Source organism: Micromonospora globosa (assembly GCF_000717585.1).
GTDB classification, from domain to species: domain Bacteria; phylum Actinomycetota; class Actinomycetes; order Mycobacteriales; family Micromonosporaceae; genus Micromonospora; species Micromonospora aurantiaca.
The window spans coordinates 1-57,671 of sequence record NZ_JNZR01000013.1 but is presented as its reverse complement, the minus strand read 5'-3'; the positions used below and the strand labels follow the sequence as shown (position 1 = coordinate 57,671).

Annotated in this window: 39 protein-coding genes and 1 pseudogene (1 of these 40 running past the window's edge); 24 read left to right on the top strand and 16 right to left on the bottom strand. The window is 66.6% G+C overall.

All coding sequences use genetic code 11. The features are described from left to right. Positions 1-137 carry the 3' portion of a glycosyl hydrolase family 65 protein gene (locus tag IF06_RS0114245; protein ID WP_052166169.1) on the top strand. It extends 2,731 nt beyond the left edge of the window, so 137 of the gene's 2,868 nt are visible here — the last part of the coding sequence; its start codon lies beyond the left edge, outside the window; it ends in the stop codon at positions 135-137. Between the two features lie 73 nt (positions 138-210). Here the strand turns inward: IF06_RS0114245 and IF06_RS0114240 are convergent, their stop codons facing one another. From IF06_RS0114240 to IF06_RS0114215, 6 genes are all read right to left on the bottom strand, one after another. Next, complete coding sequence (locus IF06_RS0114240) at positions 211-834, bottom strand: class I SAM-dependent methyltransferase (protein ID WP_030271507.1); 624 nt, start codon at positions 832-834, stop codon at positions 211-213. A gap of 115 nt (positions 835-949) precedes the next feature. Next, positions 950-1,888 (bottom strand): F510_1955 family glycosylhydrolase, encoded by a 939-nt coding sequence (locus IF06_RS0114235; protein ID WP_030271505.1) that lies wholly within the window; start codon positions 1,886-1,888, stop codon positions 950-952. A gap of 266 nt (positions 1,889-2,154) precedes the next feature. Then, positions 2,155-3,267 (bottom strand): sensor histidine kinase, encoded by a 1,113-nt coding sequence (locus IF06_RS0114230; protein WP_036310736.1) that lies wholly within the window; start codon positions 3,265-3,267, stop codon positions 2,155-2,157. Continuing rightward, positions 3,267-3,992 (bottom strand): response regulator transcription factor, encoded by a 726-nt coding sequence (locus IF06_RS0114225; RefSeq protein WP_047890774.1) that lies wholly within the window; start codon positions 3,990-3,992, stop codon positions 3,267-3,269. The genes IF06_RS0114230 and IF06_RS0114225 overlap by 1 nt, the downstream gene beginning before the upstream one ends. Positions 3,993-3,997: 5 nt before the next feature. Beyond that, the gene (locus IF06_RS0114220; protein ID WP_198039661.1) at positions 3,998-4,654 is read right to left on the bottom strand and encodes a hypothetical protein; all 657 of its coding nucleotides are present in this window, start codon (positions 4,652-4,654) and stop codon (positions 3,998-4,000) included. A gap of 5 nt (positions 4,655-4,659) precedes the next feature. Further along, positions 4,660-4,908, bottom strand: a complete 249-nt coding sequence (locus tag IF06_RS0114215) for an SHOCT domain-containing protein (protein WP_030271497.1) — start codon at positions 4,906-4,908, stop codon at positions 4,660-4,662. Between the two features lie 435 nt (positions 4,909-5,343). On the opposite strand from IF06_RS0114215, the gene IF06_RS0114210 reads away from it, so the two are divergent. The 15 genes from IF06_RS0114210 (at position 5,344) to IF06_RS33110 (ending at position 28,118) form a co-directional block, all read left to right on the top strand. Further along, positions 5,344-6,831 (top strand): recombinase family protein, encoded by a 1,488-nt coding sequence (locus tag IF06_RS0114210; protein WP_083395384.1) that lies wholly within the window; start codon positions 5,344-5,346, stop codon positions 6,829-6,831. A gap of 336 nt (positions 6,832-7,167) precedes the next feature. Further along, positions 7,168-7,635: a hypothetical protein gene (locus IF06_RS0114205; RefSeq protein ID WP_157551498.1), complete on the top strand. Its 468-nt coding sequence runs from the start codon at positions 7,168-7,170 to the stop codon at positions 7,633-7,635. A 194-nt stretch (positions 7,636-7,829) separates the two neighbouring features. Beyond that, a complete protein-coding gene (locus tag IF06_RS33605; RefSeq protein ID WP_157551496.1) occupies positions 7,830-8,126 on the top strand; it encodes a hypothetical protein in 297 nt (98 codons plus the stop codon). A gap of 94 nt (positions 8,127-8,220) precedes the next feature. Further along, on the top strand, positions 8,221-11,292 hold the full coding sequence (locus IF06_RS0114195) for a hypothetical protein (protein WP_157551494.1): 3,072 nt from the start codon (positions 8,221-8,223) through the stop codon (positions 11,290-11,292). Between the two features lie 178 nt (positions 11,293-11,470). Beyond that, the gene (locus IF06_RS0114190; RefSeq protein WP_030271487.1) at positions 11,471-12,277 is read left to right on the top strand and encodes a hypothetical protein; all 807 of its coding nucleotides are present in this window, start codon (positions 11,471-11,473) and stop codon (positions 12,275-12,277) included. 64 nt (positions 12,278-12,341) lie between these two features. After that, the gene (locus IF06_RS0114185; protein ID WP_030271486.1) at positions 12,342-13,472 is read left to right on the top strand and encodes a hypothetical protein; all 1,131 of its coding nucleotides are present in this window, start codon (positions 12,342-12,344) and stop codon (positions 13,470-13,472) included. Then, positions 13,469-14,965, top strand: coding sequence for a hypothetical protein (locus tag IF06_RS0114180; protein WP_030271484.1), 1,497 nt, complete (start codon positions 13,469-13,471; stop codon positions 14,963-14,965). Before IF06_RS0114185 ends, IF06_RS0114180 begins: the two co-directional genes overlap by 4 nt. After that, positions 14,962-16,284, top strand: coding sequence for an AAA family ATPase (locus tag IF06_RS0114175; protein ID WP_030271483.1), 1,323 nt, complete (start codon positions 14,962-14,964; stop codon positions 16,282-16,284). Before IF06_RS0114180 ends, IF06_RS0114175 begins: the two co-directional genes overlap by 4 nt. A 59-nt stretch (positions 16,285-16,343) precedes the next feature. Then, positions 16,344-17,576 carry a metallophosphoesterase family protein gene (locus tag IF06_RS0114170; RefSeq protein ID WP_052166168.1) on the top strand — a complete coding sequence of 411 codons (1,233 nt, stop codon included), beginning with the start codon at positions 16,344-16,346 and terminating at the stop codon, positions 17,574-17,576. After that, complete coding sequence (locus tag IF06_RS0114165) at positions 17,573-20,566, top strand: AAA family ATPase (protein ID WP_030271478.1); 2,994 nt, start codon at positions 17,573-17,575, stop codon at positions 20,564-20,566. The genes IF06_RS0114170 and IF06_RS0114165 overlap by 4 nt, the downstream gene beginning before the upstream one ends. A gap of 273 nt (positions 20,567-20,839) precedes the next feature. Then, positions 20,840-22,342, top strand: coding sequence for a DUF3375 domain-containing protein (locus IF06_RS0114160; protein ID WP_030271477.1), 1,503 nt, complete (start codon positions 20,840-20,842; stop codon positions 22,340-22,342). Further along, on the top strand, positions 22,335-23,006 hold the full coding sequence (locus IF06_RS0114155) for a DUF4194 domain-containing protein (RefSeq protein WP_030271476.1): 672 nt from the start codon (positions 22,335-22,337) through the stop codon (positions 23,004-23,006). Before IF06_RS0114160 ends, IF06_RS0114155 begins: the two co-directional genes overlap by 8 nt. Positions 23,007-23,008: 2 nt before the next feature. After that, positions 23,009-26,347 carry an ATP-binding protein gene (locus tag IF06_RS0114150; RefSeq protein ID WP_232236685.1) on the top strand — a complete coding sequence of 1,113 codons (3,339 nt, stop codon included), beginning with the start codon at positions 23,009-23,011 and terminating at the stop codon, positions 26,345-26,347. Continuing rightward, positions 26,344-27,606 carry a Wadjet anti-phage system protein JetD domain-containing protein gene (locus tag IF06_RS0114145; protein ID WP_030271474.1) on the top strand — a complete coding sequence of 421 codons (1,263 nt, stop codon included), beginning with the start codon at positions 26,344-26,346 and terminating at the stop codon, positions 27,604-27,606. The genes IF06_RS0114150 and IF06_RS0114145 overlap by 4 nt, the downstream gene beginning before the upstream one ends. After that, a complete protein-coding gene (locus IF06_RS33110) occupies positions 27,582-28,118 on the top strand; it encodes a formylglycine-generating enzyme family protein (protein WP_232236684.1) in 537 nt (178 codons plus the stop codon). The genes IF06_RS0114145 and IF06_RS33110 overlap by 25 nt, the downstream gene beginning before the upstream one ends. 175 nt (positions 28,119-28,293) lie before the next feature. Here the strand turns inward: IF06_RS33110 and IF06_RS0114140 are convergent, their stop codons facing one another. Further along, positions 28,294-30,966, bottom strand: coding sequence for a DEAD/DEAH box helicase (locus IF06_RS0114140; protein ID WP_030271473.1), 2,673 nt, complete (start codon positions 30,964-30,966; stop codon positions 28,294-28,296). Positions 30,967-31,167: 201 nt separating this feature from the next. Here IF06_RS0114140 and IF06_RS0114135 point away from each other — a divergent pair, with 201 nt between their 5' ends. Genes IF06_RS0114135 through IF06_RS0114120 form a run of 4 tightly spaced genes read left to right on the top strand, consistent with a single transcriptional unit; the run spans position 31,168 to position 42,424 of the window. After that, positions 31,168-34,596 (top strand): helicase-related protein, encoded by a 3,429-nt coding sequence (locus IF06_RS0114135; protein WP_030271472.1) that lies wholly within the window; start codon positions 31,168-31,170, stop codon positions 34,594-34,596. Between the two features lie 22 nt (positions 34,597-34,618). Further along, complete coding sequence (locus IF06_RS0114130; protein WP_036310733.1) at positions 34,619-37,363, top strand: DUF1156 domain-containing protein; 2,745 nt, start codon at positions 34,619-34,621, stop codon at positions 37,361-37,363. Further along, positions 37,363-39,045: a DUF262 domain-containing protein gene (locus IF06_RS0114125; protein WP_030271469.1), complete on the top strand. Its 1,683-nt coding sequence runs from the start codon at positions 37,363-37,365 to the stop codon at positions 39,043-39,045. The genes IF06_RS0114130 and IF06_RS0114125 overlap by 1 nt, the downstream gene beginning before the upstream one ends. A 1-nt stretch (position 39,046) precedes the next feature. Next, entirely contained in the window at positions 39,047-42,424 is a 3,378-nt protein-coding gene (locus IF06_RS0114120) for a Swt1 family HEPN domain-containing protein (protein ID WP_030271467.1), read from the top strand. 238 nt (positions 42,425-42,662) lie between these two features. On the opposite strand, the gene IF06_RS33105 is transcribed toward IF06_RS0114120, so the two are convergent. The 6 genes from IF06_RS33105 to IF06_RS34315 all read right to left on the bottom strand — a co-directional run bounded on the left by IF06_RS33105 (position 42,663) and on the right by IF06_RS34315 (position 49,859). Then, complete coding sequence (locus IF06_RS33105) at positions 42,663-43,778, bottom strand: tyrosine-type recombinase/integrase (protein WP_084588813.1); 1,116 nt, start codon at positions 43,776-43,778, stop codon at positions 42,663-42,665. A gap of 641 nt (positions 43,779-44,419) precedes the next feature. Beyond that, positions 44,420-46,072 (bottom strand): nitric oxide synthase oxygenase, encoded by a 1,653-nt coding sequence (locus IF06_RS33100; RefSeq protein WP_198039660.1) that lies wholly within the window; start codon positions 46,070-46,072, stop codon positions 44,420-44,422. 39 nt (positions 46,073-46,111) lie between these two features. Then, positions 46,112-47,341 (bottom strand): tryptophan 2,3-dioxygenase family protein, encoded by a 1,230-nt coding sequence (locus IF06_RS0114105; protein WP_030271465.1) that lies wholly within the window; start codon positions 47,339-47,341, stop codon positions 46,112-46,114. Next, positions 47,338-48,495 carry an aminotransferase class V-fold PLP-dependent enzyme gene (locus tag IF06_RS0114100; protein WP_030271463.1) on the bottom strand — a complete coding sequence of 386 codons (1,158 nt, stop codon included), beginning with the start codon at positions 48,493-48,495 and terminating at the stop codon, positions 47,338-47,340. The genes IF06_RS0114105 and IF06_RS0114100 overlap by 4 nt, the downstream gene beginning before the upstream one ends. Then, positions 48,492-49,214 carry a tryptophan 2,3-dioxygenase family protein gene (locus tag IF06_RS0114095; protein ID WP_030271461.1) on the bottom strand — a complete coding sequence of 241 codons (723 nt, stop codon included), beginning with the start codon at positions 49,212-49,214 and terminating at the stop codon, positions 48,492-48,494. Before IF06_RS0114095 ends, IF06_RS0114100 begins: the two co-directional genes overlap by 4 nt. An 87-nt stretch (positions 49,215-49,301) precedes the next feature. Next, a complete protein-coding gene (locus tag IF06_RS34315) occupies positions 49,302-49,859 on the bottom strand; it encodes a hypothetical protein (protein WP_232236683.1) in 558 nt (185 codons plus the stop codon). Between the two features lie 1,191 nt (positions 49,860-51,050). Here IF06_RS34315 and IF06_RS0114085 point away from each other — a divergent pair. Both IF06_RS0114085 and IF06_RS0114080 read left to right on the top strand, forming a co-directional pair. Then, on the top strand, positions 51,051-51,659 hold the full coding sequence (locus tag IF06_RS0114085) for a hypothetical protein (protein ID WP_030271458.1): 609 nt from the start codon (positions 51,051-51,053) through the stop codon (positions 51,657-51,659). A 233-nt stretch (positions 51,660-51,892) separates the two neighbouring features. Then, the gene (locus tag IF06_RS0114080) at positions 51,893-52,621 is read left to right on the top strand and encodes a hypothetical protein (RefSeq protein ID WP_030271456.1); all 729 of its coding nucleotides are present in this window, start codon (positions 51,893-51,895) and stop codon (positions 52,619-52,621) included. A gap of 191 nt (positions 52,622-52,812) precedes the next feature. Here the strand turns inward: IF06_RS0114080 and IF06_RS0114075 are convergent, their stop codons facing one another. Next, positions 52,813-53,406: a hypothetical protein gene (locus tag IF06_RS0114075; protein WP_157551492.1), complete on the bottom strand. Its 594-nt coding sequence runs from the start codon at positions 53,404-53,406 to the stop codon at positions 52,813-52,815. Continuing rightward, positions 53,403-54,914, bottom strand: coding sequence for a reverse transcriptase domain-containing protein (locus tag IF06_RS0114070; RefSeq protein WP_084588811.1), 1,512 nt, complete (start codon positions 54,912-54,914; stop codon positions 53,403-53,405). The genes IF06_RS0114075 and IF06_RS0114070 overlap by 4 nt, the downstream gene beginning before the upstream one ends. Positions 54,915-55,363: 449 nt before the next feature. Between IF06_RS0114070 and IF06_RS0114065 the strand changes: the two genes are divergently transcribed. After that, positions 55,364-55,561, top strand: coding sequence for a hypothetical protein (locus tag IF06_RS0114065; protein WP_030271453.1), 198 nt, complete (start codon positions 55,364-55,366; stop codon positions 55,559-55,561). 54 nt (positions 55,562-55,615) lie between these two features. Then, positions 55,616-55,881, top strand: a pseudogene (locus tag IF06_RS0114060) (hypothetical protein). A 761-nt stretch (positions 55,882-56,642) separates the two neighbouring features. Here IF06_RS0114060 and IF06_RS0114055 read toward each other — a convergent pair. Further along, on the bottom strand, positions 56,643-57,476 hold the full coding sequence (locus IF06_RS0114055) for an SAM-dependent methyltransferase (protein WP_030271449.1): 834 nt from the start codon (positions 57,474-57,476) through the stop codon (positions 56,643-56,645). Positions 57,477-57,671: the final 195 nt, after the last annotated feature.

Below are 57,671 nucleotides of genomic sequence, written 5' to 3'. Positions count from 1 at the left end.
ACGTCACGGCCACCGGCAGCGCCCTCGCCCTCATCGCCTCACCCTGCAACGCGGCACCGGTCACCGTTCACGTGGCGAGACAGCCGCCGCAGACCATCGGCGGAGGCCAGCAGGTGTCGATCTCCCTGACCGGCTGAGGCCGCCGCTGGCACCCTTGCTGGTCAGGGCGGAACCCCTCGACGGACAAGTTGGGCAGGGCGGGAATCTCCCTCACGTGCCGGCCGGCTTACTGGCTGCGAGGCGTTCGATCACACCAGCGGCGAAGCGCTGATGCTGCTCGATGTGCAGACCGGCCGCGGCCACGTCACGGATGGGACGCCGCCGGAAATGCTCACCGGCCGCCGGAACGCTGACCAGTTCGATGAGGCGTTGAATCGCCCGAACGGGACGATTGGCGCCGACCACATGGTCGGCCAGCAGGAGCAGACCGCCGGGGCGCAGGACCCGGATCATCTCCTCGACCGCGCGGTGGTCGTCCGGGATGGCGCAGAGTGAGAGGGTGCAGACGACGGTGTCGAAGGTGGCATCGGGAAAGTCCAAGTCGTGGGCGGTACCGGGCCGCAGGTCGACCTCCCGGCCCAGTTCGGTGGCCCGCCGGCCCGCAATCTCCAACATCCTCGGGCTCAACTCGACCCCGGTGATCCGTACGCTGTCCGGGTAGTAGGGCAGATTTCGCCCCGTGCCGATGGCGACCTCGAGGGTGGCGCCGGTGGCCTGCCGGCAGATCCACTCCCGGGTGTCGCGCAGGAAGCGGCGTTCGATGAAGGCCATCTGCCGGTCGTAGCCGGCGGCGTGCCGGTCCCAGACGCGGCGCTGCTTCTCGTCGTCACTCATGGTGGCGAAGATAGGTGACCTGCACCAACTCTGCCGGCGTACCGACCTGCCGGCCGTCGCCGGACCCTGAGTGCCAGCGAGCACCCGCTGTGGCCACGGTAGCGGCCCGGCGACCTCACTGCGGCACGTACCGGTCGGTCCAGGTGGCGCCCGCGTCGGTGGTGGCGACGACCCGGTCACCGGCGAGCGCGGCGAAGAGCGTGCCCTTGTCGGTGGCGATGCTGTGCGGCTGCCCCGGCACCGCTCCGCGGCGCTGCCACTGCTGCCCGCCATCGGTCGAGGACCAGATCGCTCCGTCCTGGGCCACCCCCCACACGCCGGTGCGGTCCCAGGCGAGTAGGCCGACAGCGGGAGCGCCCGCGACCGTCTGCCAGCTCCGGCCGCCGTCGGTGGAGCGCTGCAGCCCGTCGCGCCCCACCGCGAGGATGCTCTGCGCATCGGTCGGGCTGACCGCGAACTCCCCCATCGCCACCCGGGACCGCTGCTCCCAGGTCCGCTGGTCGACGCTCACCATGAACGCACCATCCGTGGAGTTGTAGCCGTACACCGAGCCGTGGGCGGCCTGCAGCCCGTGGAAGTCCGCCGCGCCGGAAAGCGACTTCGCCCGCCAGGTCACCCCACCGTCGGTCGACTCGATCAGACCTACGTTGGCCGGGCCGTCCTCGGAGTGGCCGGAGGCCAGGAAATGCCCGGGGCCGACCACGGTGAAGCCCATCAGGTCCAGGGCGTCCTTCGATACCCGCACGGCGGTGTGCGCGTCGTCGACGCGGAACAGCCCGACGTGGGTGGCGACGTACAGGGCCCCGCTGCCCGGGTCGGTCGCAACCCCGTGCACGTGCCCGAACCCGTCGTGCCCGGTACCCGCCGCGCCGTGGTCAGCCGAGGAGCCCTGGTCCCGCAGGACGAACACCACCACGGCGGAGAGGACGGCCAGCGCGGCCAGCGCCGTCACGACGATCTTCCGGGTCGGCCCGGACTGCGGCTCGCCGGCTTGCGCCTTACGCGCGGAGCCGGATCTGCTGCTCGGTCGCGTCGGCTGCGACGTCCTGCTCATCGGCTGCGTCCACCTTCTCATCGTTGATCAACTTGCTGGCCGAGGGCCCCTGTCCTGGCAGGGTTCAGGGTGACCTTCCGCCCCCACCAACAATGACGCGAAGTCGGCGGAAGACCCGTCCGAAGACCATGAAGATTCGCTGAAGAACGGGCCCGGGCTTCAGTAGGGGCGGGGCGTCGGTCGCGTGGGAGACGCACCCGACCGCATCCCCGCGTACGTGTGATCGGGCGCACGTCACATGCTTCCCCCGCCTGCGTGCCGGCAACTCAGCGGGCCGGCATTGCGGGCAGGGTGAGGGTGAAGGTGGCACCGGCTCCGATGCCGGCGCTGGCGGCCGAGAGCCGGCCGCTGTGGGCCTGGGCCAGGGCGCGGGCGATGGTCAGCCCGATGCCGCTACCCCCGGTAGTCCGGCTGCGGGCCGGGTCGGCCCGGTAGAACCGATCGAACACGTGTGGCAGGTGCTCGGCGGCGATGCCCTCGCCGGTGTCGGCGACCGCGATGGCCGCCTCTCTGGCGCTGGAGCTGGTGGTGATCGTGACGCTTCCGCCGGTGGGAGTGTGGCGGAGCGCGTTGCCGAGCAGGTTGTCGAGGATCTCGCGCAGCCGGTCGGGGTCGGCGAGCGCCCGCGCCGGCGCGGGACCGGCCCGGTGTTCGAGGACGACGCCCTTGTCTGCGTAACCGGCGGCTGCGGCGCGAACCGCCTCGTCAACGACCACGTCGACGTCCAGCGGCTCGACCCGCAGGTCGGCCCGGCGTTCCTCCGCCCGCGAGAGGCCGTGGATATCATCGGCCAGGCGGTCCAGCCGCCTGGTCTGATCGCGAAGCGTCCGCCACGTATCCGGGATGGCGGGGATGACACCGTCCTCGATGCCCTCGAGGAAGCTGTCGACGGTGGCGATCGGGGTACGCAGCTCGTGTGCGAGGTCGGCGAGCAGCTCCAGCCGGCGCCGTTCGGTGTTCTGCAGCGTGGCGGCCATCCGGTTGAACGCGTCATCCACCGCGGCGAGCTCCGCTCCCAGCCGGCTCGGCGGCATCCGCGCGTCGTAGTCACCGTCGGCGACGCGGGTCGCGACTCCGGAGAGTTCGGACAGCGGACCGGCCAACCGCCGCGTGATGAACCAGCTCACCGCCAACGACGTCACCAGAGCGGCGCCAACCGCCACACCGAGCGCGACGAGCAGCGTGGCGATCAGGGCGGACTCGAGATCCTGGGTCATGCCGGCGGACATGCCCATCATGCGGTGCAGGTGACTGCGGAACAGGGCCGGCGCGACGGCGAACGCCACCAGCACCAGGGTGACCGCCCCGGCAGCCACGATCAGCGACTGCGCGATGAACAGCCGGGTCGAGAGCCGGTCGGTTCGCAGTCCGGGCCGCATCAGCCCGGACCCATCCGGTAGCCGACGCCACGGACGGTGCGGACGTAGCGCGGCTGGGTGGCGTCGTCGTCGAGCTTGCGACGCAGGTTACCGACGTGCACGTCGATGACGTGCTCGTCGCCGTACCAGTCGCCGCCCCAGACATGGTCCAGCAACTGCCGCCGGCTGAACGCCACCCGGGGCTGCGCGCTGAGCGCGTCGAGCAGGTCGAATTCGGTGCGCGTCAGCTCAACATCCTGGCCGCGCACGCGGACCTCCCGCCCGGCCACGTCGATCTCCAGGTCGCCGAATCGGCGGACCTGGGTCTCCGGTACGGCCGAAGGCGTACGCGGGCGGCGAAGCATGGCGCGCACCCGGGCGACCAGCTCCCGGGGTGAGAATGGCTTCGTCAGGTAGTCATCGGCCCCGACCGACAACCCCACCAACTTGTCCACCTCGTCGCTCTTGGCGGTGAGCATGATGATGTACGCGTCGCTGAACGCCCGGACACGCCGGCACACCTCGACGCCGTCGATACCGGGCAGCATCAGGTCCAGCACGATCACGTCCGGCTCGGTGTCGCGGGCCGACTCCACGGCGGCGTTGCCGTCTGCGGCGGTGACCACGTCGAAGCCCTCCCGGGTCAGGTAGCCGGAGACGACCTGCACCAGGGGTGGCTCGTCGTCGACCACCAGCGCGCGGAACCGGGCGCCCCCGGCGCCCGGCTCCACCCCGTCAACCCGCATGGCACCTATTCCTCGCTCATGGTGACGAACGTCCCGTGCCACGTGTGATCCCACACCGCGCCGGTGTACGCGTTCACCGACATCATCCCGACCGGCCTTCCGTCCCGCAGCGTGTGCAGGGTGTAGTACCCGGGGAACTCATCGGCCTCGCCGGCAACCAGTCCCCTCCCCTGCCGGTCGAGCCAGCGCTGGGCGATGGTGGTGGCTTCGGCCGCCGACACCCGCGCCGCCCCGGTCGTCGCGCGGGCGTGCATCCCGTAGCCGGTGTTCCACATCATCGCCGGACCGTACTCGACGCTGACCCCACCACTGCCCGGATCGATCAGCACCTCCGTGGCACCGCGCCCCGCTGCTGTGGTCAGTTCCGCGTAGTAGCCGTTGGCGAACTGCATCGTCTCACCGACGCGCAGACCGAGCCGGTCGGCGAACGCGGCCCCGCGTTGACGGGCCTGGTCCAGCGACTCCACCCGCTGCCCGTCACCGGCCAGGCCGTAGGAACCGCCCATCATGCTTGCGCCGCTCATCATGCCGGGGCCGGAGTGGCCGCCCATCATGTTCCAGTTCGGGGGTGATGGATCGGCCGCCGCCCAGGCTGCCCCGGTGGTCACCGCTGTCACCGCCGCGACGATCGCCGCGGCCAGCGCCGCCCGCTTGTGCCTCATCGTCCTCACCTCCGGGCCGAACGGGCCGCCGCCAGGTCCTCGCGTGCCCGCCGGTACTGCTCGACGTCGATCTCGCCGAGGGCGAACCGACGGTCGAGGATCTCCTCCGGCCGCTCCGGCCGGCCACCCTGCTCCGAACGGCCCCGGGGCAGCAGAACGCCGACGCCCCAGACGATCAGCCCGACAACCACGATCCAGAACAGGGCCATGAAGATCCAACCGCCCATCCCCATACCCCAGCCGTAGCCCATCATCGCCGTCTCCCTACCTCGCTTCCGTGCCTTACGCCATTCATGCTCCGACCGGCGTCTCAACGACCGATGCGGCGTACCGTCAAGATTTCGTCAAGGCCTCCGCTCACCGTGCGGTGACACCGCATAGGCACACATTCATGGGCTACGCACGCAAGGCCGATGGCGGTGTCGATCGGCTTGCCTCCCCGAGAGGTCGGCGAAGACCGCGTCCTCCCCTGGACAAGACCAAGATCGACCGTGACCGGGCATGTGCCACGGGTGATCATAAGGATCTTCAACCACTACGAGATCGACAGAACGCGCCCCACTCGACCGGCGGTTGCCCTACCAGTCGAGCCAACAGGTCTGTGTGCGGGGCCGAGTCCAGCCAACCCCTGCGTCGTTGTCCACCAATATCGAGATGAGTAACTGCAAACCTCAGTGTGGGAGGTCCTGGTGCAGGACTCGGCGAAGCTCGACGCCCCCGACCTGCTCGGCTGGTGGATACGGCAGCCGAACCGGCGACGCCGCCCACGGAAGCGGCGCCCGATAACACCACATCCCCTGGGCATCCGCTTCGCGTTCTACGGCCGGATGTCGACCCGGGAATTCCAGGACCAGCTGTCGTCGGCGCGCTGGCAGCGCGACTTCGCCGAAGACGTGATCGACGGCCGAGGCGTCATCGTGGCCGAATTCTTCGACGTAGGCCATTCCCGGCAGTTGCCCTGGCCGCGCCGCCCGCAAGCCGCGCGACTGCTGGCAGCCCTCGCCGACCCCGACCGCGGATTCGACGCGGTGGTAATAGGAGAGTTCGAACGAGCCTTCTACGGCAACCAGTTCCGCGACCTCGCGCCGCTGTTCAAACTCTACGGCGTCGAGCTGTGGCTGCCCGAGCTCAACGGCCCGGTCGACGCCAGCAACGACCTTCACCTGTCGCTGCTGGCCCTGCTCGGCGTGCATTCCAAACGAGAGGTCCAACGCTCGCGGTTCCGCGCCAAGGCCGCCATGCGGGCCCAGGTCATCGAGCAAGGCCGCCACCTCGGCGGCCGACCACCGTACGGTTACCGACTGGTCGCGGCAGGACCGCACCCGAACCGGGCCCACGCCAAGTGGGGACGCGTGGCCCACCGGCTGGAACCCGACCCTGCCACCGCTCCGCATGTCCAGTGGATGTTCGCCCAGCGCCTCACCGGGCGCAGCGTCGCCGGAATCGCCCGCGACCTCAACGACCGGCACGTGCCCTGCCCGTCCAGCGTCGACCCCGGCCGAAACCGGCACCGCAGCGGCGCCGGATGGACGCTACGCACGGTGGCATCGATCCTGGCCAACCCTCGCTACACCGGCCGGCAGGTCTGGAACCGGCAGCACACCGACCGCGGCCCCCTCGACGCCGCCGATGACCTGCTCGGTCAATCGGAGGTACGCCGCTGGAACCTGATGCAACAGTGGGTCATCTCCCGGGACCTTGCGCATCCGCCGCTGGTCAGCGAACACGATTTCGTCGCCGCACAGCAGACCAACGCCCTGCCGGCACCCGCCGACGGGTCGAGCGGACGCTACCTACTCACCGGACTGATCCGCTGCCAGGAGTGCGGCCGGATCCTCGACTCGCACTGGGTCAACAGCCACGCCGCCTACCGGTGCCGTCACGGTTTCCGCAGCGCGGTCCCGGCCGGCACCACCCGGCCACGCATTGTCTACATCCACGAAGCCAAGGCCATCCGGCAGCTCGCCGAACACCTCGGCATGCCGCACACCGACCCCCACGCAGTGGTTGACGCCCTACTTGAACACGATGCCCTGGTCAGCTGCGCCATCGGCGGCGCGCTGGGCATCCATTCGATCCCAACCCCCACGCCGACTTATCGACCGCAAGCGATACCGCATCAGCGCCGAACAGCGGAAACCCCACCGAACGCCATCGCTGACACCCGTGGGGGTTAACGTGTCCGAGAGGGGGATTCGGACACTCGCGGGTAGCACCCATGTACAAAATGGGTGCTCATGCGACTAAGGATAGCTTAGCACGGAGCGTGAACGGTTGTCCGTGTCGCTCGGGCATGCGATCGCCCTCTTGGGTTCTTCGTCGGCCGATCACCATGTACAAATGTGTCGGCCGTGGTATTCCGGGAGGTCTACGGGACGTCGCTCCGACTCAGTCGCTACCAGGCGGCAATGTGGGTGAGACGTCAAAGACAACCGGGCGGTCTATACGAGTTCGGCGGCTCGCCAATCAGCCCACCATGCCTCGGAGGATCCTGGGTCCTAATATCAGCGGCCATGGGCAGCCGAGTGAACTACGTGCTCGTTCGGGACGGACGATGCGAGCGGTACGCGCAAGGCGGTGGCGCCGGCTACGGACTCGATTATCACTTCGCTGTCGGGCCTGACATCACGCTTCGCTGGCTCGCCCAGCTCGACGACTACCGGGACAACTTCTGGTTCGACGACCTGGCCTGTAAAGGCGCAGTGCTCATCGACGTCGACGCCCGGCACCTGCTGCTCTTCACTGAGCTGGGACAGGTGTCCCTCGACTGGCGGTACGCCTACCGCGCGGGGCTGGTCGACGCGTACCGGCGCACCTGGAGCGGGTGGACGGTGACCTGGGCGTACGACGGGATCGCCGACCTGGCGGTGTACCTCGGGGATGACCGCGACCAGGTACGCAGCGAGTCCACGTGGTGGCACGGCCTGTACCCCGACGGCGGCGAGCGGCCGGACGGCGCGGTGGAATCCTCGTCAGCGTGACCGACACTGACGGGTGCCGGGCATACGCCCTGCCCTTCGAGTCCTGCCCACCGTGGCTGCTCGGCCCACGCCTGCTGGACCGGCTCGACCCACGCGACCTCGTCACTGCGTGCTCGACACATCCGACGGCGGGGCTGCACCTCGACCCGGCGCGGCGACGGGCCGGGCTGTGGACCATCCGACCATTGGCCGGCTTGACCAAGAAGTGGTCCGAGTTGTGGCCGGGCTGGGACTTGGAGCTGTGGGACGACAACCTCGGCCGACAGGTCACCGCATGCCGCGGAACGGTCGCGGTGCCCGGCGTTTACGCCGCCGGACGGGCCACGCTGGCCGACCGGTACTGGTTCGTCGAAGAGCGCATGCGAGCGGCCGGGCAGGACGTCGACCAACTCCGCAAGTGGAACTCGGGCGGCATCGCGGCCATCCTCGACGCCCGCGTCGCCCCAGACGAACTTGCCGAGGTCGTCGCCCTGATCCACGGAGACCGCTAAACCGATACGGCGTCAACCCAACACCATGTCCATGGCGAACTCGACGGAGGGTGGCAGGATGCGACGGACTGGGCTAGGCGTGAGGTGGGGCGTGGTGGCTACTCCGGTCGAGAGAGCGCAGATGATCAGGGTCAGCTTGAGCCTCCTGGCGGGAGAGAACGCGCATCATTCGTTCGAGCACGTGTGTCGCCACGTGGCCAAGCGGCGGATCGCCAGCAACGTTCTGCCCGCCACCGGCCCGGTTTCCGCTGGTGGAGACCAGGGCAGAGACTTTGAGACGTTCCGCACCTACCTGGTAGAGGAGTTGCCGTTCGCCCTGGGTTTTTTGGCGTTGGCGTCTCGGGACGTCGTCGCCTTCGCCTGCACCATTCAACGGGACAAGCTACGGGCGAAGTTTGAGAGCGACATCGCGGCCATCTGTACGCAGGGAACCCACGTCGACCGGATCTACATCTTCGCTGCAGCGGACGTGCCCGTGGGTGTGCGCAAGAAGGTAGAAGTTTGGGCGCTGGAGCAGTACGACGTCGGGTTGGAGATCATTGACGGAGTCGGGCTGGCGGATTGGCTTGCCGAGCCAGACCTGTACTGGATCGCCCAGAAGTACCTGCACCTGCCGGCCGAGCTGGCACCTCAACAGGCCGATGAGCCCGAGCCGGACCTTCCCGACTGGTACGTCGCACTCCGCGAGTACTGGCAGGGCCCACACCGGACCCCGTCCAACCTGGGCGACATGTTCGACTTGCGCCACGGGCTGAGACACGCCATACCACCGGGGCCCACCCGAGTGGACCTCGATGGGTGGCTGACCCTCATGACCCGGCTCGCCGAGAACAACGTGGACGCCGATGTGCGGCTGCACACCGTCTACGAGATCGTGGCGGCACGCAGCCGGGGGAAGGCAGATCTTCGACCTGCGGAGCCGTTAATCCGCCGCTTCATGTCCGAGATCGAGCTGAGCGACGACCCGACCATCCTGTTCAACGCGAGCGTCCTCGTCCAGGTCTGCACCACAGCGGCCGCGCTCGACCACACCGACATCCCATTGCCCGAGATCGTGACCTGGATACCGCAGCTACGTCGCCACGTCAACCAGCTTCTCGAACGGGACTGGGGACCTAACGCCCGAGCAGGTCTGCTGCAGGCCGCCGCGCACCTGGCGCTGCACGTCGACTACACCGGCGCGGAGCTTCGCGGCAGCGCGACCCTCGCCGAACTCGACGAGCAGTACGAAGCATTGATGGAAGCAATCCACGAGGGTGCGCTCCAGCAACATCTCGACGCGGCACCCGTTGTGGACCTCGACGACGGCATGCGGCGGCTGCTCGAACTCACCAAACTACTTCCCGACGCACGCGGCTACCCGATCGACTCATTCAGCGCCGTCATCGACATCCTCGCGCCCACCCTACGCGACCATCCGCTATACCGGCAGGTGTGCGACGGGCTGGACGATGCCGTCAAGCGGCAGGAGGGTGACGTAGCAGTCGGCGACAAATGCCGCCAGCGGGCTACCGCCCTGCAAAAGGCCGGCCGCCTCCTTGACGCCCTGAGAGAGTTCCACCAGGCCAAGGTCAACTGGTTCCACGGTGACACCCTCTACGGCGCACTACGGGCGATGGCCAACATCGTGGACATCTACTGCGCCCTGGGCATGTACCTCGCCGCCAAGAAGTACGCGTTGGCCACGGCAGCTATCGCGCGCAGCAGCCTCGAGCCGTCCGACCGCGAGTTCCTTCCGATGGCGCTGTTCTCGGCGGCAAACCAAGACCACCTGGCCGGGGCTTGGATCGCCTCCGCGGACCTGGCGTCGATCGCCAGCCTCGCCCACCTCGCCTACGCACCCGATCCTGCAAATCTCGACCGCCACACCTACGTGTCAGCGGCCGTGCAGTACCAGGTGTACACCGCCCTCGTGGCGCGTCAGACCCGCCCGAACTTCGAGCCAGCCTTTTGGAACATCCTCGACCGAGGCCACTTAGCTCCCTTGGTCCGAACCGGCGTCGACGCGTGGTCGACGAGGGTGTCATACACCGAGCAGGAGTGGCTGGACTGGCTGTCCGACAAGGCTGGCGCACCGTTCAGCGACGTCGGCCCGGAGCGCACCATCGTCTTCCGCGCCCTGGGGGTGGTCTGGACCATCCACGGGCGCAACGAGCAGAACACCGTGCTGGCGATCGAGGACTTCACATCGATCCTGCAGATCCTGCTCGTGGAGTTCGCCTCCCTCGACCCGGCGATCATTCCCCAAGACGTCGACATCGAGATCCGCACCTACCCGGCCTATCGACGACCGACCGACACCTACATGACCCGCGTCAACGGCGGCCAGCGCCAGTGGCTGCTATTCCTGCCCGCCGAACCGCAAGACGAGGCAGACGACGAGCAACACATCCGGCAAGGCGTCCTACATCTGGCGTTCCAGGTCCTGCTCGGCAACTCGCTGCTCGGCCGGGAACCGTTCAGCCAACTCATGGACCAGGCAGCCCGCAACGGACTGTTCCAGAACCTGGAAATCGGTCGCCCCTATCGCGAACTGGCGCGATTCCGGACGCAACCCATTCCTCCTCTCGCCGACGCCCGCTATCGCCCTCTCGTCCATGCCGACCGCCCGACCCCACGAGCCGCTTCACTGCACCTCAACCCACGCTCCAGCCCCGGACCGGGTTACAGCGTCGAGAAGGCCCACGCGATCCTGGCGGAACGCTACGAGGTTTTGCCCATACCCATCCGCCACACTCTGCCGGCGCTGCTGCAAGACGAGCGAGTGCGGGGTCTGTTCAACAGCCTGCGCGAGGAAGGCTGGAAGGACTGGCACCTGCTCACCGTCGTGATGAACCTGACTGTCAACCACCGCATAGAAGCTCGTTGCGGGTCACTCACTGTAGAACGGTTGGGACAGCTTCGGGAGGCTGTCTTCGACGAGGCGTTGAGGGAAGAGCGACCAGACGACCCGCGCATTTCTCCGGCAGAGATCTCCCGAGACGTCATGATGCACAGAATCCACATGGCGGCCGTGAGCAGCCTACGACGCTGGGGACTGGTGCTCCATCATGGAGACACGTCCGCCGACCCCGTCATGCAGGTACTCGAACACCGCTATGGGTTCTGGACCGACGACATTCCGCACGACGATCCCTTTCAGGGTCTCCTCCCCGCAGGGACCTGATCTTTGCCTGCCTCAGCGTCCGCGAGCGGGCGGGACTGCTGTCGCTGCCCTGGCATGGCATCCGTCCGCCTCCCGGTCCGGGGAGGGGGCTCACGCCTGACCTATCCAAAGGTGGAATGTAAAGGATCTTGCTGGTCAATACTGGAAGATAGTGGAACCTGGTGCTAGCCTTCCCCGCATGGCTGAAACGATGGATGAACTCGAAGACCTGATCTCAGGTCTGCGAGCACGAATCCGTCGCGCGCTGTCCAGTGGGCAGCGCGTCGAGGTTCCTGCACTTCGTGCCGAGCTGCGCGCGGCCGAGCAGCGATGGGATGAAGCCCTACAAGGTATCGAAGCGCCGGACGATGACCAGGCGCATGCACCGCTTATCTCGTTGCCATCCAGCGTGTCGCTGCTCCCTATGCGTGAGCAGGTTCACCAGGTACTCACCTTGCTGGGCGTGCCAGCTGCGCCGAAGCTGATCGTGGCGGTGCATGAGGCGTTCTACGCCGGCGACTTGGTCAGCGCGAAATTGACCAGCCTTCGGCGGGATGAGGAGCGGTCGTTCCGCTCAGCACCCCTCGCCCGCCCGTACTACCTGTGCAGTGCGCTCGCGGTGGACCAGTTGGTCAGCGTGCGAGGTTTGCTGGCCGTTTCTACATGGTCTCTAGATCGTCGGATGATCGGCCCACTGTCGCCGCGTGTCGATTTCCTGTCAGGGGCGATCCGGCTGGCTGAGCACGTCGAGCGGACCGGTGATCCGGGGCCGCAGGCGAGCAGGCTTTTGTGGCGGTTCGCGACCAACATTCCGGGCGCGGCGGAATCATTTGACGCCGCCAAGCCGGCGGCGATCATCTCAGCAGCGAGGGCCGAACTCGAAGTCCACCACGACTCCGATCGTGCACAACGCAAGGCTGCCGCCGACACAGCACGCCGTCGACTCGACGACGTTCAACAGCTGTTCGGTGCTTCACCGCTTAGAGCGGTACGCAGCGCTACCTAGCAACTTCACCGATACCGGCGGCCCGGTACCGCGAAGCCCGGACCCCGTCTCTGCAGAGGACAGGATGACCGTCGTCGACGACCGTCTCAATGCCATCCGTGGTGCGGCACCGCGAAGGCCGCACAACGCCCGCACTCTCGCTGCGCTTGCCGCCAACCCCGGCTGCCGACGTCGCACCCTCATGGATGCTGCCGGCGTGGACAAGGCCTTGATTGCCGACAGGCTCGGCTACCGAATGACTGTCGGCCAAATGTCGAGCATCGCGCTGGCTCGTGGAAAGAGCTTCGAGGCCCAAGTCAAGGCCGAAGGAGGCAACGACCTTTTGCGTCTGCTCCGGCAACACATCGACCTGCCGACTGCTCAGGCGCACTACCATGATCTAAACCCGGCCGATGACGACGATCGGATCAGTGCCCGGCTTCAGCGGTCCCGTAGCGCTCTGGTGGAAGCAGCACGCGCCTCGGACCCGGTCGGGACGATGTTCGATCATCCGATCCTGCAGCTGACCATGAACGGCGTCCGGGTGCACATCGAGCCCGACTTGATCGCCTTCAAGTTCGGTGACCGCTTCCACATCGTCGAGATCAAGTCCTTCCCGATTGTGGATGGCACGGCGGACTCCGGAAAGGTTGCCGCCGCGGCACAGCAGGCGGCGGTCTACGTACTGGCGATGCGCGAGATGCTGCAGACCGCTGGGCTCTCCCCGGAGTTGGTCTCCCACGAGGTGATCCTCGTATGCCCCAAAGACTTCAGTAATCAGCCGGTAGCAGAGCTGATCGACGTGCGTAAGCAGCTTGCATCCTTGAAGCGGCACCTGGCCCGCATGGAGTCGATCGAGGATCTTCTGCCGCTACTGCCCGCATCGCTGACCTTCGACCTGCTGCTGGACCGCGACGGCCAGCCGACCCGTAGCCCCGAAGAGCTCGCTGTAGATCTCGCCCGGGTCGCCGCGCGTTACTCACCGGACTGTCTGGAGAGCTGCGAGCTGGCTGGTGTGTGCCGGGCGGAGGCAGACGGCACCGTTCCGGTGCTCGGCCGGGTGGTTCGCGAGGAGTTGGGCGGCATCGACTCCATCGCTGAAGTTGTCGGGCTGGCCACCGGCGTCCGGCAACCCGACAACAGTCAGCGTCAGACCGCCCGCCTGCTGCGCGCGGCCTATCAGATGCGGCAGCAGGCCCTGGAGCCGCGACGATGACCATGATGACATCGTTGGCCCGGGCGCTTGCCGCCGATGCGCAGGCTCCGCAGCGCTTGACCATGTATCGCCATCTGCACATCTCCGACCACTCGATCGTGATGGTGCCGATCACTCTCGCGGGCGAAACGAACGCCCCCCTGGCAGTGATGGTCGGCACCGACCCCGAACGGCCAGAAGTGATAGTCACTCGCCAGCCGCGCGAGCGCGCCGAACGGCTGCGCTTCGCGGAACGGCTCGCCGGGCACCTGCTCTACCCGATTGCCTCTATGGCGGCTACCACACAACGGATCGAAAGCCGTGGACCGGAACTGTCGGTGCGGGCAACCGAGGCACCACAGATCTGGGTTCCGAACCCGGCCGGCATCGACTACGTCCGGCTCCTCGGACGGATGACGCGGTTCCGGTCCAGCGAGGGCCGCTGGGCTGTCGCCCCGTCCGTACGGCAACTGGGTATCTGGCTGACCTGGCTGGCGGAACAGGCCGAGTTCGCGGACTCCTGCGTGCTGGTGCCGGCCACCCGGGCGCTGAGCTGTGTATGGGCGACCGGGCAGAGCGATGTCGAGGACGGCAATCTCGCCGCGCTGATGGCCTGGCTGGCGCCGCCGCCGGGAATGGCGATCACCGACGCGGTGCGCCGTGCCGAGGATCCGGCCCTGTGCCCGCCGGCGGGCCCGGCAACCGATCCCACCTTCGACCGTCTGTTCCTGCAGCCCACTCTCAGAGATCTCGCGGCGGCGTCGACGGAACCCGCCAGACGGCAGGTCCTCAGCCGGTTGACCAGCATGCTCCTAGAGCAGATGAGACCGACCTGGGATCTGGTGTGGCATGCCATCGAACTGCTTCGGCAGGAGCCGCCGGCGCCGCGGGTGGCGCGCCGATGGGAGCGGCAGCGCGACCGCTTCACCGCCTTCCACTACTACGTGACGAACGGCGGTAACCCGCAGGCCAAGCGGGACAACGCGGTACGCGGCGCACAGCGCCTCGCCGAAATGGAACAACGGCTGGCCAGCTTCAACGCCGAGCGCGCCTACGACGACCCGCTCGTGATCGCCGACTACCGGCTCGCCGGCGAGGCGTTCGCCGGCACGGTCGTCAAGAGCGACGCCACGCGCCGGGTACGCGCAACACAGAAGCTCGTGCCACGCCCCCTGGTCACCGTCACCACCGCCGACCCGGTCCGTCTCGAAGAGGGACAACAAGTGCATGACCCGGGCCGCAACGGCCAGCGGGCGCTGATCACCCGTATCGAGGAGACCACCGACGGCTGGATCATCGAACTCGAACTGCAGGACAAGATGGGCCGCGGACGGACCCCGGCACCAGGCTCTGTCCCAGCCACCGGTGACGAGGTGGTCTACACCGCACTCGCCGACACCTTCGTGCGCCGCAGCCGGGCATGGCCGACCCGGGACGACATTCCGTGGACTCACGGCGGGCCGCCGCCCGAGTATGTTCCCGTACCGGACGACGCGGTGGAGGACTGGTCATGACCTCACCTCAGCAACTCGCCGAAGCCCGAACCGCCGAGATCATCGCCGACTTCACCAGCACCCAGCAGCAGGGCGTCGTCGTCGATTCACCGCCCGGAGCGGGTAAGTCCACCCTCGTTGTCCGGGTCGCCGCGGAGGTCGCCGAAGCCAGCGAGCCGATCATGGTGGTCGCGCAGACCAACGCGCAGGTCGATGACCTGACCAGGAAGATCGCCGAGCGGCTGCCGCATCTGCTGATCGGGCGGCTCACCCGCGAGGACTACGGCCCACCCACCTGGGTGCAGCTGCCGAACGTGCAGATCGGCAGCCGTCTGGACACGCTCGGGGACTGCCGGGTCGTGGTCGGAACCGCGGCGAAATGGAGCCGGGCGGAGACAGCGGGGAAGCTTCCCTGGGCGATCGTGGACGAGGCGTATCAGATGCGCTCCGACATGCTCCTGCTCGTCGCCGCACTGTTTCAGCGGATGCTGTTCGTCGGTGACCCCGGGCAGCTGGACCCGTTCTCACCGGTCGACGGTGAGCGGTGGGCCGGCCTGCCATGGGATCCGATGCAGAGTGCCGTGGCCGTGCTGCTCCGCAACAACCCGGACATCACGCCGCACCACCTGCCCCTGTCGTGGCGGCTGCCGCCAAGCGCGGCCGGGGTCGTGCAGGAGGCGTTCTACCCGTTCACCCCCTTCCAGCCCGGCACCACCGCCGTCGACCGCAACGTCGTGCTGCGGGTTCCCGGCCTGCGGCCCACACCGGTCGACGAGGTGATCAGCATGGCAGCCGAGACCGGGTGGGGCTTCTACGAGCTGCCGCATCGCAACACGGTACGCACCGATGAAGAGGCGATCGCCGCGACGGCCGACATCGCTGCGCGCCTGCTGCAGCGGGGCGCGGAAACGTACTGCGAACACGCCCGCGGCGGACGTCTGCTGGCTGCCCACCGGATCGCCGTCGGCGCAGCGCACCGCGACCAGGTGGCCGCGCTCGGCCGCGAACTCCGTGCCCGTGGCGCCACCGGTATCCGGGTGGATACCGCCAACCGGCTGCAGGGCGCCGAGTTCGACATCACCGTCATCCTGCACCCCCTGTCCGGGCGGATCGACGCCACCGCATTCCACCTCGAATCCGGTCGCCTGTGTGTCCTTGCCTCCCGGCACCGGCACGCCAGCATCGTCGTGGGCAGAAAAGGCATTCCGGAGCTACTGGACGCGCACCCGTCCACCGAGCCGATGCACCTCAGATCGTTCATCAAGTTCCCGGACGGGTGGGAAGCCAACCAGGCCGTCCTCGCCCACCTCGACGGTCACCGGGTCAGTGCCCCTGCCTGACTTCGGCGAGCCGCTTCCACGCCAGCGCACGTTTCCCTTCACGAAAGGGCCACCGCCACATGCAGGTGCTGCACACCTCCGACTGGCACGCCGGACGCACCACGTACAACCATTCCCGCGCTACCGACCTCGACGACGCCCTCACCGAAATCATCAGCATCGCCCGCGACGTGCGCCCCGACGCGATCGTCAACTCCGGTGACCTGATCGACCACTCCAAGGTCAGCCACACCGAAATCGAACGCGTCGTCGACGCTCTCGCCGAACTCGCGGCCATCGCCCCCACCATCGTGGTCGCCGGCAACCACGACAACTTCAGCCAGATGCGTTACCTCGACCGGCTCGGACGTGTCAACCGGCTCTACTTCGTCAACAAGCCGGTCGGCATCAGCGGCGACCACCTCATACTCCCCGGCCGCGACGGCAACACGCTGCGGCTGGGAGCTCTGCCGTTCGTGTCCGCCGAACGCGGCATCGACGTCTTCGATGACCCACGCCGATGGGCCGGCGCCTATCGGGCCCGCATCGCCGACCTGCAGGCCAGGATCACCGCCGGCCTCACCGCCAACCTGGACCCGACCCGCGAGCTGACCGTCTTCGCAGCACACCTGCACGTCACCGGCGCCGGGCTCTCCGGCAGCGAGCGTGCCCGCCACTGCAGCGACGACTACGCCTGCGATCCCGCCGCCATCCCGCCGGTCGACTACGCCGCGTTCGGGCACATCCACGACCCGCAAGACCTTCCCGGTCCTGTCCCCGGCCGCTACGCGGGCTCCCCGATCCCGCTGGACTTCGGGGAGGCCGGACAGCGTAAGAGCGTCACGCTGGTCACCCTCGAGCCCGGCAAGCCAGCGCGCTGTGAGCCGATCGAACTCAGAGGCGGCCGCGCTCTGATCCGGTTCGAAGGCAGCCTCACGGAACTACAGTCGCAGGTCGATACGATCGGCGACGCCCTGTGCCTGGCCACGGTACACACCGACACGCACGACCCCGCCCTGTCGCAACGCGTCCACGACCTCCTCGAACGGGCAACCGTCCTGGACGTGCAACAGCGCGTCGCCGGCACCCGCGGCAGCGCCCTGGTGGTGGAACCCGGCACCGTCACCACCCAGCGACCACTGCTCGACTCCTTCAGCGCCTACCTGCAGCAGATCGACACCCGCACCGCCCCCGCCGCCACGGTAATGGCACTCATGGCGGAGTTCCTCGCCGCCGACCACGAGGACCGCGACCCGTGCTTCGCCGTCGAAACGCTGCTCACCGACGACCACGTGACAGGGGCCACCGCATGAGACCTCTCGAACTCACCTTCTCCGGGCTGCGGTCATACCGCAGCCGGCAACACATCGACTTCCGCGGCCATAGCCTCGTAGGAATCACCGGCGACACCGGCGCCGGCAAGTCGTCCATCTTCATCGCCATCAACTTCGCGCTCTTCGGAGCATGCACCTTCGAAGCCGCCACCCCGAAGGTCCTCATCGCCGACGGCGGCGACGGAATCCTCGCCGTGGAACTGATCTTCGAAGCGCGCGGCAAAGAATGGAAGGTCAGCCGGCGGCTGTCGAAGACCTCGACCAACTCCCACCACCGGCTCGAAGCCGTCGACGGCTCCGAAACACGGGTCGGCCGCGACGCCGCCAACACACGCATCCAGCAGCTCATCGGCCTCGACCAGAAGACTTTCGTCCGCTCGGTGCTGCTCCGGCAGGGCAAGTTCGAAGAACTGCTGCACGCCTCACCCGCGGAACGCACTCGCATGCTCAAAGGCCTGCTCGGCCTCGACATCCTCGACACCATCGCCCAGCAAGCCCGCGACCGCCGAGACGCGATCATCCCTCAACTGCATACGCTCAACGAGCGAAAGGCCGCCCTGTTTAAGAATCCGCAGGACACCGCAGCCCAAGCCGATATTGAGATCGGACAGGCCGACGAGCAGATCAAGCAGCTCAAGAGGGCACAGGACCAACTCGCCGGCCTCGACAAGCAGCGCACCGACGCCGAACACGAACGCGACCAGCTCCTGGAGCTGGCCGGCGCCCTTACCTCCGCGCTGGAAACCGACGCGCCCGAGCAACTGGCAAGGCTCGCTGCCGACGATGCGGCGCTCGCGACCGAGGACGGGGCGCTGGCCGCCGAGCTGGCACCGTTACGGCAGCAGCGCCACGAACTCCTCGACGAGCTGGGGGACCGCCGACCGGGCGGTCCACTCGCCGATGTACCCGCCACCGCGGCCACGACGCTCGGACAGTTGCGCGAGGTCATCGAGCAGGAGGCCGAAGCCAGCAGCCGCCACGCCGCTGCGGCCACCGAGTTGGGCAATGTGCAGAACGAGGCAACCGGCATCGAAGCGGAAGCGACCGATCTCACCACACAACGCCTCACTCTGGAGCACGAGCACAAGGACGCCGAATCCGCCGACGCCGACCTCCAGAAGCAACTCGACGCCTGGCGGACCGACCTGCGCACCGCCCGGGAGCTCACGGCCAGCGTTATACGACTCGATCAGGAGCTGAAAGACCAGCAAGCGGATCATACGACGGCAGCCGCGACCCTGGAGCAGCACCGCGCGACCGCGGAGCAAGCCGACCAGGCGATAACGGCGGCCGAGGAGACCCTCGAAGCGCAGAAGCGCCTGAACGCCGCCGCCTATGCCGCCACCGACCTCGGGCCGGGCGACGCCTGCCTGATCTGCCAACACGAGCTGCCTGATGGCTTCGTGCCCCCGCATGCACCGGCCCTACACACCGCCGAGCAAGCACTGCAGACGGCCCGAGCCCAAGCCAAGCGCACGGCCAACCTGGTCACGGCTTCGCTCAGCAAGGAACGGGAGACGCACACCCTCGCCGACCAGACGGCCACCCGACTCGCCGAAACGTCCGCCCAGGTACATGACGCCCTCTCGGTTCTCACCCGTCAGCTAGGCCCTGTCGACCTCGATCGATCTGACGATCAGATCCTGCAAGGGCCTCTCAAAGTCCTCGCCGATGCCCAAGAGCAGACCGCGGCCAAGGCCGCCGAACTCGAGAAAGTCCGCGACAGCGCCGCGGAAGCCACCGCGACCGCCAAAGCCATCAACAAAGATATTGCCAGCCGCACCAGACAGATCGAGAAGGCCGCCGAGCACCTCGGCGTACTGCGCAGCAGAATCACCGGACTCCTACGGCAGCTGCCGACCGAGTACCGGCCGGAACAGCCAAGCCCGGATCAGGTAGACCAACTAAAGAAGCAAGCCGCCGCCGACCGGCTACGGCTGGGCGAGCAGTGGAACACGCTCACCCAGCTCGGTACTGCAATCGAGAACCTCGAAGAACGCCGCGCTGAGCTGGCCACGAGGCGTGCCGACCACATCACAGCCCCGGCACAGCGGAGCCAGCAGCGCATGCTGGCGATCACCGCCGGCTACACAACGCTCGGGGCAGTACTACACAGCCCACCCGCCAGCACCCTCGACCTCACCGCCGATCTTGTCGCCCAAGCCCAATGGGCCATCGAAACGAAGGACCTCGCTCAGCAGGCAGTCGAGGCGGGGCGTGCTCGCGCCGCAGCCATCACCCCTCTGCTCGAGCGAATCGCCGGCCAGGCAGCCGACATCACCAACAATGCACCGACCGACGGCAAACCCATCGAATCAGCGTACGACGATGCCGTCGGCTGCCGTGCCGTCGCTGTGGAGACTCGCGACACGGCACTCACCCAGATCCCGATCATGGACGACCTGCAACGCCGCATCACGGCCGTCCAGCCCCACCTCGACGCCCTCAACGTCCTCGTCGAACTGCTCGGCAACGGAAAGTTCGGCACCGCCGTGGTTCAAGAACGCCAGCAAAACCTGCTCGGATCCGCCACCAAGATCATTCGCGACATGACCCTCGGCCGGTTCGCGTTCGGCCCCGACTTCCAGATCTACGACTCCCACACCGGCAGCCTCCGCGACGTCAAGACCCTCTCCGGCGGCGAGACATTCCAGGCCAGCCTCGCCCTCGCCCTCGCCGTCGTCGAACAAGCCAGCAGCAGCGGCGGGAGAGCCGAATCGCTGTTCCTGGACGAAGGCTTCGGCAGTCTCGACCACAACGCCCTCACCTACGCCCTCGACGCCCTGTCCACACAGGTCACCGCTGGTCGACTCGTCGTCGTGATCAGCCACATGCTCGCCGTGGCCCAGCATGTCCCAGCACTTCTGCGTGTCTCGAAGAACGGCGCCGGGAGCACCGTGCGCTGGGCGACCGATACCGAACTGCACGAACTCGCCGACGCCCTCGAAACCGGTTCCCTACACATCTGACCCGTCCCCAGCACCGATCCGTCCAGAGAAGTAGGAGCCATGGCACCGCAAGCGGGCAGTTGTCCTTGTCACCTGACCACGACTCGGGTGACTGTTCCCATGCCCGGGCCTCTACGAGTGGGCAGCAACTTACCCAAGCGGACCTTGGCCAGTCTCGATCTCGGGAGACTAACCAGTTCAGTCGGGAGAGCCTCGGCGATCACCGCCGGCAGGATGACCGGCAACAATGGGCAAGGTCTTCCGTGTCGTACCTGCGCCGTACGCTGAGGGCTGATGGCTACACGAGGTGTTGAAGGTGCTTACCAGGGAGCGCTGCGGGCGTTTCAGAATCCGATGCTCGCCTTGCTTCATCAGACGCATGCACCGTTCGTGGTGACGGCGTTGGCGATGGTCTTCACCGCAGAGCGCCCGACGGTCGCGGTGGCGGACGCGCATGCGGAGATCAACGACGCCCTTGACCAGTTGCGGGCTGCTGGCTACGGCGACGAGGACAGCCAGCCGCTGCCCGCGGGCAACGCGCGCGATCTTTGCCGGCAGTGGGTGCAGGCGGGGTGGTTGGTGCGGCAGGTGTCCGACGACGATGCCGAGGTGTATCGGCTCTCGGCGTACGGCGTCGGTGCGCTCGAGGTGGCTGGCCGGGTCGGCGGAGCGCATACGAGGGTGTCGGAGTCGCGGGTCAGGACGCTGCTGGAGGCGATCGAGCGACTTGCGCAGGACGCGGATCCCGACCTGATGTCTAGGATGGTGCGCCTGCACGAGGAGATCCAGCAGCGGCAGAAGGAGCTGACCCGGCTCGAAAAGGGCGGCGCCGTCGAGACGGTCGACGACGAGCAGCTGCTCGAAGCGGCCGAGAATGTGCTGCACTTGGCGCGGGAGCTACCCGCGGATTTCGCCCGTGTGGCAGAGTCCATCAAAGCCATTCAGCGCGACGTCGTCGCCGAATTGCGGCACGACGTGCGGCCCACCGGTGAGGTGCTGCGCGAGTACCTTGCGCGCGGCCAGCGGATCCTGGATGCGACACCGGAAGGCCGTGCGTTCGCGGGGGCGCTTCGCCTGATCGGAGACCCGGCGCAGATCGATGGCCTGTGGGGCCAGCTGCGTACCGTGCTGCGGCACCGTTTCACTGAGCTGCTGCCGCAGCAGCAGCGGCGCGAGCTGACCGAGATATCGCGGCGGATCGAGCAGGGCGTCAAAGAGGTGCTGGCCGCCCAGCGGCAGGCATCGCATGTCATCACCACCCAGGTACGCAACCACGATCCGATGCGGGACCGCCAGGTGGACGAACTGCTGAGGGACGTGATGTCGAGCCTGCACAAGTGGATTCCCGGCTCTCGTCGCGGCGAGGCCGTCGAGTCGCTGCGTCGCCTGCCGGTTGCCGACGTCGGACACCTGCGTCAGCGGATGAGCGACCCTCGGCCACCGCAGCCTCCCGCGCCGTTGCGGGACTGGGACGAGACTGAGGACATGCCGGCCGCGGACACGCGGGCATGGGGCGGCCCCCGGTACGCCGAGTTGCGCGCGCACCTGGAAGCCTTCGCGGGCGGGGCAGCGAGCGTCGATGTGGTGGCCGCGTTCCGCGCAGCAAGCGAGGAGATCCAACGGCCGGTTGATCTGCTCGGCCTGCTGGAGATCGCTCATGACGCCGGAATGACCGAGACGGCCGAGGTCGCGGTGGTCGACACGGTGCGACCTGATCGGACCCGGCGACGGTTCGCTCTCGGCAGTGTGGTGGCGGCGAATCCGGCGGGCGCAGACAGGAGCGGCAGCGATGACTGAGCCGGTCGGCACCGACGAGGGCTGGTCGGCAGGGGTGGCGGCCGGGTTCATCGACCCGGTCTCGATGGAGGAAGATCCAGCCGAGCTGTTCGCCGGCGACGCGGGCACGCTCGACGCCGACGTACGCCGGGTGCTGGTCCAGTTGTTACGGCGCAAGTTCCTGCTCGCCGAGAAGAACCCGGCGCACTGGCGCACGTTGCTGGAGAACCAGCAGATCATCGAATCGCGTATGCACGACCTGTTCGTCCGCCTCGTGGTCGACCACGACCGAGGCGTCGCTTTCAAGCAGCAGGTGCGGTCAGTGGAGTTGGACGTGCCGATCCTGCTCAAGGACGATCCCTACAACCGGGCCGAAACTCTGGTCCTGGTACATCTTCGCACCGTATTCCAACGGGAACGCGGCACGGGCGAGACGTCCGCGCGGGTGGACATCGAAGAACTGGAGCAGACCGTGCTGACCTACTTCGACCCGCACGACCACAACCTGGCCAGGCGCCAACAAGAGGTGCGCAACGCGGTGCAGCGGCTGGTCACCGAAGGTCTACTCGCGGAGGAGTCCGCAGGCCGGTATCGGATCACCCCGATGGTGGAGGTCGTACTGAGCACGGAGAAGCTCGCCGAGCTGAATCAGTGGCTACACGCACAGAACGAGGCCACGGCGTGAGCATGATCGACACACTGTTCGGGCTGATCCCGGCAGCGTCGCGAGGCCAGCAGTGGGTGGCGCGGGACCTGCAACTGGTCAACTGGGGCGGCTACGACGGGTATCACCACCTGCGCCTCGCCCCTGGCGCGACCCTGCTGAGCGGAGGTTCCGGATCAGGTAAGTCGACGCTGATGGACTCGTACATCGCATTGCTCATGCCGCACACGACTCCCTTCAATGGAGCGTCCAACGGCGGAGTGGTCGGCCGGCCCCGGGGCAAGGACCAGCGCAACATCCTCTCCTACGCGCGTGGCAAGCTCGACGAGTCCCGCACCGACGGTGAGACGAAGTTGCGGGTGCTGCGTGGCGACGGCCGCGACACCTGGTCCGCCATCGCAATGACATGGGTGGACCACACCGGTGCCGAGTTCACCGCGCTGCGGGCTTGGTACGTTCCGTCGTCGGCTCGCAGCCTGGACGACGTCGTGCCGGTACGCGCCACCTGTGACCACGGATATCAACTGCGGGCGCTGGAAGGCCCGGCGGGCAAGAAGTTCACCCGTACGGACGTCACGGCAACCGGCTTGAACTGGAGCGAAACCGACCGGGACTTCACCGCACGTCTGCACACCACGCTCGGCATCGGCGCCGCCGGCGACGGGCACAAGGCGGTCGCGTTGCTGGGACGAATTCAGGCCGGCCAGCAGATCACCACGGTCGACGCCCTATACAAGACGATGGTTCTGGAGGAGCCGTCCACGCTGGCTACTGCAGACGCGGTGGTGCAGCAATTCGACGAGCTGTCCGGCATCCGGGCCAGGATGATCACAGCCCGCCAGCAGGTGAAGGCGTTGACCCCGATCCGTGAACACCGGCGCACCATCGACGAAGCGGTGGACCGGCTGCGTTCGATCGACGAGATCGGATCCTTTACTGATGCGGCGTCGCCTGCCGCGTTGTGGCGTCATCAACGCCGGCTCGACCTGTTGCGCTCGGCCGAGAGTGACTTGGACCAGCGGCACCGCCGGGCACAAGAGGAACTGGCGGAGACCAATGCCCTGGTCAATGCGGCCGAGGCGCAGCGCGACGGGGTAGCCGACACCATTCGTGCGTCCGGCGGCGACCGCATGGAAACCGCACAGCGGGAGATCCGCGTCGTGGAGCAGCGGCTGGGCGACGTCGAACGCGCACGGGAGCGACTGGACCGGGTGCTGGTCACGATCGGCGCCTCGGTCTCGACCGCTGATGACTTCGCCGGACTGGTCGAGATGGCGCATCGCTCTCTGGCTGACGTCGATGCCCGCAGGACTGCTCAGCACGCGTACGCCGAGGCGGTGGCGGAGAAGAAGGAGGCCGAGCGAGAGCTAGAAGGGTTGCGCGCCGAGCGCAACGCAGTCCAGGCCCGCCGGGGCAACATCCCGACTGACCTGCACGCGGCTCGCGCAGCGTTGGCCGAGGCCGCCAAACTCAGTCCCGACGACCTGCCGTTCGTCGGCGAGTTGATCGAGGTACGGACGGAGTTCGAGCCGTGGCGCGAGGCGTTCAACCTCGCGCTCGGCGGATTCGCTACCCGGATGCTGATCGACATCGGCAGATTGAACACGTTCCGCGAGGCGATCAACTCGGTGCCGACCACAAGGCGGGTCCAGTTCGAGGGCGTGCGCACCGGGTTGCGCGACGAGGTCGGACTGGACGGCAAGACGCTCCCGGGCAGACTCGACTATCGGCCGTCGCCGTTCACCGCCTGGCTCAAGGGCGAACTCGCCCGCCGGTTCGCCTTCGTCTGCATCGACACGCCCCGGCTGCTGCCGCAGTACCCCAAGGCCCTCACGATCACCGGCCAGACCTCGGAAGGTGGCCGGGGCGCGCACGGCGGCCACGGCCGGGCCAACGTGCTCGGCTTCACGAACAGCAGGACGCTTGCCGAGCTTGAGGACCGGATCAACCTCGCCCACAAGCGCCTCGACGATGCTGTCGCGAGGGCTTCGAGGGAGGAGGAGAACCTCAACTCGATGGAAGCCAGACGCACGGCCTACCGGACCTTGACCGAGTTGTCGTGGGATCAGGTGGATGTCGACGCGGTCCGGGCGGAACGGGACCGCTGGAACCGCGTCCTCGACGAAATCCGCGCCGGCAATCCGGAGATCGATCAGCTGCAGCGCCAGCTGGACGACCTCAAGCAGCAGGTCAGGAATCTGACCGAGCGTGTCGGCCGGCAAAAGGACACCCTGAAAGCGGTCGGGAAGTCATGGGCGTCGACCGTCGACGAGGTGGATCGCGCCCAAACGGCGCTCGACACGGCCGCCGAGTCAGGCGTCGACCTCAGCGAGGAACACCGGGACTACCTGGAGACGCTTTTCGATAGCGACACGGACAGCACCAGCCCGGCGGACGTGCTCGCGCAGTTCGACGCAGGAGTGAAACGCGCCACCGAGCGGCTCGACACCGACCGGCGATCCGCGACGGAGTCGATCGGCCGGTCGAGGAAGGCGCTGCACGATGTCTTCTCGATGTTCCTCGAGCGCTGGCCGAACCCGAACCTCGGCATCGACCCGGACGGCTCCTACCGCGACTTCGACCGCTTGCTCACCGACCTGGAGACCAGTGGCCTGCACGAGCTGGAGACCGACTGGCGAGACAGTCTGCTCGACCTGTCCGGCAACGACCTGACCGGCCTGGACAGCGAGCTCGCCGCCGCTGTCCGGGAGATCCGCGACCGGATCGACCCCGTCAACCGCATCCTCGCCGAACTGCCGTTCGCCGACGACAAACACCGGTTGCGCATCGACCCGCAAGAGAGCCACTCCACGGCGCGCGCTCGCTTCCGCAAGGAGCTACGCGACGTACGCGCCTTCATCGACCAGGCGGCAACAGACGACGACCGGGAACGCGCCTACCACCGGATGACCAAGGTGATCGACCGCATCCGCCGCACCGCGCCGGATTTCGCCGACCTCATCGACGTACGCAACCACGTCCGGATCAGTGCCGAGAAAATCGACCTCGACGGCAGGCACGTCGCCGTCTACGACCACATCGGCGAGAAGTCCGGCGGCGAGTCGCAGGAGCTCGTCGCGTTCATCGTCGGCGCCGCACTGCGCTACCAACTGGGCGATGCGGGCGCCACCCGTCCCCGCTATGCCCCTGTCTTCCTCGACGAGGCGCTGATCAAGGCGGACGCGCACTTCACCGGCCGCGCCATCGGCGCGTGGCGCGGACTGGGCTTCCAGCTCGTTATCGGCGCCCCAAACGACAAGCACAGCGCGATCGAACCGCACGTGGACGCAGAGTACGTGATCCTCAAGAACGCCCACGGCCGATCCTGGGCGAAGCTCCTGGTAGGTGTTCCGGACGCATGAGCCCACTCGTCACCCCACGAGACGCCGTTGCGGCTGTCCGAAGCAAGATCGAACAGAAGTGGGCGGAAGCGGTGTGCGCGGAACTCGGTGTCGGCGACCGAGTCGTATTCTCCGTTCGGCTCCGCCCAGGGCTGAGGACCGGTAAGGCCGTCGAGCAGCTCGGGCATACCACCTGGCACGGCTGGCACATGCAATGGCGCGACTTCAGCAGTCAGCTCCCCGCCGGCGTGGAAGTCGTCCGCACTGCGGTGACCATCCGAGGAGTCGCTGGCGACTTCCCGGCCGTGCTCAATGCAGACCTGGATGGCGCCGCCACGCTTATCACCGACACCGATAACGATGCTGAACCACCGACCGTGGAAATCGGCCGGGCCCGTGCGCTGGCATCGACCATGCGATCCGCCGGCGCCACCCTCACCCCGGCCACGCTCCGGGCCGTCTACGGCCTTCCAACCAACGACGTGGACGTGCTGATCAACGCAGTGACCTGGCTACGCCAGCACCCCGACGCCGGCAACTGGACACTGCGGCAACTTCCGGTGCCCGGGATGCACACCAAATGGCTCGACACCCACGGCGCGCTGTTGCGCGACGTTGCTGGACGTGATGTCCGGAATGAAGTCCGGCCTCGGCTGACCGTCATGCATCTAACCTATGTCGACCCACACCACGCCGGGTCGGGCCGACGCAGGCACGATGCCTGGACCACCGGGGACGTGCACGACATCGCCTACCAGCCGCGCGTCGTCCTCGTCGTGGAGAACCGCGACTCCCGCCTCTGGTTTCCGCCGGTCAGCGACACGATCGTGGTCGAGGGAGGCGGCAAGGCCGCAGCCGCCCTACTCGCGAACGTGCCCTGGATCCGCTCCGCGAATCACGTCGTCTACTGGGGCGACATCGACGCGGACGGGTACGCGATCCTCAACCACTTCCGCGCCACGCTCGCCGTGCCCGCGCCAGACGGTGCACCAGCTAAACATGTCACCTCCATCCTCATGGAAGCCACCGACCTGCACCACTACTCCCTGCATGGCGTAAACCACGACAAGGCCGGCCGGCCCATCAAGCCGTCACGGGAGCTCCTGCCGCATTTGACCGAATCCGAGACCGTCGCGTACGCCACCATCGCTACCGCGGGCCCCACCCCGTTTCGCCGAATCGAACAAGAAGCCATCCCTCTCACCCACGCCGTAACTCAACTGCTACGGATCTTGAAGGGACGGGGATCAGATCCGTGGCACCCACGTCCGTCGTCGTAATAGACACAGTCACCGCTCGGTACCCAGATCGAGCCCTGGCGAGCGGCCAGCGCATCATCCTGCCCAGCGAAGCCGAATGGGAAGCGGCAGCAGGCAACAGCCACGGCGACCTTCACCCCTGGGGAGACACCGCCGACCCGCGGCGGGCCAACATCCGCGCCACCGGCATCGGCGCGGTCGTCGCCCCCGGTCGGTTCTCCCCCGAAGGCGACAACCAGGCCGGCCGCCAGGAGCTAATCGGCAACGTCTGGGAATGGACCCGCAGCCTGTGGGGGTACAGCGGAAACCACCCGACATTCGGCTACCCCTACCGCCACGACGACCGACGCGAGACAGCCAGCACCCGACCGGGAGCGCGATACGTCATCCGCGGCGGAGTCTTCTACTACGCCACCGAATGCGCGAACTCGTTCACCCGCAATCGCATGCTCGCCACCGATCGGGCGGGTTCAGAGTGGCGTCGAACAACGCCAGGGAGACAATGTCGTAAGCGGCCTGACGCATTGGGATGAGGAGACAACCGTCTCGGGCCACGCATATTGGAGGCGATCCGGTGGGCAGGTCTCGCCGTCACCGAAGCGGCGAGACCGCACTTCACGGCCAGCAGCGGCACAAAACGCCAACCTCATGGGCACCGCTGGCGTCAACCTTTTCCAGCCACTCGCATCCGGCATATGCGCGCTGTGGTCACTCAACTGCACTGGTCTTGGCAGAGGCACGATCGAAGAGGCGTTGGCGCTCGGCGGCCACGACCTCTCGGACGAGTTCGGCCTCGGACAAGTCCACTGCTTCCGGCGTGGAGTCGGCCATGTCGCTGACGCGGGCGAACTCGTTGAAGAGCTGCTTCTTGCCCGCCAGCAGTTCGGTGATGCGTTGGTCGACGCTGTCCTCGGAGAGCAGTCGGTGGACCTGCACTGACTGCACCTGACCCATCCGGTGTGCGCGGGCGACGGCCTGCGCCTCGGTGGTGGGCTTGAGCTGAGGTTCACAGATGACGACGACGGATGCGGACTGGATGTTTAGCCCGACGCCGCCGGCCACAATCTGGGCAACGAGGACGGCGCCGTGCCTGGCCGACGAGAACTGGTCCACCATCTGCTGGCGTTGGTTAGCTGGCACCGACCCAGTGAGTGGCCCGAACACTGGCCCCGGCAGCGCCCGAGCTACCAGGTTGAGCACTTCTCTGAAGTGGGAGAACACGATAACTCGCCGCTCGTTCTCCTCCGCTTCGCGGACAATCTCGATCAGGCGCTGCATCTTCGTGGACTGGGCTGCCTGGAGCATCGCCGCCTGGCGCATCTCCATAAAGTTCCCGCGCTCGACCGCGCCCCGGTACCGCGAGCTGTCCGACGCGGACATGGGAAGCCATTCCTCAACCTCGATGAGCTCGGGGAGTTCGGTCAGCACGTCCTCCTGGTTCCGGCGCAGGTACGCCGGCGCGATCTGCCGGCGGAACGTCCGCGGTGACAGGTCGGTGGCGTCGACGGTGAGGTCAGGGCGTACGTAGGAGGCCAAGTTGCGGAACTCATCGACCTTGTTCTCCAGTGGCGTACCGGTGAGGAGGATTGCCCGATCAGCGCGCGCGACGAGGTGCTTCGTCCGGATCGTCCGCTGCGCCTGAGGGTTCTTGATGTAGTGGGCCTCGTCGACCACGATGCACGCCAGGTCGCGGAGTCCCCGCAGCGCCAGTTCCCACCACGCCAGCGTCTCGTAGGTGGTGATGGCCACGCCGCCATCACGCATCCAGGTGCGGGCTGCGCGGTCACGTTCCGGACCGTGGACCCGATGCGCTCGTAGCTTCGATTTGCTGGAAACCTCGCGGACCCAGTTGGTCACCACTGCGGCTGGGCAGACCACCAGGAAATGGGTGTTGCCTCTGCTGCGGAGGTGCGCGAGGACGGCGATCGCCTCGATGGTCTTACCGAGGCCCATCTCGTCCCCGATGATGACCTTGCGCTGGACGAGCGCGAAGCGGGCTCCGAAGCTCTGATAGCCACGCAGCGATGCTGTTATATGTTCACCGTTGAGTGCCTGGTCCCGGACCGCCTGGATGATCTCCTCCGGGAGATCTCCGTGCACCGCATTCTCGTCCTCGGTGACGAACCCCAGCTCGGCTAACATGGAAAAGTAGTCGGCGGGTCGGGCAAGGAAGTCGTCCCACGGGTCCACGCCGACGTTCTTCCGGCCGGATGCGGACGACATGCCGAGCAATTCGGCCCGCCGTTTGACGATCTGGATGCTCTCGGAGAGTCCCGCAGCGGCGAGTTGCCTGGCCGGAATGACGAGGAGGTGGCTGGTTTCGCGGTGGATCGCTGACCGCAGCGGTGCAAGTTCGGATGCACGTTCGAGGTCGGCAGCCGCTCCTCGGGTCTGCCGGCACGAGTCCCATTCGGCGAGGCAGCGCAGCAGCTGGGTGGTCTCCGGGTGGCGGTGGTTGATGTCGACGCGGACCGGCATCTCGTCGTACGTCGTCTGCCAAATGGATTGCGCTGCTCCGAGCATGCGGCGTGCTGAGGTCTCCCCAACGCCGGGAAGCATCTGGAGGGACAAGCCCCTATTCAGTACCTCCTGCACTGTGCTGATCCGCGCCTCGGCGAGTGCCCCCAGCCGGAGTCGATCGCGGGTAGCCGTCTTCAACGCATCCGCGGGCATTTCCTGCAGGATCCGTTGGACCTCAGCGCGTCTGACCTTGTCACCCGCGTCGTGCGCTGCCGTTCGGTACGAGGATTCGCTGGCGACGACCTTGGCTATGGCGTCCAGCGCCTCTGGCAGTCCGTCGACAACCGACCGGTCCAGGATCTCGGGTGCCGGGCCGGTCTGCCCGGAGACGAGGTCGAAGCGGAGGGTCGGATCGAGCAGGGCCTCGAACCCGAGCCGTCGGGGGTCGACGGGCGAGGTGAAGGCGCCGAGCCGTTCCAACCGACGAGGCCCGTCGTTACCGATGACCGCCGCGTGGTAGCGACGCAGGACCTCGCTGGCCGTGACCGCCGATTGCTTCTTCGCGGACCCGGTGAAGAAGCGACGCAGTCCGAGCATGGGGGCCAGGTCGGCGATAGCGTTGGGTGCATCTTTGGTGACCAAGCGCAGCAGTGCGTGGTCGTCGGGCGTCAGCACGGGAAGCGTGGCCCGCTGCCACAGGCGCCTGACGACCCCAGCGTCACTCGGGCGGAGTGCGAGCACACGCCAGGCGGCCTGGCCAGCCCGGCCCACCATGACACTCCGTGAGCGCATGGCCCGCTCGTCGCTGCTGGCCGCGGCCTGGACAGCCTGGTGCCAGGCCCGTACGTCCTCGGCACGGTGGCGCCACTGCCTGAAGTCCGCCGTGAGGCGACGAATCTCTTCCCGCTCCGTCTTGTTCATGCTCACCGCAGAAATCGAGGGGTTTGAGGACGGTATCGTAGTGCACTCCTTACACGAACGGGCCCTCGTCGGACATCTGTCGGGAAGCTGACGCAGGACAACTACAGCCACCTGCTTCTGCAGTCTGTGCCGATCCTGCGCTCGTCAGTAGTGTCGGTGCTCGTCGGTACGCTCTGCGGGCTGTCAATCAGGAGGTAGCTGGTGAGGCTCGAGGATCTCTCGTCCGGCGTCCGGGTGGCCGGGGTCGTGCCTGGCGAGACGGTCTCGGTCCTCGCTGCCCAGTGGCACGGCCGCGAAGCTGTGGAGCTGACCTACAAGACCCTTGACGGCGGCCTGCGTCAGCAGGTGCTCTTCCGAGCAGACGAGGCCAAACTGAGCCTCTCCGATGCCGGCAGCCGACCGTTCGACGCCACCGCCGAGGAGTTTCGGCTGGTCGCCGAGGCGCAACGGATCTCTCTGGCCGGGCTCTTCGACCCGATGCTGGCGGTGGCCACCAGCGACGTGCAGCCGCTGCCCCACCAGATCCGTGCTGTCTACGGCGAGATGCTCGACCGCATGCCGCTTCGGTTCCTGCTGGCCGACGACCCCGGCGCCGGTAAAACGATCATGGCCGGCCTCTACGTCAAGGAGCTCCTGCTCCGCGACGACGTGAAGCGCTGTCTGATCGTGGCCCCCGGTGGTCTGGTCGACCAGTGGCAGGACGAACTCTTCTTCAAGTTCGGACTGCGCTTCGACATCCTCACAACGGCCATGGTCGACGCCGCGCTCGGGTCGAGCGTCTTCGAGCAGTACCCGCTGCTCATCGCACGGATGGACCAACTCGCCCGCAACGAGGACCTGGCCGCCCACCTCGACGACGCCGAGTTCGACCTCGTCGTCGTGGACGAGGCCCATCGGATGGGCGCTAACTACTTCGGCGGCAAGCTGAACAAGACCCGACGCTTTCAACTCGGCGAGAAGCTGCGCGACCACACCCGCCATCTGCTGCTGATGACGGCCACCCCACACGCTGGCAAGGAGGAGGACTTCCAGCTCTTTCTCACCCTGCTTGAGCGCGACGGCTTCGAGGGCAAGTTCAAGGCCGGCGTGCACAATCCGGACACCAGCGGGCTCATGCGGCGCATGGTCAAGGAGGACCTGCTCACCTTCGAAGGCAAACCACTCTTCCCGGAACGCATCGCCCAAACCGTGCCCTACGAGCTCACCGCAGACGAGCAGGACCTCTACGAGCGCGTCACCGAGTACGTGCGCGAGGGGATGAACCGAGCCGCGCGGCTGGACGACAAACGCCGCAACACTGTGGGCTTCGCGCTCACGGTGCTCCAGCGGCGCCTGGCCTCCAGCCCCGAGGCGATCTACCAGTCGCTCGTCCGGCGCGCCGAACGACTCAAGCGCCGTCGTGACGACCTGATCCACGGCCGCGGTGTCGGCGACGAGCCCACCCCGATCAACCCACGCGACTGGGACAACGACGAGCACAGCGCTGAAGAGGTCGAACAGATCGAGGAGGAGCTGCTCGACGCCGCCACCGCGGCCCGCACCATCGACGAGCTCAACGCCGAACTGGCCGACCTCGACAAGCTCATCCACGTCGCCCGCCGGGTCCGCAACCTCGACACCGACCGCAAATGGGTCGAACTACGCAAGATCCTCGAAGACAACGACCTCATCCACCCCGGCGCCGAGGAGCCCCGCAAGCTGATCATCTTCACCGAACACCGCGACACCCTCGACTACCTGGCCCGCAAGATCCGCTCGCTCTTCGGCAAGCCGGACACCCTGCAAGCCATCCACGGCGGTGTCCGACGAGCCGACCGCCGCGCCATCACTGAGGAGTTCACCAAGAACCCGGCCTGCCAGATACTCCTGGCCACGGACGCAGCCGGCGAAGGCCTCAACCTCCAAGCCGCCCACCTGATGGTCAACTACGACCTCCCGTGGAACCCCAACCGCATCGAGCAGCGATTCGGCCGCGTCCACCGCATCGGCCAGACCGAGGTGTGCCGCCTCTGGAACCTTGTGGCCGCCAACACCCGCGAGGGCGAAGTGTTCACGCGGCTGCTGCAGAAGGTCGAGGAGCAGCGCAAGGCCTACGGTGGCAAGGTCTTCGACGTCCTGGGGGCGGCCTTCGACGAGACACCGCTGCGCGAGCTGTTGATCGAGGCCATCCGGTATGGCGACCTCCCCGAAACGCGGGCCAAGATGGAACAGGTCATCGACGCCTCGGTCGCCCACGGTCTCAAAGAACTCCTTGAGGAACGCGCACTCACCCACGACGCCATGTCCGGCGCCGACCTCGCTCAGATGCAGCGGCTCATGGAGGAGGCCCGCGCCCGCCGGCTGCAGCCGCACTACATCGAATGGGCCTTCCGTCTCGCCTTCCAGCGCCTCGGCGGCCGACTGGCCAGGCGTGAGCGTGGCCGCTACGAGATCACACACGTTCCCGCGGCCATCCGCGCTGTCACCAAGCACGGCCCCGTCGCTACCCGCTACGAGCGGGTCACGTTCGAGCTCGACCGCATCGACGTAGCCGACAAGCCGCGCGCCGACCTCCTCGCTCCCGGGCATCCGCTCCACGACGCCGTAGCCGAGCTCACCATCACCCAGCTCCGGCCGACCCTCGAGCGAGGCACCATCCTGGTCTCACCAGAGGTCGAGGAGCCGACCTTGTTGGTTGGTGTGGTGGAGGAGGTTGTCGACGGCACCGGAGAGTCGATCGCCCGCCGGTTCGGCTACGCCTACGTCGACGCCACCGGCCAGGTCACGCCCGCCGGCCCGGCGCCGTACCTCGACTGCGTGGCCGCCCCGCAAACTCCCGCCGTGGCCGGGGCCAAGAAGCTGGCCTGGCTCGGTGACGCCGAGGCCAAGGCCCGGACCTGGATCATCGGTCACCAGCTCCGGGACTACCTCGCCGAGGTCTCGCCCCGCCGGCTCGCAGAAATCGAACGCACCCGGACGCGGGTCGACCAGCGATTGGCGCACGAGTCGAACCGGCTCATCGGCGAGGCGATCGCAGCCCAGGAGAAGGAACAGGCCGGCGTCAAGCCGAAGGAGAGCTCCGACAGCCTCATGCGTAAGGCGCAGGAACTCCAGGCCCGCCGGGAAGCCCGTCTGGCGCTACTCGACCAGCAGGCCCAGCTAGTCACCAAGCCGCCGCGCATCATGACCGCCGCGCTCGTGCTGCCGTTGTCGATGGTCGATGCCAAGATCCCCGCCGACGCCCCGATCCATGCCAAGGAGACCAAGGCCGTCGAACGGCGTGGCGTCGAGCTGGTGCTCGCCACCGAGCGTGCGCTCGACCGGGAGCCCCGGGAGCAGGCCTTCAACAACCCCGGCTACGACATCCTGTCCATCCCCACCGACGGCGGCCCCTCGATCCGCATCGAGGTCAAGGCACGCATCGAGGGTGCCGAGGATTTCTATGTCACCCACAACGAGGTCGTCACCGGCAAAAACGCCGTCCCCCACTACCGGCTCGCCCTGGTCATCGTCAGCAAGGCCGGCCCCGAGCACGACCAGGTACGGTACGTCGCTGACCCCTTCGCAGGCGTCGACTTCGGCGACCTCGCGGCGACCGGCATCCGCGCGAGTTGGTCGAAGACCTGGGCCGCGGGCAGCACGCCCTTCTGATCGAAAGAGCAAGAGGAAGTTGATGAAGCGCAAGCTGATCGAGGTCGCTCTCCCGTTGGAAGCGATCAACCGCGAGTCGGCGAACGAGAAGTCGGTACCTCGCAAGGGACACCCAGCGACCCTCCACCTCTGGTGGGCTCGTCGCCCGCTGGCGGCGGCTCGCGCTGTGCTCTTTGCACAACTTGTCGACGATCCAAGCTCGCGGCCGGACGAGTTTCCGACCGAGGAAGCGCAGCGAACCGAGCGAGAGCGCCTCCACAGAATCATCGAGCGGCTCGTAGTGTGGGAGAACACACGCGATGACAAACTCTTCGCCGAGGCCCATCAAGAGATTCTCAAGTCTACGGACGGGAACCCGCCTTCCGTCCTCGACCCGTTCGCTGGGGGTGGCACCATCCCGCTTGAGGCCCAGCGGTTGGGCCTAGAGGCGTTCGCCTCTGACCTCAATCCCGTGCCTGTACTCATCAACAAAGCGCTTATCGAGATACCACGGAGATTCCACGGACAGCCACCGGTTTTTCCGGGCCTCGCTGACTCCGAGATCCGTGGCTGGAATGGCACCGAGGGCCTCGCCGCCGATGTACGTGCGTACGGCAACTGGATGCGCGAGGAGGCCCAACGCAGAATCGGACACCTATACCCATCAGCAGCTGGGCACACCGTCGTTGGCTGGATTTGGGCGCGAACCGTAACTTGCCCCAACCCTGCTTGCCGTATCGAAATGCCGCTTGTGAGGTCCTGGTGGCTCGCGAAGAAGACGGGCAAGGAGACATACGTCGTTCCAACTATCGTTAGTGATCCCTCACATCCTTCCGGTCACCGGGTCCGCTTCGATATTGGCCGAGGTGCGGCCGGCGCTCCGCGATCCGATTCCGATGGAACTGTGGGACGAACCGGTGCGACATGTGTGGCCTGTAAGTCCGCGGTTGCTCTTAAGTACGTACGCTCAGAAGGTGTCGCGGGCCGGTTGAACCAACGGCTGATGGCCGTGGTTGCTGAAGGCAGTCGTTCGCGCGTCTACCTGGCACCGGACGAAGCGCAACTCCGAGCCGCCGAGGCGGCGGAGCCCCGGGACGTACCAGATGCGGATATTCCGGATCAGGCGCTGGGATTTCGAGTCCAAGCATACGGGATGACGAAGTGGACCGACCTTTTCTCCCGTCGCCAGCTCGTTGCACTAACGACGTTCAGCGATTTAGTCACAGAAGCGCGAGCGCGTGTCATTGCAGACGGCGGCAGCCAGGAGTACGCCGACGCTATCGCAACATACCTCGGCTTCCTGATGTCCAAACTGGCAGATTGGCTTTCTGCGTTCTGCTCTTGGATGGCCCCGGTCGAGAAGGTGCGTGATACGTTCGCCCGGCAGGCAATTCCGATGGTGTGGGACTTCATGGAAATCAATCCATTCTCCAGCTCTGTCGGTAATGCGTCCGCCCACTTCGAATGGATCGTTGCCGCGCTGGGAACATTTCCGCAGACGGCGAAGCCGGCAGTTGTCCGCCAGGGTGACGCTAAAGATCTCATCGCACAGAACGCTGTCATCTCTACCGATCCTCCCTACTACGACAACATCGGATACTCAGATCTTTCTGACTACTTCTATGTGTGGTTGAGGAGAACCCTCAGGGAAATCCACCCCGAGGTACTCGGCACAGTCCTTGTTCCCAAAGCTGACGAGTTGGTCGCTAATCCCTTTCGGCACAAGGGGAAGGAGGGTGCGAAGCGATTCTTCGAAGACGGTTTTCGCGAGGTGTTCGCACGTGCGAGGGCAACCGCTAGTTCCGACTTTCCCATGACCGTCTACTACGCCTTCCGCCAGTCGGAGACGGATCCAGAGGGAGAGGCATCGAGCGGATGGGAAACGCTTCTTGAGGGAATGATCAGGTCCGGCTGGGAGATCACCTCGACCTGGCCGATGCGGAGTGAGCGAGGTGGCCGAATGATCAGCGTCGGGACGAACGCTCTGGCGTCCTCGATTGTGTTGAGCCTGCGTCCCCGCCCCGAGAGGGCACCCACTACTGATCGTCGAGGTTTGATCTCGACACTTCAGGCAGAACTGCCGAATGCACTTCGCAAACTCCAGCAGGGCGCAATCGCGCCGGTGGATCTTCCGCAGGCCGCGATCGGCCCTGGGATGGCGGTATTCAGTCGCTACTCGAAGGTGCTGGAGCCGGACGGCTCGCAGATGACGGTGCGGTCGGCGCTTGCGCGTATCAACGAGATCCTCGATCAGGTACTGAGCGAGCAGGAGGGCGACTTCGACGCCGCGACGCGGTTCGCGATCGCGTGGTATCGCCAGCACGGCTACGACACGGGCACGTTCGGCGACGCGGACAACCTCGCCCGCGCCCGGAACACCTCTGTAGAGCGGATGGACCGCGACGAGATTTTGACCAGCCGCGCCGGCAAGGTCACGCTGATCAAGCCCGCCGATACCCCGGCCGACTACGACGTTCTCGCCGACGACCACACCTCGACGTGGGAGGTTCTGCACCACACGATCCGGATCCTCGAGACGGAGGGTGTCCCGGCGGCTGGTGCGTTCCTGGCGACCGCGCGGAGTCGTCCAGACAGTGCAGTCGACCCCGACCTGGTCAAGGAATTGGCCTTCCTGCTGTTCTCTGTCGCGGAAAAGAACGGATGGAGCAAGGACGCCATCAGCTTCAACGCTGTCGCCCAGTCGTGGGGTGACGTCGTCCACGCCTCCAAGGCCGCTCCGGCGCCTCACGAGCAGGGCGAGTTCGATTTCTTCGAGGAAGATGACTGATGCCGCTAAAGGCGCACGAGCATCCACTGAAAAAGATCTTCTCGGCGGACTTCGACTTCGCGATCCCGCACTACCAGCGGCCCTACGCCTGGGGCACCGAGCAGGCCCTGCAGCTCCTCGACGACCTTGAGGACGCGCTCGTCCGGGACGCGGCCGAGCCGTACTTTCTCGGTTCTCTCGTCCTGGTCAAGCCGGATGAAAACGGGCCGCGGGCGGACGTCATCGACGGTCAGCAGCGTTTGACGACGCTCAGCATCATGCTCGCCGTCCTGCGGGATCTCGCCGAGAACGACGAGGTTGCTGTCGTCCTGCGCGACATGGTGCTGGAACCAGGGGTGGCCCTCGACGGCATCAAGGCCAAGCCTCGCCTGCTGCTACGCGATCAGGACTCCGGGTTCTTCGCGACGTACGTGCAGACCCCCGGCCGGCTGGACGACCTGCTGAAGCTCGGCGATCATGCGCTGGCGAACGACAGCCACCGCGCCATCCGGGACAATGCCAAGGCATTGCGGGAACGACTGGCGTCCTGGACCGACGACAAGCGCAGTGCCCTCGCGGCCCTCGCCCGCAACCGGACCTTCCTGGTGGTTGTCAGCACGCCGGATCTGGCCAGCGCCCACCGCATCTTCAGCGTGATGAACGCCCGCGGTCTCGACCTCGAACCGTCGGACATCTTCAAGTCCGACGTGATCGGATCCATGGACGCCGCTCAGCAGCAGGAGTACGCGAAGGCATGGGAAACCGCTGAGCAGAACCTCGGACGGGCGACCTTCGCGGACCTGTTCCTGCACATCAGGATGATGATGGCAAAGGCCCGCGGCCAGCGCGAGCTGCTGATCGAGTTTCCCCAGCAGGTACTTGACGCGTACGTCAAAAACGGTGAACCCACGAGCTTCATCGATGACATGCTCATCCCCTACGCCACAGCGTACGCACACCTGCTGAATCAGGACTACGACGAGCACGACGCTGCCTGGTCCAAGGTCAACAACTGGCTGCGACGCCTGGTCCAGCTGGACAACAACGACTGGCGCCCGCCGGCACTGTGGGCCCTGAAGAACCACGACGACGACCCGGCATTTCTCGACGCGTTCCTACGCCGGCTGGAGCGGCTCGCCTCCAGCATGTTGTTACGGCGCGTCTACACCACCCCTCGGGTGACCCGCTACATCGAACTGCTCAAGCAGCTCGACGCTGGCGCTGGTGTGGACGCGGCGGCCTTCGACCTCACCGCCGACGAGAAGCAAGAGACGCGCGAACGCCTCGACGGGGAGCTCTACAAGGTGCAGCCCGTACGGAAGTACGTACTGTTAAGGCTCGACGAGCTGCTGGCCAACGCCCCTGGTGTCTCCTACAAGCACAAGATCATCAGTGTTGAGCATGTGCTTCCTCGGAACCCCCGAAACGACAGCCAATGGGTCGAGGACTTCACCGAGGACGAGCGCATCTTCTGGACTCACCGCCTCGCGAACCTGCTGCTGCTCAACAGGAACAAGAACAGCCAGGCGCAGAACCACGACTTCGCGACAAAGAAGGAGAAGTACTTCAGTCCCGCCGCCGGCATCACTGGCTTTGCCTTGACAACCAGTGTGATCATGGAGCCGGTCTGGACGCCGGACGTGCTCGAACGACGGCAGGCCGAGCTCACGAGAATTCTGGTCAAGGAGTGGGAGCTCAACTGACATGGCGATCTCGAACCGCGACCGCATCGGCCAGATGTTCGACGCGCTGTCTCCGGCACTAAACGAGTTCATCACGAGAGTCGTGTCCCCCCAGCTGCCGCAAGGCCACGACTGGACACAGCTGGTCGCGCTCAAGGACTCCAAGAACGGGGTCTCCGGCAAGGCCTACTCCACCACCGACCCACAGCTCCAGCTGCGCATGCTGACCGAGAACATCCCCCACCAGGTCAAGCCCGGCTGGTTCCCGTTCGACGGCCAGCTGTCAAAACTTCAGCAGTCCTACGCCAGCGAGTTACGCGACGTGCGCAACGGCTGGGCGCACGGGGCCTCGTTCAGCAACGACGACGCCTACCGGGCGCTCGACACCGCGGAACGGCTGTTGTCGGGCATCGGTGCCTCCGAGGCGGCCGCAGAAGTCGCCAAGATCCGGCTGAACCTGCGCCGGGTGACAGCGGAGAAGGACGACCGCCGTACGCTCAAGGCGGCCGCCGAGACGGCCGATTCGACCGGGCTTCGGCCGTGGCGTGAGGTGCTGCGGCCGCATGACGACGTAGCGACCGGCAACTTCCAGGCTTCCGAGTTCGCAGCCGACCTCTTCAAGGTTGCGCAAGGGCAGGCCGGCAACGACTACGCGGACCCGGTCCAGTTCTTCTCTCGTACCTACCTGACGGAGGGTCTGCGCGACCTGGTCGACCGCGCGGTCCGGAGGATGACCGGAGACGACAACGCGTCGCCGGTTATCAACCTGCAGACCAACTTCGGTGGCGGCAAGACCCACTCGATGCTGGCGCTGTGGCACCTGGCCGGCGGCACGCCGCTCGGCTCCTTCCCGCAGGACACCCAGGACCTGCTGGGGCCGCTGGGCTACGACACGATCAAGGACGGCCATCGGGTCGCCATCGTCGGCAATCACTTCGCGCCCACTGGCGAAACCAAGCCGGACGGCACCCTGGTGAGAACCGTGTGGGGAGAGCTCGCCTGGCAGCTCGGCGGCGCTGAGGCGTACGTGATGGTTGCCGACGCCGACCGAGCCGGCACCAACCCCGGCCGGGCGCTGCATGACCTGCTCGCGGCGTACTCACCTGCGGTGATCCTGATTGACGAGTGGGTGGCCTATGCCCGGCAGTTGCCGGACCATCCCGAGGAGGCGACTGCCGCCGGCATCACTGGCGGCACCTTCGACACTCAGTTCACCTTTGCCCAGTCCCTGACCGAGGCGGCCAAGGCAACCAGCGGAGTGCTGCTGGCGATCTCGATCCCCGCGTCCGAGACGGGGAAGGACCCCAACGAGGTTGTCGCCGGTAACGCCGAGGAGGTCGGCGGACGCCGTGGCCTCGAAGCGCTGCAGCGGCTCCAGAACGTCGTCCGCCGCGTCGCCGACCAATGGCGCCCCGCTTCCTCCGACGAGGCCTACCACATCGTCCGGCAACGGCTCTTCGTCGCCCCGGACGCCGCCGCGCTGGCCTCGATCGGTGCCACGGCACGAGCGTTCGTGGAGTTCTACCGCAAACACAGCGACGAGTTTCCCCGCGAAGCGCGGGACGGTACGTACGAGGACCGGATCAAGCGGACCTACCCGATACACCCAGAGCTGTTCGACCGGCTCTACGAGGACTGGTCGAGCCTCGAGCGCTTCCAACGGACGCGCGGCGTGCTCCGCCTAATGAACACCGTCATCCACGCGCTGTGGGTCGGGGAAGACAACGGTCCGCTGATCATGCCTGGGTCGATCCCGCTGGCGACGTCCGCGGTCAACTCAGAGCTCACGCAGTATCTGCAGGACTCGTGGAAGGCGATCATCGACGCTGACGTCGACGGTCCAAACTCGGAGCCAACCAAGATCGACAACGAGAAGCCGCTGCTCCAGACGCGCCGGGTCACCAAGCGGCTGGCCCGCGCCATCTTCTTCGGCGCCGCTCCGACCATCGGCTCGGCGCACAAGGGGCTGGAACGTCAGCGCGTCTTTCTCGGCACCGCGATCCCCGGTGACATCCCGGGCAACTTCCACTCCGCGCTCGCAGCACTCGGCGACCGGGCGACCTACTTCTACTCAGGGTCGGGGAAGTACTGGTACGACCTCCAGGCCAACATCACCCGCCGAGCCAAGGACCAGGCCGAACGGCTGCACGTCGAAGAGGTATGGGCCGAGGTGCGCCGGCGGCTCGCCGACCAGGCACAGCGGCGCGGTGACTTCGCCGGTGTGCACATCTGCCCCGAGGACAACGGCGACATCCCCGACACCGATGAGGCACGGCTGGTCATCCTGCATCCCAAGGTCACCCACAAGAAGGGAGACCAGGAGTCCAGCGCCATGAAGTTCGCGCGGTCCGCGACCGACCACCGTGGCACCGCCCACCGGGTGCACCGCAACATGCTGGTCTTCCTCGCGGTCGACGTGAACCGCATGGAGGAGTTGGAATCGGCGGTACGGGACTACCTCGGGTGGTCGCACGTGCTGGACAATGCCGTCGACCTCGACCTGACCAAGAACCAGCAGAACCAGGCGACGGACAAGAAGCGGCAGGCACACGAAACCGTGGAGTCCCGCCTGCTGGGTGCCTACCAGTGGGCGCTTGTGCCGGAGGCTCCCGACCCGGGGTCACCGTTCGTAATCACGGCCACCAAGGCGGAGGGACATTCGACGTCGCTGGCGGAGCGTGTCTCGAAGCGACTCGGCGCCGATGGCGCGTTAGCCACCCAGCAGGCCGCCGCGGCAGTCTCGCTCTGGCTCAACCGCCTTCCGAAGCTGTGGGAGAACGGTCACGTCAGGGTCGGCGATTTGTGGCGCCAGTACACGACGTACCCCTACATGCCACGGCTGCGGGACAGGTCGGTGCTGGCCCGCGGGGTTTCGGACCAGCCGCTGTTGTGGCAGCAGGAGGGCTTCGCCACTGCCCTCTCCTTCGACGGAGACCGCTACGAGGGACTCAAGCTGCCCTCGGAGGGAGACTTCGGTCAGGTCACCGATGCGATGCTCCTGGTCAAGCCCGAGGTTGCGCTCGCGCAGCGGCAGCGAGAGAAGGCACCTGAACCTGGGCCTGAGCCCGAGCCTGGCCCCGAGCCGGGTTCGACGGCTGATCCTGGTTCCGCGCCCGGTCCCAGGGCCGGTACTGGCCCGACGCCAGTACCGAAGCCACGCAAGGTCGACTACTTCTTCGGAAGCAAGACCCTCGACTCGACTCACTACGCACTGGACTTCAAGAAGCTGATGGACGAGGTGATCCAGCACCTGACCGCCTCGCCCGGGGTCAATCTGAAGGTCCGCGTCGAGATTGAGGCCGAAGCCCTTCATGGCTTCTCGGAGTTTCAAGTCCGCACGATCTCGGAGAACAGCAACGCCCTGAAGTTCGAACAAGCCGGTTTCGAGGAACAGCACTGACGGTCGGACCTACTCCCGGTATGCCCGTCGGCAGCAGCTGCTGCCGACGGGCAGAGCCTCGTCCGGATCACGCTGGCCCTATCGCACGCCTCAGTCACCGCTGCCTCCGTAGGCTTGACCCGTTTAGGCCGACAGGGTCGATGTGTTGATCTCACGCTACCCTGCTGCCGGGTACCGGGCTGTGGCCGGTGGTTCGTAGGCGACGGGGTTGAGGTAGCCGAGGCTGACCGGCCGTGATTTAACAGAAGTCGATGATCTCCCCCCGGCTCGCCGGCGGCGCTCCGAGAGGTTTTGGATTCACCGAAGCACCCGGAGCTTGTTCCTCAGCAAGAAGCGGATGCGGCTCGCCCGCAAGGGCAGACAGTGCCCGAGCAATATCGTAAATATCTGCCTTGACGTACGTACTTGTCACACCGGCGTCCGAACGGCCGGTATGGCCGGCATACGCTCGGGCGATGGCGTATCCGAAATTCCGTTCAACCCAGGTCAACGTGGTATGCCGTAGCCAATGTGCCGATATCTGCTGGGCTTGGATCCAAGGCAGGCGACGCCCCAATCGCTGCCAGAGGTAATCATAGCGACGGCTCGTCAATGGAGCGCCCGACCGGTATCTGAGTAGTTGGGTACTGCCACCAGCCTTCCCACGCTCTTCATAATGCCGGACAAGCATACGCAGCATGGAAGGGGAGACGGGCTGCCAGCGAACTGTTCCGCCCTTTTCGGTGAGCCGAATGCAGCAATTGTCGAGGTCCAGGTCCGCTCGGTCCAGGCCCAGTGCTCCACCACGCCGGCAGGCTGTTTCGATGTGAAGTCGCAGGATGAGGGAGTCTAGGTGCGGGTCATTTCCTGTACGCCCTGCGAGTTCCACTATCCGAGCAAGCTGACGCTCTGTTAGAGCGTGTCGATTACTAGGCAGTCTTCTGGGCTTTGCCACCCGTCGAGCTGGATCTTCCGCCTCGGCAATCAAGCCGTCGGCAACCGCGAATGCATAGAGGCAGCGGAGGGCAGAGACCGTGTGCTCAGCCGCCGAGCGGCCACCGCGCGAGTTGCTACGCACGACTGCACTCGCGCGGATCTGCTCGACAAGCGCCGAGATTTCGGAGGGTGTTGGGTCGTTCAGCTTGCGCTCACCCCAGCACTGCTCGATTCGCTTCCAGTAGCTTTCGTAAAGTCGGCGGGAGCCTGGAGCAACGGCCACCGATACGCGCTGGATGTAGTCACGAAAGGTAGGGATTCCCGGCGGTGCGCCGATTGCTGACGGTCCACCCAACCCTTCATTGGGAATCCGCGCCAGAATCGACCGCAAAGCGGCTACCTCTTGGTTGGTTAATCCATTCGGCAACGGGCCGGTCATGTAACACCACCTGAGTCACTGTCCATGAAAGCTGCGAGCGCAGACTCCACAAGGCCCATGGTGCAAAGGATGACCAATCCTTCTTTCCTCCGCACCACCACTAAGAGTCGTACGCCCGCGGACAGCTCGGCCAAATGTCTGATGGAAGAGAGTATGCGGAGGTGCCCTTGTGCTGTAACAAGACATGTCCCGTCCTCGCCACGCTGGATTGTTATGAAGCCCTCCCCCACTTTGCCGTTCAGCGAGTCGTCCGGGCTCCACCCCATTGCGCGAACCGGGGCTCGATCGGCAAGCCGCCCTCGCGCGTCCATGACAGTGAGGCAGTATTGCCAATGGCAACCTTTCGGGGACCTACGTCTCTGAGGGGCCGGGAGACCGATAGCTGACAGCAATGATGTTGGCGCCTTGGCCGGTCGCCTCGCGCCCTCGCTACCTCCGGATGCCGCATTCGCAAACGCCATCGACCCGACTCCCCGCACATCTAGTTCACAGGATCTGGTTCTCGGCGACCGCAGCCGCCAAACTGCCGATTCCGAGGAGGCCACATTCGCTAGGCATCCTAGGATGTAGGTGACCTGCGGTGAGCGACTACTCGCGGTACGGGAGCTTGGGGCCCGCGCAACCGCGGGCCCCAAGCTCGGTCACCAGTCGCCGACGGCCCTGAATCCGTAGTACTTGCCCATGTCGATGCGGACCCAGACGTAGAACTTGGTGCCGTCCTTGACGTTGGTGGCGAGGTTGCGCCATTGGCCGACGGGCACGTAGGTCCAGTAGTTGCAGCCGGAGCGTCCGTAGAAGTTGACGCAGGCGTAGAAGGGGCCGAAGTCAACGCCGTCGCCGGTGTTGCGAACCTGGATGTCGCGGCACTGGCTGGTGGTGCGGTAGTAGCTGGGGTACTTGGGGTAGCTGATGACTTCGACGCCGTCGTACTGCATAAAGTAGTCGGCGGCCCCGAATTTCGCGCTGTACGGTGCGGCGCGGCAGCCTGCGGCCTGGGCGGGCCCGCCGGAGACTCCGACGAGACCGGCGGTGACGGCTGCCAGAGTGACAGCTGCCGCGGCCAGGCGGGTCAGTCGCCGGTGTGCCTTGACGGGTGTGCGTGTGGACACGTGTCCTCCCTTGCGTGGTTGGGTGTGGCGGCAGCGGCCGGGGGGGACGTCGGCGCGCTGACGCGGTGAGGGTTCGTGGCCGGGCTTGGGGTGGCCGGCGGTGAGGGCGAGGCAGTACGGGTCCCGAAGAAGAGCCGGGGTGGGCTGGCCGGGGTGGTAGTAGCGGCTCCAGGAAGGGTCCTGGGGAGTCATCGGGTAGGAGTTGAGCCAGCTCCAGTCACCGACCACGACGCGGTCGGCTGCTTCCTCGTGCTGCGCGAAGCGGGCGAAGGCCCGGCTTTCGCGGTGGTGGTCGGTGATGGACACGCCGGCGGCTTCGAAGCTGTACAGCACGGCTTCGTGCAGGGTGAGCAGGGCTTTGTCGGTGCGCAGCCGGTCGCGGTCGTCGAGGCGCAGGCCGGTGATGATGGCGGGGAGTTGGTGGTAACGGTGTTCGTCGGCGAGGTTGCGGGTGGCGATCTCGGATGCCATGAAGGTGCCGCTGAACGGGGCGGGGAACCACAGGCCGCCGAAGGTGAGCGTCATGTTGCTGATGACGGGTACCGCTGGCCAGCGCAGTCCGAGATCGGTAATCCACGGGTGATTGGGATGCTGGATCGGCACCTCGAGGATGTGCATCGGGTCGGTCGGCAGGAGGTGCAGTACCCCGTCGGCGGTGGCGGCGATCCAGGGCAGGAGGTCGAACGGGCCGCGCCGAGTGGGTCCTGACCAGCCGAGGTCGGTGGCCAGGCGGGTCAGGGCCAGGTTGGCGGGGTCACCGAGGACGCCTTCTCTGCTGGGCCAGGCCGCGTAGCGGGCCAACTGCGGGCTGATGATGCGCACCGGGGGTGGGCCCGCGTTTGTGGCGGGTGCCAGGACGGTGATGACGGAGCGGATCCGTCCGCCGTTGGTGGCCTCGTCGAGGTGAGCGGCCAGTTCTCGGCCCACATCGTGCAGGGTGGTGATGTGGCGGCGGTCGCGAACGATGAGGCTGGGCCAGCGCAGTCGGCCGATGCAGCGGCCGGAGTTGCGCCAGGCCACCCGCGCCGCGTAGGCCAGCTCGTCATAGGTCGGCCGCCACGTCCCGTTCGCGCGGATTTGGGCGCGCACCTCTCGCCATCGGCGCGCGAGGCCGGGTATCCCTAACTCGTTGTGCCGTTGGCGGAGGAAGGCGTGGGCTTGGGTTGGCAGCTGATCGTGGGGCATGTCCGCCCGTCGGCGCGCGGTCGATGGCGCAGTCATCGGTCACCGCTTCTCAGGATCGTGGGCGTCGCGGCTGCGGAAGACGTGTTGGTCGCGGCCGTGGAGGAGGTAAGGCGTTCCGGGCGTGGCGCCGGTGCCTGGTCGTTCGGTACCGAGCATTCGCACCGCGAGGCGGTAGTGGGTGCGCCGCCACTGGTGCACGGCGGCAGCGAACTGCCGCATCCCGTCGGCCAGAATGGGCGTTTGCGCGAGAGCCGGATGGTCAGCGCGGATGGCGTCCAGGGCGCCGTCGAGACTGCCCTGTCCGTTGCTCACGCGGGAGTAAACGTCGGGCACAGACAGGTACGCCACCGAGTGCAGACGCTCCGGGTCGGGTGTGCGGCACAGCGATTCGACCAGCTTGTAGGCGCGGGACTGGATGGCGCTTGCCCCGTCGGTGTAGACGCGGAAAGCGTGGAACGCCTCCGGTTGCATGGTGGCCAGCAGCGACCACAGCGGTGCGGTCTCGCGCAGGAGCGACGCCGCGAAGGACAGGCGCGTGCCGGCTGCGGGCAGACGTTCTTCGTCCACGGCGGTGATGGCCGCGGTGAGGTCCACGGCGAGCAGGGCGAGGGTGGACTCAAAGGCTTGCAGGACCCGGATAAACAGGTACTCGTCGTGGACGCGCTCGACCGGCAGCATCGTGGTCCGCAGCATCAGCCGGTCAGCTGCGGTGCGGTCGATTGCGGTCAGCGCGGTCAGGTGGGGGGCCAGCGCCATCGGATCGTCGGCGGCAGGGAGGGCGAAGCTGAGCCGGCGCAGTGCGGGAGCAGCGGCGCGCACCGCGTGTCGTACCCGTTTCCTCACCACCATCACGTCGGGACGCATCTTGGGCAGCGGCGCCTCGGTGCTGTCGAGGGCGCGAAGCTCGAAGGAGATGAGGTCGGTCAGGAGCAAGGTGTGCAGGTGGTCGCGGCGGGCCAGCAGCTGGTCTGCCGGTTCGGCGTTGCCGTCGGGGTCGGGTATGGGTAGGAGGGGTAGGGCGAGGTAGGTGCGGTAGTCGTACCTGCCGTCGACCTTGTCGAGGGCGACGGCCAGGAAGTCGGCCAGGTATGTGCGCGGCCCGGACACTTCGGGCAGGCGCTCACGGGCCGAGCGCAGCGGCGTGGTCCATGCCTGGGGGATGAAGTGCTTGCCGTAGTAGAGGTAGGCGTCGACGACAGTGTCGTAGGGGAAGCGGTGTGTGGTGGGCCTGGGGTGGGCCAGCCAGCGGTGCAGCGGCTCGGGATTCATCGGGCCGCTCCAGGGCGGGTGTGGCTGCGGCACCGGTACGCGGCGATCGCCTCGCATGCGGCGTCGATGTCGTCGTTCGTGGTGTAGGCGTGCATAGCGAGGCGCAGGACACCGCTGCGGGCCGCGGCGATGACGCCGTGGTGCCCGAGCCAGGCGGCCATCGCCTCCGCGTGTGGCTCGACGAGCGCCAGGTGGGCGCCTTGCGCGTCGACGTTGGTGGCCAGGCGCACGAGTTCGCCCTGGGCGGCCAGCCGCTGCGCGGCCGCGGCGATCAGCCGCTGGGTGTGGTGGCGTACCTGCCGCAGGTCGAGGTCACCGATCAGGGACAGGCCGGCGACGGCGGCGTAGACGGCGGCTGCGGCGGGGGTGCCGGTCTCGTAGCGGCGGGCGTTCGGGGGCGAGTCCAGGACGGTGGTGTGGAAGGCGTGGGGGTCGGTGCGGCCGAGCCAGCCGGTGAGCGCCGGCGGCGGACCGTCCGGATGTCGGACGTAGAGGAACGCCAGGCCGGGTAGTCCGAGCAGATATTTGCCGGTGCCGGTGACGAGGTAGTCGCAGCGCAGGACGTCGACGTCGAGGGGGATGACGCCGGCGGCCTGGTAGGCGTCGACGAACACGGCCGCGCCGGCGTCGTGCGCGGCATCGGCGATGCGGGCCACGTCGAGGCGAATGGCGTCGCGGTAGGTGACGGCGGGCACCGACACCAGCGCGGTACGGGGTGTGATCGCCGACAGGTAGTCGCCGGTGTGCACCGCCCCATCGGGGGTGCCACACCAGCGCACCCGCGCTCCGGGTTGGGCCATCCAGGTATGCGCGATCCCCGGGAACTCGGCTGGGGTGGTGAGGATTTCCCGGCGTCGTCGCCACCGGCGGCCGGCTGCCGCCTGGTGCGCGGCGATGCTGGCGTTGGGCAGGATCGCGACCTGGTCGGCGTCGGCGCCGATGAGTCGTGCGAACAGCTGGCGGGCCTGGGCGACCTGCTCTTCGCATGCTTGCCAGAAGCCGGGCCGAGAGAGGTCGTTGAGCATCCGGGCGACGGCCTGTTCCAGGTCGAGGGTGCGGGGGGCGATGCTGCACGCCGCCAGGTGGGCGCTGCCGGATGGCGTGGCCAACCGCTGCCGGAGCAATGCGGGCCGGGCCAGTGCCGCGGCGCTCACGGCTGTACCTGCCGGGGACAGGCCACGCGCGAGAACGCTTCGGTGAGTTCGCTGCGGGCTTCCCACAGCGTCGGGAACCGGCGGTGGGCGATGAGCTTGGTGAGGCTGTCGACCGGGGTGTGGCGGGTGCCGAGCACGCCCTGACCGATGACGTGGGTGGCGACGCTGTAGTGCTCGGTGCGCCACAGGGCGATCCGCTCGTCCAGCTCCACCAGCGCTTCGGCGAGCCGGTACAGCGGGTCCGACGGCTGCCCCCGGTACAGGTCGGCCGGGGTGATGCGAAGCGAGGACAGCAGCCGGGCGAACGCGATGTCCAGCTCGGTAGTGGCTGAGCGGAGCAGTCGCCAGCCGGGACTTTCGAATCCCGACCCGTTGCCGAGCGCGGTGCGGATGACGGCGAATTCCTTCGGCGGCAGTGACCGCAGGATCCGCAGATGCTCGGTGATCAGCCGCAAGGCTTCCGCGGCCCGACGGAGGATGAGTTCGGCCGCGGATGGTTGATCTGCGGTCATGTGCGCGAGCGCCCTGGCGAGATGCGAGCGGGTGAGCTTGAGCCACAGTTCGCTGCTCTGGTGCACGACTTGGAACAGCAGTTCGTCAGGGTGTACCCACTCCCCCGGTCCCTTCTGCAGGGACAGCAGGTCGTCGGTGCGCATGTAGCGGGCGTAGTCGGTGTCGCCCGCTCCTGGTAACACAGCGGGTAAAGGTGTCGTCGGCACAGGAAGTCTCCAAGGACGGTCGGACCGATGCGCAGGCGAGGCGTTGTCGGTATCGGCGTTCCGGCGGATCACGTCTCGGCAGCCTGGTCAGGTGCGCAGGGTGGCCAGGGTTGAGGTCGCTACAGCCGTCAGCCGGGCAGGCAGGTCGCCGGGCAGCGCAGCCCCGAGGCGCAGCGGTGCGGCCGCGATCGTCAGGTACAGGTTCGCGTCGTAGGCGACCACGTTGAAGCCGGTCGACTCGTCCGTGTAGGTGTAGGCGGCGGCGCCGACGCCGGGCAGATCGGTGACCGGACCGCTGCCCTGCTGCGCCTGCCGCATGCCCTCATACATCAGGCGGGCCGAGTCGGGTTCCACGATGTCGACGTGCACCGTCATCACGACACCGTTGGGTAGGCGCCCCACCGTGGCGGTGCACGCCAGGTTGGCGGTGCTGCCGCTCGTGCGGGAGGTGTCCTGGCGGCTCCCTACCGGCCCGATGATGTCGGCGACGGCGCGGAGGTCCAGCTTGGGGCATAGCGCGTCAATCGGGCGATAGAGGGTCGCGGTCGAGGGTGGCACGGCTGACATCGCCGAGGCGGTGGAGGTCGCGCCGGAAGCCGGCGAAGACTCAGCGGCGCCGGTACAGCCGGACAGTGCCAGCGCCACCGCGGCGAGGCCACACATTACGGCCGCAGCGCGAAGCGTCAAGCCATAGGGAATCGCCCGCCGGCGACTACGCGACTGACAGCCGAAGGAAAATGACGACGAAGTCATTTGGCGCACCTATCCGGGGTGCGAGCTAGCAGCCCGCACGGATGATGTCGCGGGCTCCCGGCGCAGACCCGCTCCCCGTTGTGAGGTCTGCGCCAACAACGCGATCAATTCAGCACACGCCCAACCGGAGTGTCTACGTTTCCGGCCACCACTAGTCGCTTTCACCAGTCCAGCCTCCGCGCCATCTAGACACGGCTGAGCTGGGAGTATGTCCACCGGAATACAATCCTCCAGCGCGCATCGCGCTGGTAGCTGACACAGCAGGAAGCTACGGTTCCTCCCGTACGGCACGACGGAGCGTGGCGCCTTCCGTCAAGGCCGAATTCAACAACTTCGAAGGGGGAGGAAATCACTCGTGCATTTTGGATCGATTAGAACGTGGAACGCGCTGGCAATATCGGCGGCCGGCGCAGCTGTTGGCCTGATGGTCGCAGCCTCACCCGCACTCGCCGATGCCACTCCCACTCCGGACGCGGCTGCGACGAGGGCCGCGACCGCGGAGGCGACCAGCGCCGACGCGAACTCGCCCGTGCCGGATCCCACCGCGACGCCGGAGCCCGATCCCACCGGCCCGGGGCCGGATCCGGAACCCACCACACCTCCCGGCCCTGAGCCCCCCACGCCACCGCTCCCTGAACCGAGCAAATCGCCGGCGGCCCGGCCTCCGCTCAAGCCCTCGCGGCCGTCCAACAGCGTCTCGAACACGTCGACGCCGACGTCCGACGCCGCGGTCGTCGCTGGCGGTGCCGATCAAGGACCATGGCTGCCCGTGACCGGGGCGCGCGTCGCAACGATCACGGCGGTCGGATCCGGTGCGGTCCTCATCGGCGTCGGTCTGGTCGTTGCTGGCCGTCGACGCAAGATCGGCTGACGCTTACGACACAGGCAGGGAGGGCAACTGTGACGAGGCAGCGCCCCGACCAGGCGATCTGGCCCATCGGCCACGGCGACGTGCCGGCGAGGGCGCCTGGCCGGGCGCCTGCCGTCACTCCCGTACACCCTGCAGGCGGCGTCTCCACTCCAGCCCACGCCGCCATCCCGCACAGTGATCGACCAAGGACCAGCCGCGCCCGGCTTGTGGCCATGATCCTCGCGGTGCTCCTTGCCGGTGCCGGGCTCGGCACCGGTTTCGCGAGCTGGTTTGCACCCACATCCTCGGAGATCCCAAGGGAGCGCCCCACAGGCGATGCCGAAGGGCCGTTCGCCGAGCGTCAGGCCAGCGTCAATCGCAGCCACATCCCGACGAAGCAGCTGGCCGAGTTCGCCGCGCCCTGGCTCGCCCGCATGGGCGACTGCACCGGCGACACCCAAAGTGGAGGACCCGAGCGCGGCGACGGCGAGCTGACGCGTACCCGATGCACCGCCGGGATCGTCACCGTCTACTGGATCTCATATCGCAGCATTGCCGATCGGGATACAGCCCACGCTCGATACGCAGCCCAGGCGGAGCAGTCACAACATCTGGCTCCCGGCATGCTGCAACCCAGCCCGACGCCCGCCGAACACCGTCCGCAGCTTCACGTCGAGTACGCCTACCAAGTGCCCGCCGGAGAGCACGCCGGACAGACGGTGGCCGCGCTGTGGTGGAGCGACCCCGCGCAGCCTGTCGCCGGCGTCCTGACCGCCTACTGGGAAGAGGGCCTCGGCTCCTCCTGGGCGCCCCTGCGCGACCTGTGGCGTCACACTTCCTGAACCTCTCGATGACCGCGAGGTCCCTCGGGTGGCTGGGCGGACGGGATGGGCTCCAGGGGGGGCCATAACAGGCCCCGGCACGGGCCGGCCTCGCCGAGAGCCAAGTAACGGTCCGTGAGGGCCAAGGCTGCTGGTACTGCGCGTGGCAGTGCGCGGATCTGGCCGAGTTGAGTGCATGGGTTCGCCCGAACAATGGCGTTGCGTCCACTTGGCGACGCCGATATTTTGCCGGCGTGGAGATCGTGACTCGCACCGATCGGCCCGACCTGCACGAGGCGGCGGCCGTCGTGTTCCGAGAACGCTGGCCAGAGTTCATTTTCCACGACGACGTGCCGAAGAGATACATGGGCCGGGTCGAGGAGTATTTCGCGCGATATGACGTCGTGGTGCTCGATGAGGGCTCTGTCGTCGCCGGTGGATGGGGAGTGCCGATGGCCTGGGATGGCACCGTCGACGACCTGCCGTCCGGCTACGACGACGCGTTGATACGTGCGGTGGAAGGCCGCGAAGCGGGAATCGAGCCCACAAGCCTGAGCTTCATGGCGGTCGCCGTGGGCTCATCGCATGACAAGCGCGGCATGGCCGGTGTCGTGCTTGAGGAGTTGGCGCGACGAGCGCACAGCGACGGCCTCGCGCATGTGGTCGCTCCGCTTCGACCGACGTGGAAGCACCGGTACCCGATGGTGTCGATGGCCGAGTACGCCGGGTGGACCCGCCCGGACGGACTCTCTATGGATCCGTGGATCCGCACCCACCAACGCATGGGAGGCCGCGTGCTCTGTCCAGCTCAGAGGTCGATGGTGATTGAAGGAAGCGTCGCTGATTGGGAGAGCTGGGCGGACATGGTGTTTCCGGTCACCCGGGAGTATGTGGTCCCCGGTGCACTCAACCTCGTGCTGATCGATCGAGAACGGGACCGCGGCGTATATGTCGAGGAAAACCTGTGGGTTCAGCACAGCTGAACTCGGCGTCATACCGCAACGCGACTGCCTGCGCCCGACAGTCAACGGGCGCTGACCACACGCAATAGGTAGCCGCGATCCGCTCGACCATGCCGAGATTAGTGCATCCTTCGCTTCTGCCGGAGTCGGCCAGAAGTCGGGTCTCGATGCGAACATGCGACGTCTGCACCTGTGTCGATATTGCGATTCCGTTAAGCGCCTGCCTCTTCGTCCAGCCACGTGATGTAGTCAATGGTAAGCTTGGATAGAATCACCAGACTCTGCTCCGAAATAATCACTCTGCGGTCTTGAATTCGCACGCCTATCAAACTCAGCTGACTGCCTAAGCGCGAATTCTCCATCTCCTTATTGGTAATGCGACCCAGGCCGTGAGCTACGATGTTCCGCACACGCTTAGCGGCATTGAGCTCGGTATTCCTATCGAACTCATCCAACTTGATTCCATGTAGTCTGTTGAAGAACTCGCTGCGCCGAGGCCAGCTTGACGACGACGCAAGTTCAGCCGTTGCCATAAGCTTGGCGATCAGCTCATCGTAGGTGGGTAAGCGTTCGCCGAGGAGTTCTGACATGAGGACGTCAGTATAGATCTCGGCGATGCTAACCAAGCGGAGATAATGTGCTTGCTTCAGTGCATCGGCCAGATCTTCGCTACCGAAGACCGAGGTCGCGCGGACGATCCTGCCAACCGGAACACGGACTATGGCGGATTGTATGTCGGCAGACGTAAGGCGTATTAGGCGAATCGCCGCCTCAGTTGAGCCGCGCTGAACGTGACGGTCTGTCATCCGAGTAGCCAGGTGTTGAACTTCGACTCGTTCTTGGCAGCATCTATGATCTTGCGCGATCTGGCGTCCGCATTAGGGGCTAAGTCACCCAGAGCTGCAAGGTGCCACGCGGCAAGACAGGTCGGCGAATCGCGCATCGACATCTCGATTTCTTCAGCGCCTATGCGAGCACTGCTGGCCAAGGCTGCCACCGCCTGCGCTCGTACCGCGTACGACCGATCGGAAGAAGCCAGCCCTCGAGCCCACGCCAAACGCCGCTCCGACTTGCCGGCTGACGTGGGCGAAAGGGCGCCGAGTTGGTGGATTGCTTGAATGAACCAGAGTTTCTGCCATTCATTGAGGGAAACCTCGTCGATGATTATATCGAGGACGGCAAGCACTTCAGGACTGTTGTCCAACTCCATTAAGTACTTCGCGACCGCAGGGGTCAACGCGGCGACGTAGCTCACAACGCGCACCACGTCATTGAGTCCGTATTCGTCTTCACGGTAGGCGAGCGCTGCGATTGCGCGTCGCAGTGACCGGACATCTTGGCTGCTTGGCCGCCGGAGATCGATGGGTGAATCGTCGGTGATGCCGGCGCCGTCAAGGATGCCATAGGCCTCGACCGGATCGGGTTGATCCACATCCTCTCCAAAATAGTCAGCTATAGAGTCGATTACTTCTATCTCTTGTGGAATCGGATCGCTGATGGCTAGTCCGGTTGTGTCGCGTAGGTACGTCTCGAATGTCGGCGTCGATGTCTTGTTCTCGCTTATCGTAAGTCCGACTTCCCGGCTGACCGCAGAAATTTCATCGATGGCCGTCAGTGCGGCTGGATAGTTGCAGGCCGCAATGCGGAAGTCGTCATTAAACCGCCATATGGCGGATCCATTTCGGATCATACGGCGCTCGATGATATCTGCATAGCACTCTGCAAGCTGGTGGGAGGCGGTCAGTTGCTGAGGAATTCCGAACCGTCTACCCTGCGTCTCGGCGAGAAGGTCCGTAAGAGCGCTGACTGCCTCGAACTCACCTGCTTGAAGCACCAGTTCGTTGGCTAGAACCTCATGGTCGATGTATTGGTAGAAGGCGGCGATATCGGTCTTGACGATGTACTCGACGTCAGTCCGCCATTGCCTCGTCGCATTCCCTCTAGATTCCAAGATTGAATAGTTGACCGGAGCAAGGATGAATTGCTCGTACTGTTCCCGCGAGCGGTCAACCGTTGCGCGGCCCATGGTGATCAGCTCGACCAATGCTCGGTACACGATTCGGTCAAGCGGGTGCATGATTGCTACTGGCCGCACGCCATGTCCGGCCTTCCTAGCTCCGACAACGACATCTCGGGAGGTCGGATAGCCAGCGCGCAGTTGCGCACTGATCCATGTCTGCACATCTTTCTGATGCCGTACTAGCTTCTCCCAGCCCGGCTCGGTCGGCATCAACTCGCGGCTTTCGTCAGCTTCCATGTGTATGGCTTTTTGCAGCTGCAAACGGCTGATGAGATCTTGCGGCAGGGGTTGCATGAGGACGACTGTAGAACTTCCCTGCCGCTCGTAGCGACCCCGCAGACAACGCCCGGGTCGTCGCCAATCGCCCGCTCGGTGAGCACCGGCGCCGACCACGTTTGGTACCCGAGAGGAGCGCCAGGCAGCCGTGGTGGACCAGTTATGGCGGTCCCGGTGGAGCCCATCTCGTCCGTCATAGCCACTCGAGAAGCTTTTCTCGCGCGCCCACTTGGGCGCACGCGTCGTGGCTTAGTCGAAACCCTGCTGCCTTCCTCACTCGAGGGCCCCGGGGGCCGCGCCCCTCCGATTACGAGCCCGATCCGCCGCCCGAGGCCCATGCCGCGCAACTCCGCGTGCAGGGCCTGCTCTCCGAACCGGGGGTTCCGCCAGCCAGCGCCTCCTGACCTGCGCCGGTTACCCAAGGAATCGGTCGCCGCTTGTCGGTGGGCTGCGTACCGTCGGGTGGCATGAGGGTGCTGCTGCGCGGCGGGCCTGGCGACGGCCAGGTGGTGTCCGCCGTCGGGCAGGCTGTCGTGTGGCGGGCCTGCCTGTACGAGGCGACGCCCGACTTCGCCCGGCGACAGGGATGCGATCTGCGGGTCTACCGGCACCGCCCCGACTGCTGCGAGGCGCGCGGCCGGGGTGCCGAGGATCGCTGCGAATGACCCGTTCGCGGGGAGGCCACACAACACCCGTTCGAACATGCGTACGATCATGTTGTGGATGAGGTAGCACGGCGATGGTGGAACGGTACGTGGGGTCGCCTCGCGCGCCGCGACGTCTGGCTCATCCGACAGACCCGCTGGAAGGTGGTTGCCCGAGCTGGCGACAGCGAGACGGGCAAGGTGCTGCGCTGGGAGTTCGACTCCCCGGAGGAAGCCCTGGAAATGGTCGACCGCCTCCTGCGCGCACCCTCGCCGGGCACATGGCGCGAGCAGACCGCCGGCCGCCAGCAAGATGGCAATGGCACCGCGCAGTGGGGTGAATCGTCCCGGTGACGGGCAGCCGTGTTGGGAAGCGCAAGCAACACCGGAAAGCGCCGGCAGTCGATCTTGGCAGCTTCCCGCTCGGGCCTCCGCCGCGGCTGAGTTGGGCAGCTTCTACGTTGCCAGCCGCAGTGCCCCACCGGCATCCACTCGCGCGAGGTCGTGAACCGCTTGGTACGCGTGCTCCGCGCTCACGATGACCCGACGGCCGGCACCGGGGACCGGCAGGGCTACGTGGTGACAGCTTCCACACCAGGTCCCTGAACGCCACACCCACATCGCCCGCTCCGTCACCGCCCGCGATCCCTGAGCACGGTGCCGGCGGACAGCCGCGAGCAGCCCAGCGGCACCGCCCACAGCGGCCAGAACCGCCGCTGCGAACATACCCGCAGCAGAGTCCTGCGCGGAGGGCGATGGTGTGGCCAGCAGCCCGTAGCTGATGAAGACCACGATTCCCGCACATGCTGCTGCTACTGCCGCTGGCCGCGACGCCGAACGGGGGTGAGCAGGGGGCCGTAGTTTCACAGCCAGAAGGCTCGACGACGCCGTGGCAGTGCGGCTGCGTACAGCGAGCAATCCCCCTGCCAGTGTCGTGGTGGACGTACGCGCCACTCGCGCCCCCGTTGCGCGCACCGCAGGCAGAGCGCGCGCTCCAGCGGAGCCGCAGTGCGGGCAGGTCGCTCCGGTTGCCATAGCCGCCAGTATCGCGAGCGCCTACGACATCCGGCTCCCGATCTTGCGCCCGTCTTGGTCTCATCGGTCAGTTGGTGGCCACGGCGCCCCGCATCGGTGAACGCGCGGGCGTCGCTGCGTAGGGGTCCGGCTCGCTCAACTCGGGTCGCCATTCGCCGAGCGGCACGAGGCCTGGAGCCATGAGCGTGTAGTCGCCGAAGAGCGCGGTGAGCTGCGCGTCGGTGCGGAGGGTGATCTCGGTGGCCGCTTGGGTGCGAAACACACTCTTCGCCGTTGACACGCTCGACTCTTCATATGTGTCCGTAACAGCCGCCGCACTCAGGTGCGAGAGCACCATCGCACTGCCGGGGACAAGCCGGTCACGGATTGGTGCCACGACTTCATCGATTCGATCGTCGGGCACTTGCTGCAGCACCGCGCAGTAGAGCAGCGCGGTGGGCTGGTCGAGGTCGATCACGCTGGCGAGGTCACCCTCGTGGAGGGCATCGAGAACAAGGTCGGGGCGGGTGAAGTCGCCTTCGATGGCCCGGCAGCCCGGGATGCCCATCAGAAGCTCGTTGGACGCGACAACCGCGACGGGGTCGATGTCCACGTACAGCACTCTGCTGGTGGGGTCGACCGCCTGGGCGATCTCGTGCACGTTGCCCTGGGTGGGGATGCCGGAGCCGAGGTCGAGAAACTGTCGAATGCCCGCTTCGGCCAGCACTCGGACCGCGCGCCGCAGAAACAGGCGGTTGGACCAGGCGATGTCGGCCGCGTCGGGAACAGCCTGCAGAAGCTGTCGTGCGGCTTCGCGGTCTGCGGGGAAGTTCTGATCGCCGCCGAGGAGGTAGTCATAGATTCGTGCGACGGTGGCGCGGCCACGGCCGGCGCCGCGTGCATCCTTGTACGTTTCGACCACTGCTTTCTCCCCGTCCCTGCGCACCTGTGATGCCACGCCGTTAGCGCCGTCCGCTGTGGAGGCGGAGCCTAGTCGAACAGGCTCATCTCGGTGGGGCGGAACATGTCAAGGGATTGAGGCCAGCGGGAGTTAAGCGGCCTGCCGTTCTGGTTCGGGTTTGTTGATCCAGACCTGGTTGGGCAGGTCGAGGATCTT

Coding starts and splice junctions, on each gene's coding strand:
- IF06_RS0114240 (WP_030271507.1), bottom strand. CDS start 834: ATGAGTGACGACGAGAAGCAGCGCCGCGTCTGGGACCGGCACGCCGCC.
- IF06_RS0114235 (WP_030271505.1), bottom strand. CDS start 1,888: ATGAGCAGGACGTCGCAGCCGACGCGACCGAGCAGCAGATCCGGCTCC.
- IF06_RS0114230 (WP_036310736.1), bottom strand. CDS start 3,267: ATGCGGCCCGGACTGCGAACCGACCGGCTCTCGACCCGGCTGTTCATC.
- IF06_RS0114225 (WP_047890774.1), bottom strand. CDS start 3,992: ATGCGGGTTGACGGGGTGGAGCCGGGCGCCGGGGGCGCCCGGTTCCGC.
- IF06_RS0114220 (WP_198039661.1), bottom strand. CDS start 4,654: ATGAGGCACAAGCGGGCGGCGCTGGCCGCGGCGATCGTCGCGGCGGTG.
- IF06_RS0114215 (WP_030271497.1), bottom strand. CDS start 4,908: ATGATGGGCTACGGCTGGGGTATGGGGATGGGCGGTTGGATCTTCATG.
- IF06_RS0114205 (WP_157551498.1), top strand. CDS start 7,168: ATGGGCAGCCGAGTGAACTACGTGCTCGTTCGGGACGGACGATGCGAG.
- IF06_RS0114190 (WP_030271487.1), top strand. CDS start 11,471: ATGGCTGAAACGATGGATGAACTCGAAGACCTGATCTCAGGTCTGCGA.
- IF06_RS0114185 (WP_030271486.1), top strand. CDS start 12,342: ATGACCGTCGTCGACGACCGTCTCAATGCCATCCGTGGTGCGGCACCG.
- IF06_RS0114180 (WP_030271484.1), top strand. CDS start 13,469: ATGACCATGATGACATCGTTGGCCCGGGCGCTTGCCGCCGATGCGCAG.
- IF06_RS0114175 (WP_030271483.1), top strand. CDS start 14,962: ATGACCTCACCTCAGCAACTCGCCGAAGCCCGAACCGCCGAGATCATC.
- IF06_RS0114170 (WP_052166168.1), top strand. CDS start 16,344: ATGCAGGTGCTGCACACCTCCGACTGGCACGCCGGACGCACCACGTAC.
- IF06_RS0114165 (WP_030271478.1), top strand. CDS start 17,573: ATGAGACCTCTCGAACTCACCTTCTCCGGGCTGCGGTCATACCGCAGC.
- IF06_RS0114160 (WP_030271477.1), top strand. CDS start 20,840: ATGGCTACACGAGGTGTTGAAGGTGCTTACCAGGGAGCGCTGCGGGCG.
- IF06_RS0114155 (WP_030271476.1), top strand. CDS start 22,335: ATGACTGAGCCGGTCGGCACCGACGAGGGCTGGTCGGCAGGGGTGGCG.
- IF06_RS0114150 (WP_232236685.1), top strand. CDS start 23,009: ATGATCGACACACTGTTCGGGCTGATCCCGGCAGCGTCGCGAGGCCAG.
- IF06_RS0114145 (WP_030271474.1), top strand. CDS start 26,344: ATGAGCCCACTCGTCACCCCACGAGACGCCGTTGCGGCTGTCCGAAGC.
- IF06_RS0114140 (WP_030271473.1), bottom strand. CDS start 30,966: ATGAACAAGACGGAGCGGGAAGAGATTCGTCGCCTCACGGCGGACTTC.
- IF06_RS0114130 (WP_036310733.1), top strand. CDS start 34,619: ATGAAGCGCAAGCTGATCGAGGTCGCTCTCCCGTTGGAAGCGATCAAC.
- IF06_RS0114125 (WP_030271469.1), top strand. CDS start 37,363: ATGCCGCTAAAGGCGCACGAGCATCCACTGAAAAAGATCTTCTCGGCG.
- IF06_RS0114120 (WP_030271467.1), top strand. CDS start 39,047: ATGGCGATCTCGAACCGCGACCGCATCGGCCAGATGTTCGACGCGCTG.
- IF06_RS33105 (WP_084588813.1), bottom strand. CDS start 43,778: ATGACCGGCCCGTTGCCGAATGGATTAACCAACCAAGAGGTAGCCGCT.
- IF06_RS33100 (WP_198039660.1), bottom strand. CDS start 46,072: ATGCCCCACGATCAGCTGCCAACCCAAGCCCACGCCTTCCTCCGCCAA.
- IF06_RS0114105 (WP_030271465.1), bottom strand. CDS start 47,341: ATGAATCCCGAGCCGCTGCACCGCTGGCTGGCCCACCCCAGGCCCACC.
- IF06_RS0114085 (WP_030271458.1), top strand. CDS start 51,051: ATGATCCTCGCGGTGCTCCTTGCCGGTGCCGGGCTCGGCACCGGTTTC.
- IF06_RS0114075 (WP_157551492.1), bottom strand. CDS start 53,406: ATGACAGACCGTCACGTTCAGCGCGGCTCAACTGAGGCGGCGATTCGC.
- IF06_RS0114070 (WP_084588811.1), bottom strand. CDS start 54,914: ATGCAACCCCTGCCGCAAGATCTCATCAGCCGTTTGCAGCTGCAAAAA.
- IF06_RS0114065 (WP_030271453.1), top strand. CDS start 55,364: ATGAGGGTGCTGCTGCGCGGCGGGCCTGGCGACGGCCAGGTGGTGTCC.